This window comes from Salinibaculum sp. SYNS191, from assembly GCF_037338445.1.
GTDB lineage: Archaea > Halobacteriota > Halobacteria > Halobacteriales > Haloarculaceae > Salinibaculum > Salinibaculum marinum.
This window is the reverse complement of record NZ_CP147838.1, coordinates 1849993-1905401: the sequence shown is the minus strand read 5'-3', so window position 1 is coordinate 1905401 and position 55409 is coordinate 1849993. Positions and strand designations below refer to the sequence as shown.

Below are 55409 nucleotides of genomic sequence, written 5' to 3'. Positions count from 1 at the left end.
GCGCGGTCGAGGTCGCGCCGGTCTTCGGGGTCTCCGTTGATGACCTGATAGCCCTCGTCGGAGAGGAACTTCGCCTCGTCGTCGTCGGACTCGATGAGGACGTAGTCGGTCCCGTGCTGTTCGAGTTCGTCGAGCAGCACCCCCGTCTCGCGCTCGTACTCCGCGACGACGACGTGGCCGTCTTTGGCGGACAGGCGGTCGTCGAGGTGGAGCGGCGTCCGCTCGAACAGCGGGATGACCAGCACGCGCAGCGTGACGAACCCGATTGCGACGCCCGTCACCTGCATCGTCACCATCAACACGTTCATCGCGGGCGTCGACCACGGCGAATCCGCACCGTATCCCGTCGTGGTCATCGTCTCGACGACGATCTGTGCCGAGTGAAAGACCGTCCGCGGACGTCCCTCGATGTACCGCATCCCGGCGTAGTAGACGACGGTGTAGCCTCCCACGACCAGGACGAGACCGAGTGCGTAGAAAAGGACCAACCGCTGGCGTCGCGTGAACCGCTTGGGCGGGAGCCTATCGAGAAACTCGTACGAGCGCATCTACGCAGGCTTGACTACCTGTCTACTAAACATGTCGGTGGGTGGTCGGGGAGATGGTTACGCTCCCGGGGAGACCCTTTCACTCCGGGTGGACCGCCGCCTCGCAGTCGGGACACTCCGCGAGCATCCGGGGCCACCCCTCGACCGGCCGGTACGCGATGCCGAGGTTGCCGGCCGGTACCTCCGCACCGCAGTCCGGGCACATCCCCAGCGGCGGTGGGTCCGCTGTGCTGCTCATGTCTCCTCCTCGTCGCTCGTCGCTCATTGTTACGGACTGGATACCGGCGGCTCAAGTGGACAATAGATAAAATGCAGAACGTCGTTCAGCGAGCGGTGCAGCGGTCAGGCGGAAGGTCGGCAGGGAATGCACCCGCGAGCGCTCGACCGAGCGCGAGCGGCCTTTTTTCCCCAAGTTTTTGCGAGTCGCGAGGGAGCGAAGCTCCCTCGTACCATGCGAACGGGCGCGAAGCGCCCGTTCGCAGAGAGAGAGGTGCGCCCGCGCCGAAGGCGCGGTGCGACACCCGACGACGCAAAAAGTGGGCTTACATCGCGCCGCCCATACCGCCCATGCCGCCCATGCCGCCCATGCCGCCCATGCCGCCCATTCCGCCGGGGGCGCCACCTGGGCCGCCTTCGTCCTCGTCGTCGTCGCTGCCGCCGCCCTTCAGGTCGCCGGCGGCGATGACGTCGTCGATGCGCAGGATCATCACAGCGGCTTCCGTCGCGGATTCGACGGCCTGGGTCTTGACGCGGAGCGGTTCGACGACTTCGTCGGACATGTCCTCGACCTCGCCCGTGTAGGCGTTGAGGCCGACGAGGTTGTCGCCAGCGTCGTGCTGGCTGCGCAGGTCGACCAGCGAGTCGATGGGGTCGAGCCCGGCGTTCTCGGCCAGCGTGCGCGGGATGACGTCGATGGCGTCGGCGAAGGCCTCGATGGCCAGCTGTTCGCGGCCGCCAACGGAGTCGGCGTGGTCACGCAGACCCAGCGAGAGTTCGGTCTCGGGTGCACCGCCGCCGGGGAGGACCTTGCCGTCCTCCAGCGTGGCGGCGACGACGCCCAGCGCGTCCTCGATGGCGCGCTCGACTTCGTCGACGACGTGTTCGGTGCCGCCGCGGAGGATCATCGTGACCGCGCGGGCCTCGTCGACGTCCTCGACGAAGATGTGCTCGTCGCCGGCCAGTTCCTTCTCGGTGACGGAGCCGGCGAAGCCGAGGTCGTCCTCGGTGATGTCGTCGATGTTGGAGACGATGCGTGCGCCCGTCGCGCGAGCGAGCGCCTTGATGTCGGACTTCTTGGCGCGGCGCACGGCCAGGATGCCCTCCTGGGCGAGGTAGTGCTGGGCCATGTCGTCGATGCCCTTCTGGCAGAAGACGACGTCGGCGCCGGAGGCGGCGATCTTGTCCACCATCTCCTTGAGCTGTTTCTCCTCCTGGTCGAGGAACTCCTGGAGCTGGTCGGGGTCGGAGACGTTGACCTCGGTGTCGAGTTCCGTCTCGGGGACCTCGACGGCCGTGTCCAGCAGCGCAATCTGCGCGTCCTCGGCGAACTTCGGCATGTTGTCGTGGACGCGCTCCTTGTCGATGATGACGCCCTCGACGAGCTGGGACTCGTCGATGGAGCCGCCGACGACCGTCTCGACCTTGACGTTGTCCGTGTCGATGCCCTCGTCGTCGGCGACCGACTGGACGGCGCGGCGGACGAGTTCGGCGAGCAGGTCCTTGGCGCTCTCCGCGCCCTTGCCCGTCATCGCCGTCGCGGCGACGTTCTCCAGGGTCTCGTCGTCGTCGGCGTCGACCTCGATGGCCTCCTCCTCGAGGATCTCCTTTGCCTTCTCGGCGGCCTGGCGGTACCCCTGGGCCAGGATGGTCGCGTGGATGTCCTGGTCGAGCAGGTCCTCGGCCTTGCTGAGGAGTTCACCGGCGATGACGACTGCGGTCGTCGTGCCGTCGCCGACCTCGTCTTCCTGGGTCTGGGCGACTTCGACGATCATGTTCGCCGCGGGGTGCTCGATGTCCATCTCGTCGAGGATGGTGACGCCGTCGTTGGTGACGACGACGCTGCCCGCGTTGTCGACGAGCATCTTGTCCATGCCTTTCGGGCCGAGCGTCGTCCGGACGGACTCGGCGACGGCCTTGCCGGCTGTGATGTTCATCGACTGTGCGTCCTTCCCCGAGGTTCGCTGGGAGTCCTCGGAAAGTACGATGAGGGGCTGGTTACCCATCTGCTGAGCCATAGTCATGGAAGGATTGAATGTGATTCTATATAAATCTGGTGGATATCGCCTGCCAACAGTTCGCAAGACGGCCCCCCGGTAGCCCCCAACGAGCGCCGCTACGACTAGATTTAAATAGGATAGTTCGCACTTCGGGGGACTCTTTTGGTCGTTCCCGCCGTCTCTCCAGTATGAGCACGACAACTCGCACCGTCTCGCTCGACCGCGGGGACCTGCCCACGGTCGTCGCGAGCGTCCTCCTCGTCAACGTCGTTGGTGCGGCCCCCGCCGTCCTCGCCGGGCCGGACTCGGCGTGGTTCCAGGCGCTGGACAAGCCCGCCATCTACCCGCCGCCGTGGGTGTTCGGCGTCGTCTGGACGACGCTGTTCACGCTGCTGGGCGTCGCCCTCGCCATCGTCTGGCTGTCGGGCACCGACCGCCGGCCGGTCCGCATCGCGCTCGGCCTGTTCGTCCTCCAGATGGTCTTCAACGTCGCCTGGACGCCGGCCTTTTTCGCGCTGGAGGACCTGCTTCTGGGGCTGGTCGTCATCGTCTCGCTGTGGCCGCTCGTCGTCGCGACGCTGGTCGCCTTCGCTCGCGTCGACCGCCGCGCCGGGGCCCTGGTCGCCCCCTACCTCCTGTGGGTCACCTTCGCGGCCGTCCTGAACTACCAGTTCCTCGCGCTGAACTGACCGCCCTCACCCCGTCGTGGTTCCGCGTGTCGCCAGCACACCACCCAGCAGCACGAGGCCCGCGAACGCAGCGGCCGCGGCGACGCCGAAGACGCCCCGCACCCCGGCGAACGGAATCACGGTCCCGAACGCCAGCGGCGAGACGAACTGCCCCAGGTAGCCCGCCGAGGCGACGTAGGAACTGAGACTCCCCTGGCGGTCGGGCGGTGCCAGCGCCTCTATCCAGCCGAAGGTAGCGGGAAAGACCAGCCCCGTCCCGAGTCCGAGGAGGACGACCGGTGCGCCGGCGGCGACCGGGGCGTCGACGACGGCCGCCAGCGCGAACCCGCCGGCCCACAGCGCGAACGCCGCGAGCGCGAGCAGCGGGCGGCTAAAGCGCGCCAGCAGGCGGTCGTACAGCGCCGCCGCGAGCGCCGAGGACGTGCCGTTGACCGCCAGGTAGACGCCGACCGCCAACGTCGACGTGACGCCGAAGCCGGCGACCAGTTGCGGGTAGTAGACCACGACGACGTACAGGAAGACGTTGGCCCCGAAGTACAGGAGATAGACCGCGGGAATCGCCGGAATCCGTCGGAACACGGCCAGCAGATTCCGGATTTGTGTCAGGATGTCGGGGTTCTCTGCGGTATTCCGCCGACCGTGACCGGTCTCCGGAACCGTCGCGACGGCGAGCAGGCCCAGCGGTACCGCCACGAGATAGACGCCGAAGGGTGCCTGCCAGGAGATCGCGCCGAGTGCCCCGCCGACCAGCGGCCAGACCGCCGCACCGAGGCTGTTCGCGCTACTGCGGAGGCCGAGCGCGCGGTCCATCCGCTGGCCCTGGTACAGCGTGAAGATGAGGACGGTGATGGCGGTGTAGACGAAGGCGACGCCGACGCCGAGGACGACCCGCGAGAGCAGGAGCGGGACGAACTCCTCGACGAGCAGGCCGGCACCGCCGCCGGCCCCGTAGACGAGCAGGCCCCCGACCAGCGGTTTGCGCGGCCCGAGGCGGTCGATGACCGCGCCCGCGACGGGGCTCACGAGGACGATGAGGATGCCGTGGGTCGTGATGATGAGCCCCGCGAGCGACTCGGAGACGCCGACGCCAAGTTGTATCTGCCGGACGACGGGACCGATGATTGCGCCGGCCATCACTGTCAGCGTCGCAGCGGCGAGAATCAGCCACAACACTGCGCGTGGCGGCGCGGAGTCGTCCATCTACCCGCCGTTCTTGCGGCTTGCATACCACCGTTTCGCTTGCGGTCAGCGCCTCGGTAGACGGTGGCGGGTCGGCTCGTCTTGTACGCCCTGATACACCATCCCAAGACAACTCCTGTCACAGGATCCTATGACTACCTGGGCTTCAGCATCGACGTGAACCACACCAGTCGCTCGTGCCCGCTTCGCTGTAAGCCCGATGGGTACCCCCCCATCCCCCCCCATCGTGAGCGCATCCCCACTGTAGTGAGCAGGCCCCATCTGCTCTGGCCCCATCTGCTCTGCACGGTGACAGTCCCCTCCCTCGCGCCCGGTGCTTGTCAGGAATCGGTCGTCGCCACCGCACGCACGGGACTCGCCTCGGCTTCGAGTGCGAGCGGCAGCGCTGTCAGTTCGAACTCCGCCGGCAGTCGCGACAGCCCACGGAGATTCTCCACGACGAGGCACTCCGCCGCGAAGAGTGCGTCGTGTGCCGGCAGTCCGTCGGGCTCTCCGTCGCGCTCCCGCGCGGGGTCGGCGCTGGGCGTCGGGTCGGGGCCGAAGGTGTCCAGCCCGACGCTGTAGCCGTGGTCGCCACACCACGCGGCGGCGTCGGCGGTCAGATACGGGTGGTCGCGGTACCGCTCGGTGCCCCAGTGCTCGCTCCAGTCGGTCCGGACGACGAGCAGGTCGTGGTCGGTCGGGTCGGGCAGTGCGTCGACACCGATGGGCTCGCGCTCGCCGACGCCGGTGCAGTCCACCACCAGCGCGTCGAACGAGAAGGCCGACAGCGGGAACTCGTCGAGGGTCTTCCCGTCGGCCAGCGTGTGCGCCGGCGCGTCGACGTGGGTTCCCACGTGGGTATCGAGGTCGAGTTCGGTCACGCGCGCGCCGTCGTCCTCGACTGTGGTCACCGACGCGACGCGAACCGCGCGGCTGCCGGGGTAGACTGGCATCCCGTTCGTGACGGGGTGAGAGAGGTCGAAGTGGGACACGAAAAACAGCGGGTCAGCCGTGGAACTGGTGATACTCCATCCCCTTGTGCTTGAGTTCGTTGCGCTTGCGTTCGAGGAAGGAGTAGACGGAGCCGTGGGGCGCGCCGTCGAGAATCATCTCGGCGGCCTCGCGGACGGCCTCGACCTGCTGTGGCCCGCCGATGATGCCCAGCGTCGAGCCGTAGATGGTGACCGACGCGCCGGTCAGTTCCTGCATGAGTTCGCGCGTGCGCCCGCCCTCGCCGATGAGCCGGCCCTTGTGGCGGCGCAGGTCGTTCTTGTTGCGCGAGGCGGCGTCGATGTCGACGATGTCGAACATCATCATGTCGTCTTCCAGCAATCGCAGGGCGTCCTCGGGGGCGAACCCGCGGCCGATGGCCTTGACGATGTCCGGCCCCTTCAGCCCCTTGATGGGGTCGCCGACCTTCTCGATGCTGACCTTGCCGCTCTCGGAGTCGATGTCGAGGCGGACCTCCGCGCTCTCCTCGATTTCGCGCATCGTCTCGCCGCCCGCCCCGATGAGAACACCGATGCGGTCGTCGGGGACCTTCACGTGCTGCATAACTATACCACCTGTACGCGGTTGCGGACTTAAAGTTCTTCGTCGTCGCCCCCGCGACGCCCGGTTTTATACTCCTCTCCGCTCTCACCACCGCCCATGAGCAGCCCCCGCCGTCGCGCCCGCGAGAACCTCACCGGCATCGTCTCGGTGCTCGTGACCGGCATCTGGATGGCAGCCCTCTTCCTCGATTTCGACTGGTGGCTCGGCTTCATGCTCTTTGGCTACATCGTCCTCGTCCCCGTCACCGCGCTCCTGTTCGGTGACGAGTCCGACGTCGCGGAGTGGTGGGACGACGACGTCGAGGGTATCGAGGAGGAGACGGAGGCGAGCCACAGCGAGGCAGACGACGCCCTGCAGCAGCTCCGCTCGCGGTACGCCCGCGGCGAACTCACCGACGAGCAGTTCGAGCGGAAACTGGAGCGACTGCTCGAAACGGAGACGCTGGAGGACGTCGAGGAGGGGACGCGCCGCTCCCGCGAGACGGAACTGGACCGGGAGTAGTCAGTCACAGTCGAGTCGCTCCGGGCTTCGTCTCAGCCGTAGTACGCGGCCAGCCCGCCGCCGGCCATGCCGACGCCGCCGAGCACCGTCAGCCAGAGGCCGAGGCCGGGCTGGAGCAACGCACCGACGAGCTGTGCCCCGGGCCCGCCGCCCAGCGGGATGTTCGGCGCGACGACGTAGACGCCAGCGAGGACGGTGACGAGCACGCCCAGGACGACCGCGGCGGTCTGTGCGTTCTCCCGCTCGAAGCCTGTCGCGGCGAGTGCGGCACAGACGACCGCCAGCACCGCGGTGACGACGCCGTTGAAGATGGGGCTGACGTCCCCGAACATCGCGATGCCGCTCGCCGACGCCGACCCGCCGGCCGTCCCCAGGCTGCCGCTACCGATGGACACCCACGTCAGGAACGCGCCGACGATTGCCAGCGCTGCCCCGACGAGGACGACCAACTGCATTCCCTCGAATCGCATCCCTGCGGCCTCGATGCTCGTCGTGTCTGTCGACATGCGTCGAGGGTGACAGCCTCGTTACTTAAGGATTCTGTCACCGGAGTGGACGGCGACTCCTCACTCGCCGTTCTCCGGGTCGCCGTGGTCGTGGACGTACGCCAGCAACTGGTCGCCGTCGGTGTCGACGCCCTGGCGGGCGAAGAAGTTCGCCACGTTCTCGCAGTCGCGTTCGAGAAAGTCCTCGTGGTTCGGGTGGTGGACGGTCATCGCCTGGCCGAGGTCGATGATGTACAACTGGGAGTCCTCGACGACGATGTTGTACTCCGAGAGGTCGCCGTGGACGAGGCCGGCGTCGTAGAGCCGGCACATGTACTCGCGGACGACTTCGTAGGCCGTCTCGGGGTTCTCGATGTGGACCTCGCCCAGTCGCTTCGCGCGGCCGGTGTCGGTCCCGATGTACTCCATCACGAGGACGTTGCGCTCGACGGCGATGGGGACGGGGACGCGCACGCCGGCTTTCCGCGCGCGCCGGAGGTTCGCGAACTCCTTGCGGACCCACGCCATCACGATGGACTTCTTGTCGTGTCCCAGCGTCTCGAAGCGGGGGTCCCCCTCCAGGTAGTCGCCCATCTCGCGGAAGTCGGAGGCGTTGATGCGGTATATCTTGACGGCGACCTCGTGGCGTTCCTCGGGGTCCGCGTCGAGTTCGACGCTGGCCTGCTCGCCGCCGAGTGCGGTGTAGACGTTGGCCTCCTTGCCCGTCGAGATGGGGCCGCCGAAGGCGTCGATGTAGCCGTCCTGGACCAGTTTGTAGAGCGCGCCGTAGGTGGCGTCGTCGAAGACGCTCTCGGAGACTTTGAACTGCTCCGCGTCCTTGATGCGCTCGCGGAACTCGCTGAACTCCCGGTCGCGCTTGCGCGCGATGCGGTCGGCCTCGGTGTCGGCGTAGTCGATTTCCTCCCACTCGTCGCCGGGAGCGTCGGCCTCCTCTGGGGCTACCAGCCCGAAGTCCCCTGTCATCTACGTCCGGGTACGAGACGAACGACCAAAAGGTGGGTGCCTCCCGACGGCGGTTAGCTCTGGATGTGGCCCTCGTCGCGCAACTGGTCGGCCTCCTGCTTCTCGTAGCGCCACGTGATGTCCGCCTTCTCGTCCTGCCAGTCCCACGGGTCCACCAGCACCACGTCGTCCTCGCGAATCCAGATGCGTTTCTGCATCTTCCCGGGGATGCGCGCCGTCCGCTCGACGCCGTCCATACACCGTACTTTCACGCGATTCGCCCCCAGCATGTCTGTCACGACTGCGAATACCTCGTCGTCGTCGGGCATCCGCAGGTCCTTTCGCCCGTCGTTGTCGCTCATAGCCGACCGTTCGCCGGCGAACGGGTTTAAACTTTCCAAGATTTCACTGCCAGACCGTGACACTCCATACCACACTGCCCTATCGACCGGCGGTATTTAAGTCGCCCCGGTGGCGAGTCCCGCCCATGCTCGACAAACTCGGTCTGCCCGGCCTCCTGGGCCTGCTGGTCATGCTCGGCGGCATCGTCGTCGTCGCCGTCGAGAGTCTGATTCTCGCCGGCGGCATCGCGCTGGTCATCGCCGGCCTCGGACTCGTCGTCTTCGGCCTCGTCAAGAACCTGCTGGCGTCCTTCGGCATGGGCGGCATGATGTAAGACCACGTTTTTGCCGGTCGGGTTACCTCGCTCACGTCGTTCGCTGCGGGAACAGCGTGGCGGTTACACCGCCACGTCATTCGGTTGTGGGCCTCGGCCCGCAACCCACTCCCGGCAAAAACCTGGAAAAAAGCCGGAGTCCCACTCCGTTCGACTCCGGTGAACCGCGTGCCGCGGGCGTGCGGATGCTACTTTTTGACTGCCTACTCCCACTCGTGCGTGGACACCGTATGGTCTACCGCCATCGCAATCCACGCGTCGTCTCGCGTGATGTCCGCGACGACGAGGTGGTCGGTGCTGTCGATGGTATCGACGGCACTCACGACCTCGCTGGTCTCAGCCGACCCCTTCTCGACTGGTTCGACGGTGTCCGTCATATATAATTATCTCTCGCATCACAGTATGAATGTTTTGAAGTTCGTTCGTTTGAATCAGATGTACGCACTCTCACACTGTATATGAATACGAACGTCTACTGAGGGCTACAGAGATTTCAGACTCGTCTGGCACTCCCCGTGATTCCTGCAAGTTACGGCTCGGAACGCGTGAGAAATCCTCTGTTTGCGGGAATTTTCGACCCGGGACTCTCTCCCGTCTGCCCGTTCCGCGGCTCCTGCGTCGCCGCTCCACTACGAGGTCTCGTTCACTGTGGTCGCGGTTTCACCGCTCCCATTGTCGAGGCGTTCCCGCTGGTCACGCCTCGCACTCACTCGACCTCGCTCACTCCGCAGTTCCGCGGCTCCTGCGTCGCCGCTCCACTACGAGGTCTCGTTCACTTCGTTCACTCGACCTCGCCTGCCCGATGCTCGGATATCAACTGGTCGACCATCTCGGCGCTGCGCTGGCGCTCGCGCTCCCGCACCCGTTCCTCCCAGTCCTCGATGGCCGCCTCGACCTCCGACTCGCGGGCGACGGCCAGTTCGTCCACTTCCTGGACGGTCACCATATCCGCGGGCGCGACGGGGATGTCGTGCTCGAAGAGCACGCGGTCGGCCATGTCCGACAGGCCGCCGTTGCGCAGGACGACCTGGGGGTTCACCTCGGCCAGCCGGCGTGCCGTCGACTCGCCGGCACCGCTGGCGTCCCGGAGCATGATGACGTCGTCCTCGGCCAGCCCGAAACTCTCCTCTGCTGCCTCGATGGCGCCGGTGGTGAACTGCTCGACGACCTTCACCGGCACCAGGCCGGCCTGCTTCTCGGCGACGTCCGCGAAGTTGGAGTGGTCGAGCTTCCACAGCGCCTTTAGCCGCTCCAGTTTCCCCTCAAGGTCCTCGATGCGCTCCGCTTTCGTCTCCAGTTTCCGCTCCAGCCGGTCGTTCTTCCGCTCCAGCCGGGTGACCTCCCGGCGCTTGCGCGCCTCGCGGCGCTCCTCGCGTTTGGCCGCCGACAGTTCCGTCTCGTAGGTGTCTATCTGCTCGTCCTTCCGCGCGACGGTCTCCTTCAGGTCGTCGACGTGGCCCTCCAGGCGCTCGACGCGGGCCTTCAGGCGCTTTATTTGTTTCTCCTCCTCGGTCAGTTCCCGCTCGGTGTGTTCGCTCTCGTCGTCCTCGCCGGCGGTGTCGTCCTGGGTGAGGTCCGCCAGCACGGACTCGACGGACTCCTCGCCGGCGACGACGCGGGCGACGACCTCGCCCACCTCGTGGCGGGGCGGGACCTTCGCGGCGACGCGCTCGAACTGGTCCTCGTGGTCGTCGTACGCCGTGAGTGCGGCCGCCAGCGCGTCGCGCTCGTGGTCGTTGTCCCACCCCTCCTCGCGCGTCCGGTGTTGCTTCGTGTCCACCGGCAGGTCCCGCTCGGGTTCCCAGCCGGCGGCGTCGAAGCTCCGCCGTATCTTCTCGACGGTCTCGGGCATCGGCGTCACGTCCGCGGCGACGACGATCGGCCGCCCGCGCTCGATTATCCACTCGATGACCGCGGCGGTGTCCGCCGTCCGGGTGCTCAGCACGTCCAGCACCTCGCCGTCGAGTCCGACGACGGCGACGGCAGTCGTCGTGCCGGGGTCGATGCCCACCAGCACGTGGTCCCGGCGCTTGGCGAGCGGGCGGAACTCGATACCGTCCCGGCGGACCCGTTCGATTTCGATGCGCACGTCGCCGTTGCGCTCCCTGCTCACTGGGATGTCCTGTGGCCGCGCCTCGACGGTGAAGATGGCGTTGGAGAACCCGCCGTACTTCTCGGTCGCGTCGCGGTCGTACTCCAGGCCGGCGTCGTCGAGTTCGGATTCGACCTCGCGGGCGCGCCGTTTGACCGAACCGTGGATGCGCCGCGTGTAGCGGTCCTCGCTCCAGCCGCCACCGCCGCCGGTCGAGCGCCCGCGGGCGACCTTGACTTCCGTCCGGTCGGTGAAGGCGGTCACCGCCTGGCCGACGTTGGCGGCGGCGAGTCGGGCGGCGGCCTCGGCCTCCTTCATCGGGTCCTTGCCGTAGGGTACGCCGTGGCGCGAGGCGACCCGCGAGAGCGGCTCGGGCTGTTCTGCCCCGGTCACCTGCACGAGTCTCGTCTCGTCCGGGATGCTGCCGAGGAAGTGGACGAGCGCGTCCTTGTCCTCGGCGAGTTCGTACATGTTGTCCGTGGCGACGATGGCCGGCACCTCGCCGTCGATGCGCCGGCGGAGCTTCCGATAGCTCACCACGTCGCGCTCGACGGTCTCGCCGTCGAAGACCGCGAGCGCGTAGGAGGGCGCGTCCCCGCGGACGTCCCCGCTCTGGATGTCCACCCCGAAGACGACCGTGTCGAGGGCTTCCGTGCGGCCGTTCACGGAAACCGATAGGCGACGCCAGTGTATAAATCCACGGCGGCCAGGGACCGCCTCACCGTCGAACGGCCACCCGTTTCTCGACCGAACGCCACCGCTTTACTCCCCGCCGCCGACTGCGTCGATATGACTGCCATCTCCCGCGCCGCCGTCCTCCTCTTCGAAGGCTTCGAGTCGCTCGACGCCTTCGGCCCCTACGAAGTCCTCGCGGTCGGCGCGAACGCCGGCCCCGACTACGACGTCTCGTTGGTGACTGCCGAACCGGCCGAGAGCGTCACGTCCGCTCACGGCGCGACGGTCGTCCCCGACGCCACAGTCGCCGAGGCCAACCCGGACCTGCTCGTCGTGCCCGGCGGCGGCTGGAACGACGACGCCGCCCGGGGCACTCGCGCGGAAGCGGACCGCGGCGTCGTCCCGGAACTGCTCGCGGACCTCGCGCCCACGACCACAATCGCCGGCGTCTGCACCGGCGGCATGCTCCTCGCCCGCGCCGGCCTGCTCGACGGCCGCCCCGCGGTCACTCACGCCGGCGCGATGGACGACCTCCGCGCGACCGACGCTGATGTCGTCGAGGCCCGCGTGGCCGACGCCGGCGACGTCCTCACCTGCGGCGGCGTCACGTCCGGCATCGACCTCGCTCTCTACGTCCTCGCGCGCGAGTTCGGACTGGAGGTCGCCGCGGCCGTCGAGGAGACCATCGAACACGAACGCCACGCCGACGTCCACGTCGCGGACTAGAGCAGTTCTCCGCGGGCCACGTCGACGACCTGCCCGCCGACTTCCACGTCGACGGCGTCGCCGCGGTCGGTCGCCTCCAGGTGCAACAGCGACGGCCGCCCCATCTCGTATCCCTGCTCGACGCGGACGGCGACGCTGCCGCTCCCGAAGTAGGCGTGGCGGGCGAGATACGCCGCGAGACAGCCGTTTGCCGACCCCGTCGCGGGGTCCTCCGGCACGCCGTAGAACGGCGAGAACATCCGCACCGCCATGTCGTTGTCCGCTTCCCGCGGTTCGGGACAGACCGCGTGGACGAGTTTCGCGTCGCGGTCGCCGGTGACGCGCTCGTAGGCCGCGTGGTCGAGGTCGATTGATTCCAGTGCCTCCCGGTCTTCCAGCGGGACGATAATCGTCGGCAGCCCCGTCGAGACGATCTGGACCGGCCAGTCTGTGTCGAGGGCGTCCACCGGCAGCCCGAGCACCTCCGCCAGCGGTTCGTGGTCGAGCCCCTCGCCGAACTCGGGCGGTTGCTGGGTCATCCACAGCGTCTCTGTGCCGTCCCGCTCTCTGATTTCGACAGGCACCTCCCCGACGTTCAGGTCCAGAACCACCTCGTCGGGCCGCCCGTCGGCGACGTGCTCTCTGATGACGTGTGCGGTGCCCAGCGTCGGGTGGCCGGCGAAGGGGACCTCCGCTTCGGGCGTGAAGATGCGCACCCGGAACGGGGACTCGCGGGACTCGACGAACGTCGTCTCGGAGTAGTTCATCTCGTCGGCGACGGCCTGCATCTCCCCGTCCGAGAGGTCGCCGCCGCTCTCGACGACTGCGAGTTGATTCCCGGCGTACTTCTCGCGGGCGAACACGTCGACGATGTGGAGGTCGCTCATCCCTCGGTGGGTCGACGCGGCGCGGAAAACGTCTTCTGGTCGTGTGCCACTCCCTGTCAGTCGCGGTACCGTTCGAGCGTGAAATCCCGGTCGGCGTCGGGGTAGGGGACCTCCGCCAGGAGGCCGTCGTCGGCGACGAAGGCGCGGTCGCCGTCGAACACGTCCGCGGCCTCGGCTTCGAGGTCGTGCCAGCCGCCGCCGGCGTACCGCGAGGAGATGTGGGTCAGCGCCAGGCGCTTCACGCCGGCGTCGCGGGCCACCTCCGCGGCCTCCCGCGCCGTCGAGTGGGCCGTCTCCACCGCGCGGTCGCGGCGCTCGTGGCCGAACATGCTGTCGTGGACGAGCAGGTCCGCCCCCTCGGCGGCCTCGCGGACCCCGTCGCAGGGCCGGGTGTCGCCGGTGTAGACCACCGTCCGCCCTGGCCGCGGCGGGCCGACGACCTCCTCCGGTTCGATGGTCTGCCCGTCGTGTTCGACGGCCTGGCCGTCGTGGAGCTTCGAGTACTTCGGCCCCGGCGGGATGCCGAACTCCTCCTCGGCCTTCTGGCGGTCGAAGCGGCCCTTCCGGTCGTCCTCGACGAGCGCGTAGCCGACCGCGTTCGTGCGGTGTTCGACCTCGACGGCCCGGACCTCGTACTCCTCGCGGGACAGGGCCACGTCGCCGGCGCGGACCTGGTTGACTCGCACCGGGTAGGAGGGTCGTTCACCCGTCACGGAGACCAGTCCCTCGATGCGCTCTCGTGTCCCCGCGGGCGCGTGTATCGCGAGCGGGCGCTCGCGGTCGTTGAAATCCCAGGTCTGGACCAGGCCGGGCAGGCCCAGGACGTGGTCGCCGTGGAGGTGGGTGAGGAAGACGTGCTCCACGTCGAAGCCCGCGCCGTAGCGCATCATCTGGCGCTGCGTGCCCTCCCCGCAGTCGAACAGCAGGCGGTCGCCCTCGCGTTCGACGTGGATGGCACTCGGGTTGCGGTGCGTCGTCGGCACCGCGCCGCTCGTCCCGAGGAAGGTCACGCGCATCGTCTCGGTGTGGGACACCGACGGCGAAAACCGTGTCGGATTCCCGGCACCGGCGGCGCGGCCAGAATCCTTTTGTCTCCCCACAGAATCGGCCAGCGGCGTTATCACTCTCGGCTCCCTCGGGCCGCGTATGCGACGACAGGCACTGCTTACTGTACTCGCCGCGGCCATGCTCGTGCTCGCCGGCTGTGGCGGTGCATCGACGGGCGGCGACGGCTCGCCAGCCGACGGCGAGGCCGGTCCGACCGGCGACGCGACCGGCACGGTCGAGTTCTACGTCAGCGACAAGCCGAGTCGAATCGACGACTTCCGCCACCTGAACGTGACGATAGACCGCATCGGCTTCTACCGGGCCGACGACGATGCCCAAGTGACCGCGACGCCGACGGGGACTGCCACTGCGACGCCGAACGGAACTGCGACGGCCACTGCGACGGAAGACGAGGACGCTGAGGCGGACGAAGCAGAGGGCGACGGGGAGGTGGCGCGCGACTCCGGCGGCGAGATTACGCGCGAGGTGAACGACCGGACGGTCGACCTGACGCGACTGAAAGGCGACAACGCCACCCTCGTCGGGACGCCGGAGATCCCCGCCGGCAACTACACGAAGGTCTTCGTCTACGTCCAGTCTGTCGACGCGACGCTGCAGGACGGCTCCAGCGTCGACGTGAAACTGCCGAGCAACAAGCTCCAGCTCACCAGGGGTTTCGCGCTCGAACCGAACGGCACGGTCCAGTTCGTCTACGACATCTCCGTCTTCGAGGCCGGCAAGAGCGGGAAGTACATCCTCAAGCCCGTCATCAGCGAGTCCGGTCCCGACAGACCCGTGACGGCCGTCGACGAAGGCGCGGAATCGGACGGTGACGAGTCGGAGACGGCAGCAGAGAGTGACGACCGGGACTCGGGAGAGGACGGGGCCGGGGCGGACGATGAGGCCGGGGAGGGACCGCCAAACGGCAGCGACGCCGGTCCGCCGGACGAGCCCGGGAACTGAGACTCGCAGTCGCTTCCGGGTATCCTGCGGCTGAGTTGCACTAACGTAGGCTTACCCGGAGATATGCGCAGCAACCGGCGTTCGGGGCTGCCGTCACGCGACTGAAACCGCCCATTACTCCACTCGGCGCTCGACACGCCCGGGTTACCGACTGGGTCCGGGGAGTAACGGGACGGTTCGGCCGGTTTGGGCTCTCTATTCCGCTCTGAACCGTCGAGACGGTTAATCCCGCCATTCCCGTTACCAACGCCTGCCTTATGAGGAAAAGACCAACAGCAGTACTCGTCGTCACCCTGGCTGTGGTGGCGACAGCAGCCGTTCCGCTGGCGGCCGGCGCACTCGCGCCGCCACAGCAGGACGCTACGTCGAGTACGCCGGCACAGGTCGAAACACCAGACAACCAGACCGACACACCAGATAACCAGACAGAGACGCCCGAGGAAGACGACAACGTCACGACTGACGAAACCCCGGAGGACAATCTGACCGAGGAAGAGACGCCGGAAGACAACGTCACGATTGGCGAGACGCCGGAGGACAACGTGACTGAGGAGGCGACGCCGGAAGACAATGTGACCGAGGAGGCGACGCCGGAGGACAACGTCACGGAAGCTGAGACACCGGAAGCGAACGTGACCGAGGAACCGACGCTCGCCGAGCGAATCACCGCTGCAGGCTTGGCGTTCGGCAACGTCACTGACAGCAACCTCTCGGTGACGTTCGAGAACCAGTCCACGACCGGGGCGACGGTCACCGTCCAGAACGTGACGCTCCCGGAGGGTGGCTTCGTCGCCATCCACGACGAGCGTCTCCTGGAGGGAGTCGTCGTCGACAGCGTCATCGGCTCCTCCGAGTACCTCGAACCCGGGACCACCGAGAACGTCACTATCTCCCTGTTCGAGGTTCCCGGTGCCACGTACAACGACACCTCGCTGCTCGACGGCGAGACGCTCCTGGCGATGCCACACCTCGACACCAACGACAACGAGACCTACGACTTCGTCGCCACGGGTGGACTGGAGGACGGCCCGTACCTCGTCGACAGCCTCCCGTTCGTCGACCCGGCCAACGTGACTATCGCCCTGCCGGGCGAACCGGTGACCGAGGAAGCGACGCCCGAGGAGAACGTTACGGTCGGCGAGACGCCGGAAGACAATGTGACCGAGGAAGCGACGCCGGAAGACAACGTCACAGTTGGCGAGACGCCGGAGGAGAACGTGACCGAGGAAGCGACGCCCGAAGACACCGCAACGGAGGGTGAGACGCCGACCGAGACGGTGACCGGCGAGGAGACGCCGACTGGGACCGTGACCGGCGAGGAGACACCCGAGGACACCGCCACGGAGGGTGCGACCGCCACCGAAACACCGTTCGGTGAGGAGGAAACCGAGACCGGCACGTAACCGCACACTCCGCCTCTCCGTCCGGTCGGTTGCTCCGTCTCTCGGCGGGGCGTACTATTTTATCGTGTGGGTACATACCACACAGCATGAAGTTCATCATCGTCGGGTTCGGTCGCGTCGGCATGCGCACCGCGCGGATTCTCCGGAGTGAGGGCCACGACGTCGTCGTCGTCGACAGGGACGGCGCGAAAATCGACCGTGCACGCAACGAGGGGTTCACCGTCGTCCAGGGCGACGCCAACGACGAGGACGTGCTCGAACGCGCTGGCCTCGCAGACGCCGCGTCGATTGCGGGACTGACGGGCGATATCAACACGAACTACTCGGTCTGTGTCGTCGGTAACGCACACGGCTGCCGGACCGTCCTGCGTATCAGCGAGGAGGTCAGCGACGACGTCTACGAGAAGTACGCGGAGGACGCCGACGAGATAATCTACCCCGAGCGGGTCGGTGCCGCCGGCGCGAAGACGGCGCTGCTGGGCGGCGATTTCAACGTCCTCGCGGACCTCACGGAGGCGCTCTCGGTCGCAAGCGTCGCCATCCCCGACGAGTCCCCCGTCATCGGCCAGCGCGTGGTCGAACTGGACCTCCCCGGCGAAACCCGCATCTACGCCCACGGTCGCGACGACGAGTCCATGACCGTGCCGCTCCCACAGACCCGAATCGAGGCCGGCGACACCATCGCCGTCATGGCGGACCCGGACGTCCTCTCGGAGGTCCGCGCACAGCTCCGGGGCGAATCAGCGGCGGCGTGAGGAGCGCGAAAGGGAGAGGGTGGGTCCAGCAAGTATCCGGGCGCGCCGTGGGAGGATGGGAAGTGTGAGGCCGTCTGTCCTGCGCGCCCACGTACCAGAGGTCCACGCTGTCACTTAAACACCCGTCAGACGGACGGCCGACGCCCGCGCCGACGGGCGGTTTTTTGCCGTCCGGCGACGACGTTCGGACATGACCTGGGCCGCCCTCTTCGAGCGGGCACGCGGCGACACGACCGTCGAGCAGATACGCGACCGCCTGGCCGCCCGCCGGAGCGACGATGCCTGAGGCCGACCCGACCCGCGTCGTCGCCGATGCCGACGTGCTGGCCGCGGACCTGCTGGTCGGCGGCCCCGCCCGCGAGGCGCTCGACCACGTCCGCGCGCACTCGTGGGTCACGCTGGTCGCCAGCGACGCGCTGCTGGCCGACGCGGAGGCGGTCGTCGCGGACCTCGCCGACCCGACGCTGGCCGCCGACTGGCGCGAGCGCGTCGAGCGCGAACGTGAGGCCGTCGACCACCCCGACGGCGACCACCCCGGCCTCGCCTCGGCCTATCGCGGCGGGGCCGCCCACCTGCTGACCTTCGACGAGGGCCTGGGCAGCGCCGGCGCGAACCTCTCGCTGCAGGCCCACATGCAACTCAGTATCCGCACGCCCGACGCCTTCGCGCGCCTGTTCGACGCGGAAGCGCTCTACGAGGCGACCCACGACGACGCCTACCCCGGCCCGGACCACGACCCGCGCGGGTGACCGCCGGCGCCGCGCCGACGCGGGCGATCGCGGGCCGCTCCGCCGTCACAGATGTTGCCACAGTAACACTTTGTCGGCGGCCCGCGTACAATACCCATGAACCCACGGACGACGCTTCGAATCGAGGGGCTGGCGGTGTTCGCCGGCGCGCTCGCGGTGTACCTTTCGCTGGACGGCCCGTTCTGGCTGCTCGCGGTCCTGGCGTTGGCCCCGGACCTCTCGATGGCCGGCTACCTCGCCGGACCGGCACTGGGGAGTCGCATTTACAACCTGTTTCACACGTACACGCTCCCGCTCGCGCTCGCCGGCGCAGGCGTCTGGACTGGTACCACACTCGCCGTGCTCGTCGCGGCGGTGTGGACGGCCCACATCGGCGCGGACCGCCTGGTCGGCTACGGCCTGAAGTACGAGACCGATTTCAAGGATACGCACCTCTCCGCTCCCCGACGGCCCGACGCGTCCGACGAGGTCACCAGCACGGCCGACTGAACCCGCCGGTCCGTCCCGAAGACCGGTGACCGTCGCGGTTCCGTCCCTGCTGCCTACCGCTCGATGTTCGCGAACCACTCCGCGAACTTCGCCAGCGCCCGCCCGCGGTGGGAGATGGCGTTCTTCTCGTCGGTGTCCATCTCCGCGAACGTCCGCCCGTCGTACTCGAAGATGGGGTCGAAGCCGAAGCCGCCGTCCCCGCGCGGGGCCACGATTTCCCCCGGGACGACGCCCTCGAACAGCTTCACTGGAATCGTCCCGTCGCCGCCCGCGACCTGCGCGTCGATGGTGGCGCTGGCGCGTTCGTCGGCCCCGAGGTCCTGGCCGCGGCGCTCGGACCGGGACTCGTCTGCCTCGCCACGGTCGACCGGTTCCGGCGTCGCGGCGAAGTCCTCCCCGTCGCAGTAGGCGACGACACCCCGGAAGGCGGCACTGCGGTCGTCCTCTTGTTTCGTGAGTTCCCAGACCCGCTCGATGCCGAGGCGGTCCTCGACGTAGGAGGAGTAGGGGCCGGGGAAGCCCCCGAGGGCGTCGATGGTCAGCCCGGAGTCGTCGACGATGACGGGTTCGCCGGCGTGACGGTACGCCGCGCGTGCGCCGTGGGCGGCGACGGTCGCGAGGTCGTCGGCCTGGACCTCGGGGTAGTCGAAGTCGAGTTGCTGGATGGGGTCGTCGAGGTACTCCTCGGCCTCGTGGACCTTCCCGGGGTTGGTCGTGACGAAGGTGAGCATACGCCCGCTGGGCGTGGCGAACGAAAAGAGGCGTCGGTTCCGCTCAGTCGACGATGACTTCGACCGGTTCCTCGTCCTCGTCGGACTCCTCGGGTTCGCGGCTGCCCCGCCGCTCCTGGTAGAGCAGGCCGCCGACGAGCGCGACGACGATCCACGAGCGCCAGTTCGCGAGATTCAGCGTGTAGCCGATGCCGAAGGGTTTCTCGACGAGCATCCCCTTCCCGGGTTGCCAGTACGACGAGAGGAGTCGCCGGAAGCTTGGTCTCTCGAAGTTGTACGGGATGCCGAGAATCTCTCCGGAGGACGGTCTGTCTGCCATACGACAGTATACGCTCCGGGGTGTAATGATGGTTTCCCCACGCGCCCGCTACCGGTCGGGCAGGGCGCGCTGGTCGACCCGATAGACCGTGACCGCACTGTTCTCGAAGGCGACAGACTGCCACTCCCGGTCCCCGAACGAGCCGAGTGCGCCGCCGTAGCGCTCGCGCTCGACCGGCCCGACGTAGACGAAGTCGACGCCGTACGCGGCCAGGGTCGCCGCCGCTGCGGACCGGTTCCCGGTGTAGATGCGCTCGGCGGCCGCCACCCGGGCGGCGACGCGCTCGTCCGGCCGGTAGTTCTCCTGGTGGTGCGTCCAGCCGACCAGCGCGGGCAGTCCGGTGGTCGTCGCCGCCCTGCTGGTCCACTGGTAGGCCCGTCCCGGCGCTTCGACGACGGTCGGTCGGCCCTGTCTGTCGTCGAGCCACTGCAGCGCAGCCAACTCCTCCGGGTGCCACTCCTCGTGCCCGGCCAGCCCGTCGACGCTCAGCGCTTGCCCGTCCGCGATTGCTCCCCCGAGTTCCTGCCCCGTCGTCATCGCCGGGAACGTCGCACTCCCAAGCACCACGGCGAGGACGAGCGCCCCGGCCAGCACCGTCCTGGTCGGCCGCCCACTCCCGCCGTCGGTCGTCGCCGCCCGGTTCTCGCCGCCGTCTTCCCGGGCCGCCGCGAGCACTTCCCTGGCGTCGGCGAGCAATATCGCGCTCGCGCCGCCGGCGGCGACGGCCGCGAGCGTCCATCCCTGTACCGCCACTTTCAGCGAGGTGTTCCACCGCGCGTAGCCGTCCGGCCAGGGAGCCACCTTTGCGAACAGGACCTCCATCGAGAGCAACAGTCCCACGCCGGCCGCGAGCAGGACCGCCTCGAAGCCAGCACGCCCGGTCCGGACGAGCCACCACGCCGCCACCACGAGCACGGCGGTCAGCGCCAGCACCGTCGCCGACGCCAGTCCCGCTGCGCCGAGCGCGAGGACCCCGACTCCTGCCAGGGTAATCGCGGTTCGGCGGTCGACGGTGCGGATGGCCGGCCACCCCCGATAGGCGACGTAGCCGGCGAACAGCGCGACGAGACCGCCGTAGACGACCAGGAACTCCGCCAGCGGCGAGCGCGGCGGAAAGAGCCCGACGCCGCCGTTCTCCGGGACGAGCCCGGACAGGAGGAACGGCGACGCGATGGCGACGCCGATTGCGCCGACCAGCAGCGCGGGGACCACGGCCAGGACGGCACGCCAGAGTTCCGCGCCGACGCGGCCGAGACCCCTCTCGGCGTCGGGGCCGCGCAGTCGCTCGCCGGCCGTTCCCGGGAGCAGCGTCGACGGGTGGGCGTCGGCCGTCGCCACCGCGAGCCACGCCAGCCCGACCGCCGTGGGGAGCGACCAGGTGTTCATGAAGCCGAAGACGCCGGCGACGCCGCCCAGGCCGCCCAGCAGGACGGCCAGCCGTCGGCCCCGGCGCTCGGCGGGCAGCCGGTAGTAGCTGAAGGCCAGCGCCGCCGCGACGACGACGTAGCCCGTCGACAGCGCGTGGCCGTGGAGGTCACCCTTCACGAAGGAGTACAGCGGCACCTCCTGGAGCGTCCCCGGCACGACGTAGCGGGTGTACCACCAGAACCACGTGTCCGGCGTGCCCATCGTCGCAACCATCTCGGGGTAGGTCCGGCCGCTGCGCTGGGCGGCGAAGCCGAAGACTGCGTGCCCGTACTCGACGGCCACGTCGTCCGGGAGGAGGCCGAACAGGAGGCGGACCGTCGTCGTCAGCGCGCCGCCGACGGCCGCGAAGAGGGCCGCCAGCAGGCCGCCCAGCCGGTACGAGCGCCCGGCCGCGGCGACCACCGCGCCGCCGAGCCCGTAGGCGCTGACGACCAGCACGCCGTAGAACGTCGCGATACCGAGGTTGAAGCCGTACCGCAGCGGCGTCCCCGTCAGCAGCGAGAGCCCGGTCACCTGCATCTGGGACCCGTAGTAGTACCGCAGCGGTTCGCCGGCGAACCAGAAGTCCTCCGGGGGGAGCGCCGCGGTCCGCGTCAGCGTCTTCGCCAGTCCGAAGTGCAGGAACTGCTCGCCGGCGACCGGCGTTATCGTCGGCCCTACGCCGCGGAAGGCGACGAGCACCAGAAAGCCCGCGGCGAAGACGAGGAACAGCCGCCCGACGGATTTCCACTCCGGACGCGCGCCCTGGCGGTACGCGACGGCGCTCGCCACCGCCGCCACCACCACGCCGGCCAGGACGGTGTGGACGCCGAAGGTCACCTGGCCGACGAGGAAGGTGACGAGTGCGACGACGAGCAGCGTCACCGGCAGCGAGAAGGCGGCTCCCCGGCGCGGGAGTCGCGGGAACAGCCACGCCGAAAGCGGCGCGCCGACGGCCGTCAGGACGCCGAGGACCAGCAGCCACCGGACGACGAGGAGCCACTCCATTGCCCTTCCGTCCGGGGGCGTCCGACTAGAAGGTTTCCGTCGCTACTGGTAGCGCCCGCGCCCCTCGATGTCCGACAGCCGTTCCAGCACTGCCGGGTCACCGACGTCGCGGTACGTCTCTTTCGCCGCCCCGATGAGCCGGTCGGCGTCGTCGGCGGTGCCGGCGAGGCTCTGGGCGAGGACGTGGAGGTCCATCGCGTGGTCCTCGGCGTGGCGGGTGTAGTAGCCCAGCCCGAAGTCGATGAGGAAGACCGTCGGGCCGTCGCTGTCCGTCGCCACCCTGACGTTGCGCGTCGTCGGGTCACCGTGAACGAAGCCGGCGTCGTGGATGGTCGCCAACTGCTCGGCGACGCGGCGGACGTTCGCCTCGGTCAGCGCCTCCCGCAGGTCGCAGTCGCCGACGCGCTGGAACGCGATGCGCGTCTCCCGCGCGTCCACGTCGCGGATGACCGGCGTCGACACGCCGGCCCGCCGCGCCTCGCTTGTCAGTCGCGTCTCCTCGCGCGTGCGCTCGCGACGAAGCCGCTCGTCCAGCGTCGGATGTCGGTAGCTCCGCGGACGGCGCTCCTTCAGGACTCTATCGCCCTCGAAGGAAACCGTCGCCTCGGCACCCTGGACGTCCGCACCGGGGCGGTCCTGGCGGGCGACAGACTCGTCGTCTCCTCGCGGCTTCGCCGCTCGCCCTCCGGCGGGAGCCGTGACTTGCTCCCGCCCCCTCCACGTTACCGGCACCTGGTCCGGCCGGAAGTTCGAGTCGATGCCCGACGCCTCGATGGCGAGCGTGTCGCCGGCGGCGCACATCTTCGCGCCCAGCACCGCAATCATGCCGGCGTTGTCACGCAGGAAGCGACCTGCCGGCGCGTAGAAGTCGGCCCCGCGCTGGTCGCACATCTCCGCCAGCATCTCCCGGAGGCGGGCGTTCTGGCCGACGCCGCCGCCGAGGACGAGTTCGTCGTTGCCGGTCAGCGACAGCGCGCGTTCGCTCACCTCGGTCAGCATCGCGAAGATGTTCTCCTGCAACGAGAAACAGATGTCCTCCACTGCCTCCCCATCGTCGAACGCCTGCTTGGCGGCGCTCATGATGCCCGAGAAGGAGAAGTCCATCCCCTTGACGACGTAGGGCAGGTCGATGTACGCGCCGTCCGCTGCGGCTTCCTCGACCTTCGGGCCGCCGGGGTGGGACCAGCCGAGGTGGCGCGTGAACTTGTCGATGGCGTTGCCGACGCCGGTGTCCATCGTCTCCCCGAGCACGCGGTAGCGGCCGTTGCGATAGCCCAGGACGTGCGCGTTCGCGCCGCTGGCGTTGAGACAGACCGGCGAGTCGAAGCCCGACAGGTGGCGGCCGATTTCCAGGTGGGCGACCATGTGGTTGACGCCGACCAGCGGCACGTCCAGACGCTGTGCGACGGCCCGCGCTGCGGTGCCGGCGATGCGTAGACAAGGGCCGAGTCCAGGGCCGCGAGAGAACGCCACGCAGTCGACCGGCCCCTCGGCGCTGTCGAGTGCGCGCTCGACCACCTGGGGGACGTGGTCGGCCATGTGCTCGGCGGCCTCGCGAGGGTGGATGCCGCCACTATCTGGCTGGTAGGCCTCCGTCTCGATGGTGACCTCGTCGGCGGCCACGTCGTAGATGGCGGCGCTCGCAGCCCACGCTGTCCCCTCGATGCCGAGGACGCGCCGTGGACTGCTGTCGGTCATGTCCGCTGGTCAGTCGGGGAGTGAAAAGACGACTTCGGTTCCACCTTCTTCATCGTCGGGTGCGCTTCGCGCACCGCTCACCGCAAAAACGTGGTATTCGTGAGCGATGCGAACGAATGCTCGAAAGACGAGCAAAGCGAGACGCGACCGCAGGGAGCGTCTCGGATACGCGAACGGTGTAACCGTGAGCGACGCGAGTCTTTCGGTGGTGAAAAGGGCTGAATCTCGGGCTTCGGCCTCGATTCAGTGAACCGCGCTCGCTTCGTCTGCGGCGCGCGTTCGGGCGCGCCGCACGGCCAGCGAGACCTTCGGTCTCGCCCTGCTCGCGCGGCTGCTCAGTACAGAGTACGTATCGGTTACCAGTTCGACACACGATTTTACTGACTCGAATCGACCAGTACAGATGACCCACCTCCCACTCGCTTTACTCCTAAATCACAGCCAGTCGGTAGTAATGTACGTCACTGTATCCATCGCCTCTCGATTGGGGAACGCTTCGATAACTCGCTGAATGATGTGGTAGAGTTCGTGCGATGGAAGCGACTGGTCAGCGACGTAGAATACGCCACTGTGTGAGTCGGCCGGCATCTGGACGAAGTCGTCGTCGCTGGTGACGATGAGACGGCCCTCTTGGGCGGCGTACCGGCAAATCGCGGTGTCGTCGATGCCTTCGCCCAACTCGCTCACGTCGACGACACGCTCTACGTCGTGGCCTGCTTTGTCGAGTTTGTCAGCCAGCGGAGCCGCGATGTTCTCGTCAAGCAGAAACGACACCCGCATGACTACGATTCCGGCAGATCCTCGGGGCCGGTGATGATTCTCGGGTCTTCGTCTGCGGCTTCGTGAAGCTCTCGACGGCGCTGTTCGACCGCCCGCATCTCTTCGGGGTGGTCGTGATAGTACGCCAGTGCGTGATAGACTTCCGAGGCGGTGAGGTCAAAGCGGTCCGCAACCGTCTGCGCGTCGAGGCCGCGCTCTTCGACCAGCGCGTGGATGTGGCTCACGGTGATTCGCCGGTCACGAATGTGGGGCTCGTCGTGGATCTCCGACTCGTCACCTGAGACGACGGTGTTCACCTGCTTCGACATAGAGTAGAATACCATTGCAGTGGCCTTCAGTCTTTGCCGGTACGGGCAGTCAGCCGCGCTCGCTTCGTCTGCGGCGCGCGTTCGGGCGCGCCGCACGGCCAGCGAGACCTTCGGTCTCGCCCTGCTCGCGCGGCTGCTCAGTACAGACGAGACATGTGTCGAGAGGAGTGAATTTTATACAGACAGGACTCGCTAGTGAGTTCGTGCCCTCTATGAATCGACGGACGTTCCTTGCCAGTTCGAGTGCAGCAATAGCCGCCACCAGTGGTTGTACAGTTCTTGGTTCTTCGGGCCGCCCTGCCCACACAGTGTCAGTGTATCTCGGAGACCGAACGAAGACTCACGATGTGACCGTCACGATCAAAGCCACAGATGGCGAGGTACTGTTCGAAAAAGAGTATCACCTCTCAGACAGCAACGAAGCAGATGAGGATGCGACGTTCCCGGAATCGACCGAGCCGGAGACGATTATCGTGACTGTCGACGAGACTCGATTCGAACACGACTGGCCTGGGTCCGACCACCCAGCACTCCCCTGCGACGGCGAGAACTGGGCAGGGACCGAGCTGTGGATTGAACACGACTCAGACGGAATACCGACTATTCGATTGGAGGCTAACTGTCAGCACGTCACTATCGACTGACGGTCAATTGGCACGCTTATTTGAACAGTCACAATGGCCGCGAGACGCCGGGGAAGGGCAGGGCTGCCGCTGTGCGGTAGCGGTTGCGGTGAGTAAACTAGGTAGTACTGCGAGCACTCTATAGAGCGCGAGGAGCCTCCACGCGAGCACAGCGAGCGTGGGCTCGCGGGAGCGAAGCTCCCGCGGTGTTTTTCCCACGTTTTTTCGAGGAGGGGGGCCGCACGCGCCGAAAGCGAGACGCGACCACCGGGAGCGTCTCGAATTGCGAACGGCGCAGCCGTGAGCAGGCGCGCCCGAGACCCGACGTGGTTCGAAAGAGCGCGGCGCGCTCTTTCGTCATTGCGGGAAATCACGGATTTCCCGCTTGCAGTCAGATTCCGTTGGAATCTGACGACATCACGAGAGAGCTTCGCTCTCTCGAACGACAGCAAAAAGTGGTGGGTAACTTACTCCCACTCGGTGTAGCCGCACTTGCCGCAGTGCTTGCGGTCCTCGTGCTGGGCCAGGAACGCGTCGCCACACCGGGGGCACTGCTCGCGGTCGGTGGTGCCGTCCTCGCCGTAGAGTTCGTAGCGGGGCATTATGCCTCCTCCCCCTCTTCGGCGTCGCCGTCGACGACGATTTTGTTGCGTTCGAGCATGTGGTCCTGCTCGACGTCCTGGGCGTGTTCGGGGGTCTCGTAGACCTTCGCGTGGCCGACCGTCTTGCGCATGCCGAACTTCGTGTCGAGTTTGCGGATGACGACTTCCTCGGCGTCCTTGTTGAGCATGGCCGCCAGCGAGTCGCGCACGGAGAGTCGGGAGGGGGTCGCTTCCTCGTGGGTCACCTCGAACCGGACGTCCGTCCGGTGCAACATCGGGTTCTCGTCTTCGTCGATGATATCGATATCCATGTTGCTGTATCTTCCCGCTGAGGCGCGTAAAAGCATTTCGAAGGCCGGACCGCCTCAGTCGCGCCGTCTTCTCGACCGTACCTATAACAACCGTCCCGAACCTAGACAGGATAATGCGCAGTTTCACGCTCGGCCGCATCTGGGGCATCCCTATCCGCGTCAGCGCCTCGTTGCTCATCTTCGTCCCGATTCTCGCCTGGCTCATCGGCAGCGGTGCACAGATCGCCTTCTACGCCGACCTCATCGAAAGTATCGCGCCCGTCTCCATCGATGCCGCCGCGCTCGCCGGCCAGCGCTGGACCGTCGGCATCCTCGCCGCCCTCGGTCTGTTCCTCAGCGTCGCCGTCCACGAACTGGGCCACGCCTACGTGGCGATGCGCTACGGTATCGAGGTCGAGTCCATCACGCTGTGGATTCTCGGCGGCCTGGCCCGCCTCTCGGAGTTCCCCAAGGAGTGGAACCGCGAATTCTGGATTGCCGTCGCCGGCCCGGCGACGAGCGTCCTCTTCGCCGGCGTCTGCCTCGCGGCGGTTTCGGTCATCCCCTCCTCTGCGCCGGTTCTGATCTTCGTCGTCGGCTGGCTGGCCGTCACCAACGTCGTCCTGACGGTTTTCAACCTGCTGCCGGCGTTCCCGATGGACGGCGGACGGGTGCTCCGTGCGCTGCTGGCGCGGTCCCGACCCTACGGCACCGCGACGCGCATCGCGGCCGGCGTCGGCAAGGTCTTCGCCGTCCTGTTCGCAATCGTCGGTGTCCTCGCTTTTAGTCCCATCCTGCTTCTGGTCGCCTTCTTCGTCTACGGGGCGGCCAGTTCCGAATCCCGGATGGCCGTGATGGGCGACCTACTGGAGGGGTTGACCGTGGGCGACATCGTGACCGACACCGAGGGCGTCACCGCTGACGCGACGCTGGACCACCTGTTCCCGCGCCTGCTGTCGGCGCGCCGCAGCGACCTCCCGGTGGTCGACCGCGACGGGACCGTCGTCGGAGCCATCACCGCCGACGCGATGCGGGCCGTCGACAGCGCCGACTACCAGACGACCCGCGTCGAGTCGCTGGTCACGACCGACCTCCCGCGCGTCGACGCGGGGACGAGCGCCTTCGACGCGCTGATGGAGCTCTCCCAGGCCGGGGCAAACGTCGCGCTCGTCGAGCGCGACGGCCGGGTGGTTGGCCTCGTCTCGCAGACGGACTTCAGCACGGCGCTTGGCTTCCAGCGCGACGTCGAACCGTTCTGACACCCGGCTACAGGCTTTAGTGCCAGGACGGCCCACGTTCGGACATGACCGACCGTCCCACGCGCCGGGCGTTCCTGGCGAGCGTGGCCGTCGCCGCAGCGGCGGGCTGTCAGGGGGACGACCCGACCGCCGGCGACGGGTCCCCGACCGGCACCGCAGACGGGAACCCGGCGACCGGCGACGCCGCGCAACTGGGCGACCTCGCGCTGACCAGTCCGGCCTTCGCCGACGGGGGGCCGATTCCGGTGAAGTACGGAGCCAGCGCGGAGAACGTCAACCCGCCGCTGTCCATCGCGAACGTCCCCAGCGGCGCGGAGTCGCTGGTTCTCGTCGTCGACGACCCCGACGCCGTCGAACCCGCGGGGAAGGTCTGGCTGCACTGGCTGGTCTGGAACGTCCCCGCCTCGCGGACCGAGATTCCGGAGGACTGGAACCCCGAATCTGCCGTCGAAGGCACGAACGACTCGGGGTCGCGCGGGTACAGCGGGCCGGCACCGCCGGACGGCACGCACACCTACCGGTTCAAACTCTACGCGCTGGACACCACGCTGGACCTGCCGCAGTCGGCGAGCAAGGCGGACGTGGGGGCGGCGATGCAGGGACACGTCCTTGGCCAGACACAGCTAACGGGAACGTATAGTCCGCAGTAACATTGTCGGCGGCTATTCCGGGCCGAGTTCGGCGAGGAGGTGAGCGATGTGCAGGCGGTCGTTGGTCCCCTCGGTGAGGTCCATGTCGATGTCGCCGGCCAGGCGGTGGACTTTGGCCAGTTCCGCGCCGGAGTACCGCGAGCGCGCGACGGCGAGTACGTCCTCCAGCACCTCCGTCCCGCTGTACCCCTCGTCGACGAGCAGTTCGTCCAGCGTCGACCGGGCGTCGGTGAACTCGCCGGCCTCGGCGTCGGTCAGCATCTCGCCGACGCGCTCGTCGATGCCGACGGCCGACAGCGCCTCGTAGGCGGCGTTCATCGTTATCTCGCCCTCCTGTTCGTAGGTCGTCTGCGCGCCGAGGATGGCGGCCCGCAGGTCGCCGTCGGCCGCGCCGGCGACGTACTCCAGGCCGTCGTCGTCGTAGTCGGCCGCTTCCTCCTCCACGATGTCCCGGAGCACACCGACTATCTCGTCCTGCGTCGGCGCGCGGACGGGGACGGGGAAACACCGCGAGCGGATGGCGGGAATCAGCGAGGAGGGCTGGCGCGTCGCGATGACGAACTGCGTCGCCTCGTAGTACTGCTCCATGACGCGGCGCAGCGCCTGCTGGAAGTCCTCGCGCATCCCCTCGGCGTTGTCCAGCAACAGCGTCCGGTAGTCGCCGCTGACCGGCGAGTAACTGGCGGACTCCTTGAGGACGTGGTTGATGAGGTCGGCCTTCGAGGACTCCCGGCGGCGCTTCGCGTCGATGAAGCGGCCGAAGCGGGGGTCCTCGCCGAGTTCCTTCTTCGTCATCTCGAAGAAGTCCGCGACGTTGATCTCGGTGCGGTCGGCGTCGGGCTGGGCGTGAGTCTCCCGGGTCAGCGCCCGCACCGCCGCGGTCTTGCCACTCCCCTTCGGACCGTGGACGACGAGGTTCATCGGCTCGGTGACGGCCCGCTGCAGGTGGTCCCGGACCTCGGCCTGGGGCAGGTCCGCGAGGTCCGGGGCGTGGGTCTCCGTCCACAGTGGCGCGTCCATCACCTCTCCGTTGGACAGCCCCGGGTACAAATGTTCCTCTTCGGCTGCCGAGCCGTGACGCCTAACCCGGTTCCGTTCGAGGACGGCGTATGGTCCGACCCTACCGGCCGGCCGACGCCGACGCGCTCTGGCGACTCAAGCGCGCCTTCGAACTCGCGCTGGCGACGGACACCGGCGACGACACGAAGGAGGCCACCTACCGCGACAAACTCGACGACGACTACCGTCGGTCCTATCTCGACTGGGTGGACCGCTGCGTCGACGAGACGCCCCGCGCAGTCCAGTTCGCCGAGCGCGACGGCGAGGCCGCCGGCTACGTCTTCGTCCTCCCCGCGTCGCTGTCCCACATCTGGGACGCCGCCGTCCTCAACGAAATCTTCGTCACCGAGGACTACCGCGGCACCGGCGTTGCCGACGACCTGCTGGAGGCCGCGCTGGCACTCGCCCGCGAGCAGGACCTCCCGCTCGACCGCATCGTGCTCGACGTCGACCCCGACAACGCACGCGCGACGGGCCTGTACGACCGCTGGGGGTTCGAGCCGTGGGGCGAGATGGTCGCCCGCCCGCTGTAGTCACTCGAACGTCTGGAACTCGACGGTCCGGCCCTCAGGGTCCGTGGCGAAGAACTGGTAAATCCCGTATCTCTCGTTGAACCGCGGCGGCTCGTCGGCGCGGTCGGCCAGGTCGTCGTAGGCGGCGTCGACGCCCGCGCGGTCCTCGAAGACGAAGGTGACGATGCCCTCGGTGTCGGCCGCCTCGCGGGCACAGAAGCCAACGCGGAAGTCGCCGGCCTGGAGGATGGTGCAGTCGGGCTGTTCGCGCCAGACCGTCGCGCCCAGCTCGCGGTAGAAGTCGACCACCTCGTCGTGCTGTCGCGTCCGGAAGAAGACGATGCCGTCCATGCGGTCGGGTAGTCGCCCGGTGACAAAAGCGTGTGGCCGCTACGTCTGCGGGTCGAACAGTTCTTCGAGGACCTTCTGCTGGGCCGCCCGGAGGTGCTGGTGGTAGGTCGGCCGCGAGATGTCCATCGCCTCGGCGAGTTCGTTGCCGTCGATGCCGCGGGGCCACTCGAAGAAGCCGCCGAGGAACGCCGTGCGCAGCGCCGTCTCCTGGCGGTCGGTGAAGCGGTCCGACAGCGCCGCCCGGAACTCCTGGCGGGTCTCGACCGGCCGCTCGTGCTCGTGGTAGCCCACGAGGTCGGTGTTGGGATAGCGCGACTTCACGAGGTCGAACAGTTCGCGGGCCTCCGCCTCGTAGGGGAGTTCGACGGTGAAGCGGGCGACGCCGTCCTCGGCGGTGACGCTGCGCGGGACCGCCCCGTGTTCGGTCACCAGGCTCACCAGCGACTGCTCGACGACCAGTTCCAGCAGGCACTCGTCGTCGTGGTCGACGATGAGCTTCGCCTCGCGGACGTCCTCGTCCTCGCGGGCGAGTTCGAGCAGTTCCTCGCCGTCGACGCCCTCCGCGCTCAGGTACACCTGCAGGTTGCCGTCCGAGCGGTAGTCGGTCCCGGCCGAGGACAGCGAGCACTTCGCCGCCCGCGAGAGCCGGCTGAACAGCAGGCCGGCGTCGTCGACGGAGAACTCAAGTTCGATGACGCGGTCGGCGTCGAGGATGCGGCCGCGCTCGACCGCGTTGATGGCGTTGGCGACAGCCCGGCCCAGCGCCCCGAGGACGACACGCTCGCGCTCGTCGAACGCGCCCTCCTCGTCGGCGAACACCGTGACGACGCCGTAGGTGGTGTCGGTGTACACCAGCGGGACGACGATGCTGGCCTCGACGCCCGGCACGTCGACCTGGTCCGGCGAGGGATGGTCGTCGAGGGTCTGGATGACCTGCGTGGTCCCCTCGCGGTAGGCGGTGGCGACCGGACCGTCTCCGTCGAGGTCGAAGGCCAGGTCCGCGGCCGGCACGTCCGCGTCACCGGCCCACTCGCGGGGGGTGAGCGTCTCGCTCGCCACGTCGGGGCGGCCGATCCAGGCGAACGTGTACGGGTCGGCGGCCGCCAGTTCGCGGACGACGCCGGCCTCCAGTTCGTCGCGCGTGGTCGCCTGGACCAGCACCTCGATGGTGTTCTCGATGAGGCCGTTGACCCGCTCCAGCACCGTCTCGACGTGTTCGCGCGCCTCGCGGACCTCCCGCTCGCGCTTGGCACGGGTCGAGGCCGCCGCCGCCGCCGTCGCCAGCAGCGCCAGCACCTGCGCGTCCGTCTCGTCGAAGGCCCCGGGTTCGGTCGCGCCGACGCTGATGGTCCCGTGGACGCCCATCGGGTGGCACATCGCGGACTGAATCGGGCCCGCCGGAAGGTCGACGTCGGCCGTCGTCACGTCGTCGATGACGCGGGATTCGCCCGTCGCGAAGACCGCCCCCGGCAGCCCCTCGTCGACGCCGTACACGAGCGGTTCGTCGAGGTCCACGCCCGCGGCCGCCCGCTGTGCGGCCGGCTCCAGTGTGCCCGCTGCCGCGTCGTACAGGTGGACGACGTTGTTGTCGAACCCGAGCACCTCCTGGGCGGCGTTGGCGGCGACCTCGGCGACCTCCTCGCGCGAGCGCGCCTGCATCAGCGACTGGGTGGTGTTCAGGATGCCCGACAGCCGCTCCTGGTGGGCCTCGCGCTCAGCGGCGTACTTGCGCTGTTCGAGCAGGTAGCTCACCCAGTCGGTCAGCAGGTCGACGAACGTCTTCTCGGACTCCGTGAACGTCTTCCCCCGCGGTTCCGTGTCCGCGAAGCAGACGGTCCCGTACTGCTCGCCGTCGACCTCGATTGCCGATCCGAGGTAACACGCCAGCCCCGAACTCTCGTAGGCCGGGTCGTCCTCCAGCCCCTGCGCGACGGCGTCGTCGACGGCGTACGGTTCGGTCGCGTCGACCGTCTGCCGGCAGTAGGCCTTCGCCAGCGGCGTGGTCACGCCCGCCTCGGCGATGGGGTGGTCGCCGACGCCCTCCTCGATGCGGAGCGTCCCGTCGCTGATGTGCGTGAGAAAGCCGATTTCGACACCGAGGCGGTCGCGCCCGACCGTCAGAATCTGGCGTATCTTCTCCTGCCGCGAGAGGCTGCCGTCGGCGGCCAGCGTGTGCAGTCGTTCGAGCGCCCGCTCGCTTTCCTGCAACTCAGCGCGGGCGCGCTTGCGCTCGGTCACGTCCTGGAAGAAAATCGAGAGGCCGTCCTCGGAGGGGTAGGCCCGTATCTCGACCCAGGTGTCCAGCGGCTCGTAGTGCTCCTCGAACGAGCGCATCTCCTGGCTCTCCATCGCGTGGCGGTACTCCTCCTCGAACACCGTGTCGACGGCCTCGGGGAACGCCTCCCAGAGGTTCTGCCCCACCAGCCCCTCCGCCTGTTCGCCGATTATCTCCCGGCCCGCCCGGTTGAGGGAGGTCACGGTCCACTCGTCGTCGACCGTCATGAACCCGTCCGTCAGCCGCTCCAGGCCGCTCCCGTCGCTCCCGGACGACTGCTCGGGGCTGGCGGTCCCGCCGTCTGCCAGCACGCGCGGCGCGTCGGCGGGGACACGTCCCGTCACTTCCCGCAGCCTGTCGGCGAGCGCCGCGACGCCCGCCGACCGCGACACGACGGCTGCCGGCGCTTCGACGGCGTCCGCGTCGCCGAACACGACGACCGGCACGTCGACGTCCCGCGCCGGACCCGGTTCTGTGCCGGCCACGACCAGACAGTCCGTCCCGCCGTCGACGGCGTCGGCCCGTGCTTTCGCTTCGACCCGGACCGCTGCACTCGTCGCTGTGTCGAGCGCTGCCCGGACTCTCGCCCGCTCCCCCTCGTCGTTACAGACGACCGCGACCCGCACGTCCCCACTCATGAGTGAATTATGTGAGATTGTGCGGCCCCTTGCTTAAACTCTCCTCCCGGGGCTGACAGACGCGTGGCTGTCCCGACGTCGTGCGCTCCCAGCGGGGATTTGATATCGCGACATATAATTTATCGCCTGTGCGGCCCCGGACGCGCTGGCCTTTTAGGAATCGGCCGACTACGGACTGCTAATGGTCCAAAACGTCGCCAGCGAGATGGCGGACCTCGAGAGCGAGGACTTCTACCTGCTGTCGGGCGTCGAGCAGGGGATGCGCTTCTCGGAGTGGGTCGCACGGGAGAAACTCCCCGACTTCGCCGACATGACCGCCGAGAACGTCGACTACCGGCTGGACCGCTGCGAGCGCCGCGGGCTCGTCGAGCGCAAGACCATCCAGTACGAGGGGTTCAAACTCACCTTCGAGGGCTACGACGCGCTCGCCCTGCACACCTTCGCCGAGCGGGGGACCATCGAGGGCGTGGGCGCGCCCCTGGGCGTCGGCAAGGAGAGCGACGTCTACGAGGTACAGTCCTACAAGCCGCTGGCGCTGAAGTACCACCGGGAGGGCTACACCGACTTCCGCGAGGTCAACCGGGGGCGGGAGTACACCGCCGACAAGGCTCACGTCTCCTGGATGTACACCGCGCGGAAGGCCGCCGAACGGGAGTACGACGCCCTGGAGACGCTCTATCCGGACGTCTCGGTCCCCCAGCCCATCGACCACAACCGCCACGCGCTCATCATGGAGCGCATCGACGGCGTCGAGCTGGGGCGGGCGAAACTCGACGACGCGCAGGTCGTCGGCGTGCTCGACCTGGTGCTCGCGGAGATGGCGACCGCCTACGACGAAGGCTACGTGCACGCGGACATGAGCGAGTACAACGTCTTCGTCAACAGCGAGGGCGTCACCGTCTTCGACTGGCCCCAGTCGGTCCCCACCGACCACGAGAACGCCGACGAACTGCTGGTCCGCGACGTCGAGAACATCGTCGGCTACTTCCAGCGCAAGTACCCCCACCAGGTCGGGGCCGTCGACACCGACGCGCTGGCCGACGCGGTCGCGGACGACGACGTCGAGACGGTCCGAACATTCTTCGACTAAATTTCGCTGTTTCAGGGCGTTTACATTGGCATCGCGAGTCGCGGGCTACTGCACACTCGACCGAAATTATATCGCATGCCGCTATATCGAATTGCGGCTTGGAACCTCTGCTCGGGCGCGGCCAGTCGTGGCTCGCTCGTCTCACTCTCGGGGCAGTTCGCGTTGAGCGTCTCGAACCAGACTGCCGGGGCCGATACACCGCTTCTCGTCAGTCTGACACCTGCTCGTTCAGGAACGCGACTCGAACCGAGAGGTCGAGTCCGGTCGCCTCGCTCAGCCGAGCGTCGAGTTGCTGTGCGAGGTCTGGTGGAATGTCCGTCCCTTCTTCCACCCCGACGATGACCTCTACCTCGTAGCCCCTCCCTGCCGCGTACTGGACGAAGTGAAACTCGTTCTCGATGCCTTCGTATCGCAGTCCCTCGTAAGCGGGTTCGTCGAGCAGTGTCTGGGTTTCGGACCGCACTTCGAGTTCGATCTCGTGCGTCGCGAACTCACCGACAGTGACCGCCCCGAGAACGACCGACAGCAAGAGGATACCCACGATGATGCCGATGACACGCTTGCGGACGTCCCATCGAATGACTGCCTGGTTGAGTCCTTCGGCCGGAATCGGTCTGTAGCCCGCCAGTGCGAACAGAACGAGCGCCGAGAGATTTATGGCGAGCAGGTTGACGAGCACGAGCGTCCCGGCAGCGATTGCGATCAACTCGAATCCCCACGCGATGCCGAGTCCTGCGGTGGCTGCTGGAGGGACGAGTGCAACGGCGATTGCAACCCCCACGAGCGCCGAACCGGCGCTGCGCATTACGCTGATTGCGCCCGCAATCCCCGACCCGAGCGCGAGAAATAGCGAGAGGAACGTTGGGCTGGTTCGTTCGGCAACTTGCGAAATGGTGCGGACGTCGAGGTCGGGTGGGAGCAGGAACGTTCCCTTGAGCAGGAACCCCACGACCGCGGCGATGGCGATTGCGAGTATCAGGCCGGAAATCTGCAACGCTACCCCACGGGCCGCGAGTCGTTCGTCGCCGAGTACTGTCCCGACGCTCGCCGTGATTGCTGGCCCCATCAACGGGGCGACGACCATCGCACCGATGATCGTCGCCGCCGAATCGAGCAACAGCCCGGCAGTTGCGATGACGGTGCTGAGGATGAGAAACGCGAAGTACGTCGAACTGGCGGGAGCGAGGTCTTCTGCCCGTGTCGCCAGCTCCTCGCGCGAGATTCGAAGCCCCCGAAATCGCTTCTGGAGCTGGCTGAGGCGTTTGGAGACGACGGTTTCGGTCGCCAAGACAATCGTGTAGGCGTCGTCTCTGATGCCGACTGCCTCCAGTCGTTCGAGAATCGGTTCGACCCCACTCTCTGGAATGGGAAAGGAGAGGACAGCCTCGAAGTCACCCCGACCGGTCTCCTCCCAGACAGCATAGTCGATACCCTCCTCGTCGAGCACTCCAAGCACAGATTCACGGGTTCCATTGGGAAGTAAAACTTGTACAAGCCGCATACTACATGTAGGTCAGCTGTAAGGATAGCGTTTGCGTCGGTCGTAGACGAACTGGCTCGTATGCGCCTCTTTGGGGACTGATCTGGGCGCTATTCGAAACTATTCTCGGCTCGTCGCGTGCGTCCCGTCGCTATGCTGTCCCGGAGACGACCGCGTTCAACACCCCCCCGAAGAGAATCGCCAGCGCAGCGAAGTAAAACCAGGTGAGCAAGAGCAGAAAGGCACCCACGACGCCCACGTCGGCTGGGGCCAGACGACGACCAGTCGTGGAGGAACTTCGCACGCGTCTGTGCGTTCCGTTCTATTGGCACTCTGGCAAACACTCATTGGCGATGGCGCCGACGATTCGAACGGAATGACCGACACCGAGTACGCGGTGACGCCGACTGTCCGGCGCTACGCGGTCTCTCCGGGGTGTTCCCGCGACGAATTCCTCGCCGCGGCGAAGGTCTACGCCCGCGCGGTGGTCGACGAACACGACCTCTCGGTGACAGTCGGCGACCTCTCGTGGGAGGTGAGCACGCGCGCCAAGCGCCGGGCGGGCGCGGTCAGGTACCGCGACGGGGTTCCGGAGGCTGTCGTCCTGACCTGGGGGCACTTCGAGCGGGCGGGCTGGTCGGCCGCGGCGGCGACCGTCCGCCACGAACTCGCGCACGTCCACCTGCTCACAGAGACCGGCGATGCCAGCCACGGCCCCGCCTTCCGTCGACTGGCCGACCGCCTGGACACGCACGTCCACTGCGACCGGTTCACGCCGCCGACGTGGTGGGTCCGCTGCGTGGACTGCGGGGCCGAACTCCCCCGCTACCGCCGGTCCAAGCTCGTCGACAATCCCGAGCAGTACCGCTGTGGCGACTGTGGGGGTCGGTTTCGCGTCGAGCGCAACACCGAAGCGGACTGACCGCGCCGGGGTTCGAAGCGTTTTTACTCGCCTGCCGGAAAGGACCCACAACTCGCTGGCGAACGGGCACCAGCGGGCACCTGTCAACACTGGCGGGCGAGGCCACGGTGGCCCCGTCCCCCACTGGCACAGGTCGGGATGTGGTCGGCGTCCGCCGACTGAACCACGCAACGCCCGCCACACAACCATGACAGAGAGCTTCTACTCGCACATCCGGGAGGCCTGGAAGGACCCCGGTGACGGCAAGCTTGCGGAACTGCAGTGGCAACGACAGCAGGACTGGCGCGACCAGGGTGCCATCGAGCGCATCGACCGCCCGACGCGGCTGGACCGGGCGCGCTCGCTGGGCTACAAGGCCAAGCAGGGCATCGTCGTCGCCCGCGTCTCCGTCCGCAAGGGCGGCGCGCGAAAGCAGCGGTTCAAGGCCGGCCGCCGCTCGAAGCGACAGGGCGTCACCCGCATCACGCGCCGGAAGAACATCCAGCGCGTCGCCGAGGAACGCTGCGCTCGGAAGTACCCGAACCTCCGCGTCCTCAACAGCTACTGGGTCGGCGAGGACGGCCGCCAGAAGTGGCACGAGGTCATCCTGGTGGACCCCGAGCACCCCGCCATCCAGAACGACGACGACCTCAACTGGATTTGCGACGACACCCACGAGAACCGCGCCCTGCGCGGCCTGACCAGCGCCGGTCAGCGCAACCGCGGGCTCGGCACGAAGGGCAAGGGCACCGAGCACACCCGTCCCAGCGTCCACGGCGGCAAGGGTCGGGGTAAGTAGGCCCCCACTTTTTACTGCGTCGGGTGTCCGGCGCGCCTGCTCACGGCTGCGCCGTTCGCAATTCGAGACGCTCCCGGTGGTCGCGTCTCGCTTTCGGCGCGCACCGGACCACTCCTCGTAAAAACTTGGGGAAAAACACCGCGGGAGCGAAGCTCCCGCGAGCCCACGCTCGCTGTGCTCGCGTGGAGGCCCCTCGCGCTCGGTAGAGCGCTCGCAGGTGCTGGGCTTCTCACTACCGCAACCGCGCCGCACAGCGGCAGCCCTGCCCTTCCCCGGCGAGCGCGATGAAACGCGCTCGCGGCCACCACCGCCAAACCCCGAGTTCGATCAGAGGTGACATAGACCGTCTGGTCACAGTTTCGTTTGAGACAACCTGGATCCCGTCCGGCCGGTGGAGAACCTTGGTACCCGTGAGTTGGCGAGGTTGAAAGCGGAACGACGATTCTACGGGATAGACGTTAACGTGAATCTCCTGTCATTACCGACTGACTGTATGGGCATTCTGACCGACGCTCACCAAAAAATACCCCCACCGATATCTTTTGGGTCGCCGAAATTATTCAGTGTCTCTGTCACATAGGATTTGCTCGTATCACAGTGGTCTGCGATTTCTTCTTTGCTCGCGTTCGGCCACCGTCGCGCTGCCTCAAGAATGCATTCTTGCTTTTCAGTCAGATTTGTCATGTCTGTCTGGATTAATTACACATATGTTGATATATCTTTCCTCGCACCCACTTTTCACTCTCCTTCGAGACTTTACGCCGGCGCGACGCCCACTGTCAGCAGCGTGCCGTGCGTGCGATAGCGGTCGACCATCGCCTCGCGCGTCTCCCACTCCTCGGTCGGGAACTCGCTCGCGGGCGGAATCTCCACCTCACGGTCGGGAATCTCGTCCTGTTCGGCGACGACCAGGCCGGCCTCGCGGAACGCTCGGCGGTAGTCGGCGGCGCTCCACAGCGTCATGTCGATAGAGATGTTGTCCTGCCAGGCGTGGGTGTGCTCGCTCTCCTCGTAGTAGTTCACGGCACAGTAGAAGGTCCCGCCGGGCCGGAGGACGCGACGGATTTCTTCGAGGGTGTGCTTCGGGTCCGGCGCGTAGTAGAACGCCTCCATCGAGAAGACGTGGTCGACGCTGTCCGTCGCGAGCGGCAGGGCGTCGAAGTCGCCGCGGAGGAAGCCGACTTGCGGGTCGTCGGTGTACGACCGGGCGTTGCGCAGCATCTCCGGCGAGGCGTCCAGGCCGTAGCCTCGCCCGATGTCGGCGGTGTCTCGCAGCGCCCGGAGCACGTAGCCCGACCCGGTGCCCAAATCCAGCACGGTGTCGCCGGCCTCGACGGGCAGCCGCGCCAGCGCGTGCTTGGCGGTGTGCCAGTGGCGCTCCTCCATCCCTCTGTCGCGGCCGTCGGCCGCCCAGGCGTCGAACTCCTCGCGTGCGCTCATGGCCGCCCATCGACCGGCCAGGCGCTAAACGGCTTCGACATGATTCAACACCGCCGCGTGCGTAGGGCCGGTAATGCCCACCACCCACCGCATTCCAGTGGCCGACGACGAGTCCGTCGTCGCGGTCCACCACGAGGCCCCGACGGACGCCTGGCTCGTCTTCTGTCACGGCTTTCTCAGCGACAAGTCCGGCAGCTACGAGGGCCGCTGCGAGCGCGCCGTTGAGGCGGGCTACAACGCCGTCCGCTTCGACTTCCGGGGCTGTGGCGAGGCCGACGGCGCGTTCGTCGACCAGACGCTCTCGGACAAACTCGCCGACCTCCGGGCCGTCGTCGACCACTTCGACCCCGACCGCTACGCCCTGTTCGGCTCCAGTTTCGGCGGCAAAGTCGCCTTCCACGCGGCCGCCGCCGCCGACCGCGTGACCGCTATCGCCACCCGCGCACCGGTCACGTACAACCGCGCGTTCGACGGCTACCGCGCCAGCGTCGCCCGCGAGGGCAGCCACGCGTTCGACACCGGCCAGCGCATCGCCGGCCGGTTCTTCGACGACTTCGACCAGTATCCATTCGATGCCGTCGTGGGCAATCTCTCTGTGCCGGTCGCTATCTTCCACGGCGCGGCCGACGAGTCTGTCCCGGTCGGCGACAGTTTCGAGGCGGCACAGCACCTCCAGACTGACGTCCTCCTCCAGAAGTTCGTCGACGAAGGCCACCGATTCTCGCGGCCGGCAGAAGCGCAACTCCGGGACCTGCTGTTCGACTGGTTGGCGACTGTCGGCGCGGGGGAGTCCTGACCGCCGCTCAGAGCGTCTCGGCGTCGCGTGCCTGCTGTGCGCGGCGGGTTCCCTGGTCGAGGCGCTTTTCGACCGCGTTACCGACCGGCGTCGGGACCTCCCCTCGCGCCTCTGCGAGTCTGTCGGCGACGTCGTCGAGGCGAGCGATGGCCGTCTCCAGGCGCTGGTCCGCACCCGGCCTGTCCCCGGCCGCGGCGCGCTCTGCCGCCCGCCGGGTCGCCTCGCTGACCGCCTCAAGTGCGCGGGCGAGTCCCCTGACCCCGCCGGTCTGGTCGGGTTTCCCGCGGGGTGTGTCGCTCCCGTCGAGTCCCGCGGCCTCGCGGACTTCGCTCGCCGTCTCGTCGGTCAGGTCGGCGACGTACGACGCCAGCGACGCCGTCCCGGTGTCCGGCCGGTCGATTGTTACCGCGGACTCGCCGGCCGGGTTGACCCGGAAGGCCCCGCGCTCGCCGGCGTCGTCGACCACCTCCGTCGTGTACGCGCCCCGCCGGTCGACGTAGACCGCGTCGCGGCCGTCGAGCGGCGCGTCGTAGAGCCGCCCGCCGAAGTCGTCCTCGACGGCGAGTTCCCGCAGGTCGGCGTCGGTCCCCTCCGGGTCGACCTGGAGTTTCACGGCCTCGCGTTTCTCCGTCAGCGCAATCTTCCCCTCGACGCCGGCGGTGGCGGGCTCCCCGCCCGTCTCGACGGTCACGCGCTCGCTGTGGGGTGCGTAGCCGGCTCCGTTGACCGTCAGGCGATGGTCGCCCTCCGGGAGTCCCTGCGCGACGACGACGCCGCCGAACGAGGGGACGGCGGTGGGTTCGCTCTCGACTAACGCGACTGTCTCGACGGGCGTCTGCTCCGTCGTGACGCCCTCGCCGTCGGGGGCGTCGGTGTCCTGGACGGTCTGGCCGACGGCCGCGACGATGCGACTCAGCCCGCTCGGCTGCGCGATGGCGTCGTAGCGCTCGGCCAGTTCCGCCCGATGGACCGGCTCCGTGATGTCGTCGGCCGGGCTCTCGTAGCGGGGGTCCTTCCACGGCGTCCCCGCGGTCGTGATGTGTCCCGAGATGAGGTCTTCGCCGAACTCCGGCACGGTGAACTCGAAGCTCAACTGCGGCCCGGTGAACTCGCTGATGTACTCCAGTGCCGCCGCCGGCACCAGGTCGTACGCCACGTCGCTGTCCGCGTCGCTTCCCTCGTGGGTGAAAACGGTCCCGGTCTCGCGGCCGGGCAGTCCCGACGGCGGCGCGACGAGGTCAGTGTACTCGTCGAAGGTCAGCGACTCGTCGACGAGGTCGGCGGCGCTCACGTCGGGCAGCCTGCCGTCCTCGTAGACCGGTCGCCCGTCCAGTTCCGGCACCGCGTACGGTAGCGCGGCGAACTCGTCGCGTGGCAGGCCGTAGGCCAGCGGAATCTCGCCGACGGCCTCCAGTCCCTGGACCGTGAGGTTCGTGATGTCGGCGATGGTCTCGCCCAGCGAGACGCGCTGGAAGCTCTCGGCGCGCTCGTTCAGCGACAGCGCGCTGGAGTGGGAAGCCAGTTCCGAGAGGATGCGCGGCTGCGCCGACGGGTCGGGGTCCAGGAACTCGTTGTTCGGGACCGACCGGCCGTGCGCGCTGGCGACGTACAGTTGCGGGCGCTCCGTCTCCCGGTCGTGGAAGACGTGCAACACCTCCCAGTCGTGCCAGTGGAAGTTCGTCGTGAACTGGTCGAACACCGAGTACAGCCAGAACTGCACGGCCACCAGCGGGGAGTCCTCGTACTCGACGACGTTGTAGAACACCGTCGGGTCCGGCGGCGACCCCTCCGCGGCCGCTGCCGTGTAGTCGTTCAGCGCCGCGAAGCCGTCGACGACCGTCTCCCCGTCGCGCTCGCGCTCGTAGGGCCGGGGGTCCGTCGGGAACCACTGCTCGTACCTGTCGTAGTACAACTGCGGCGCGTAGGTCTCTGCCAGCCGCCTGGCCTCGTCGCCGGCCACCTCCTGGGTCGGCGCGTCGGGGCCGCTCTGGAGCAACTCCCAGCCGACCGCGCCGCCGACACCGACCGCTCCCGCGCCCGCAGCCAGTTTCAACACGTCCCGCCTGCTCAGGTCGTCGAAACCAGAATCCGCCATCTACGTTGCCCTCGACACACCCCTCTCACGGGCGGCCGGGACAATGAGTGTTCTGGGCTCGGCCTCTGTCTCCTCTCCGTGTGTCACTTCGGCCAACAGCGGCTCTCCCGTCGCCACTTGCTGTCCGAGGCCGAACGAAGTGACCTCGCGCGGCTCACGGGTCGCTTCGCTCCCCGTTCGCGTTCGGAGGTCTTCGCTCCGCTCAGACCTCCTTACTCCCTGAACAACGCCGCCAAAACCTTCCGTTCGGCCGCCCGGAGGTGCTGGTGGTAGGTCGACGGCGAGATGTCCATCGACTCGGCCAGGTCCTCGCCGGAGATAGACCGCGGCCAGTCGAAGAAGCCGCCGAGGAAGGCCTTCTGGAGCGCGAGCCGCTGGCGGTCGGTCAGCCGCTCCTCGATGTCGGCCACGAGTTCCTGCTTGGTCTGTTCGGGGCGCTCGCGCTCGCGGTGGGCCAGCAGGTCCGTCGAGGGGTACCGCTCGGAGAGTTGCTCGATGACCGCCCGCGGGTCCGCGCTCGCGGGCATCTCCAGGGTGATGCGCACCTCGCCGCGGTCGGCCGTGATGGCAGTCGTCTCGACGCCGCGCTCTGCCAGCGCGGAGACGATTGGCGGGTCGTCGACGGTGAACTCGACGACGCTCCTGCTGTCGCCCTGGCTGACCCGCGTGACCGACTCGATGCCCTCGTAGCCGGCCGCCGCCTCGACGATTGCGTCGGGGTCGCCGCCGTCGACGACGAACAGCATGACGAACGCGCCCTCGTCCTCGTATAGCGACCCCTCGTAGGTGAACGTGCAGTCGAACTCCGAGGACAGGTCGCCGAAGAACAGCGCCTCGTCGTTCATCCCGACCTCCATCTCGACGACGCTGTCGGTCGTGAGGATGCGCCGCCCCTCGACGGCGTTGATAGCCGTCGACGCGACGCGGGCCAGGACGCTCAACACCGCCAGTTCGCGGTCGTCGAAGGCGTCCTCCTCGGTGGCCGCGACGGTCAGGACGCCGTACTTCGTCTCGCCGTAGACCAGCGGGAACGACGCCAGGGCACCCGGTTCGTCCAGCAGCGTCGTCGTGTGGATGTCCGCGAGGTCGACCGTCGCGGTGTCCTGGATTATCTGTGGCTCGCCCGTCTCGGCCGCCCGGACCGCCGGGTCGTCCGTTCCGAGTTCGATGCTTCCGTCCTCCGGGAACGCCTCGCAGGCGGAGGTGGTCGGCGTGAGCGTGTCCGTCCGGAGGTCGACCTGCGAGACCCAGGCACAGACGTAGGGCTCGACGCTGAACAGGCGGTCACAGACCGTCTGCTCTATCTCCTCGCGGCCGTTGGCGTGCAACACCGACTCCATCACGTCCCGCACCAGCCCCTCGATGCGGGACATCAGGTGTTCGAGTTCGCGGCGCTGTTCGCGGGCGCGTATCTCCGCCAGTTTCCGCTGTGTGATGTCGATGTGTGCGATGACGACGCTGCCCTCGTCGTGGTCGGGCAACGGCGCGGCCCGCATCAGGAACCAGCGTCGCTCCTCGGGGGAGTGACAGGGGTACTCCAGCGTGAAGACCTGGCGCTCCCCCTCGATGACCGAGTACAGCCCCTCCAGCGCCTGTGCGGCGTACTCGTCGCCGTCGGTGTCCATCGACTCGAAGTAGTTGACCCCGATTAGCTCGTCGCGGTCACTCGACCCGACCCCGGCGAACTCGTCCCACGCCCGGTTCGTGAACAGGATGGTCCCCTCGTCGTCGATGACGGCGATGTTGAAGGGGAGCGTGTCCAGCGTCCGATGGGCGAGCGAGTTTTGCTGTATCATGCAGACGCACTTGGTGATTGCATACACGTTCCTGCGCCGTTTAAAAGTGCTGGGCCGCGACCCCAAACAATTGGGGTGTTTCATCGTCCGTATCCGGCGCGCTCGGCCACTCGGTGATGGTTCGGTCGCCCCCTGACTGTTACGTGGGTCTCCAGGGGGCTGTCCCGTTTTCCCGCAAAATTCTCAGATAACCGTCACCGGATACTTATTTTCCGGTTCGAATAGAAGTGGATAGAGTCTTGAATGCTTCTAGCAATATTTATTATCTTATAAATCAATCATATGAGTGGTATGAGGGATGATAATTCTCGGGTGAAGGTAGCTGCTGTGGCGGACGAGGACGACCGCTTCGAGACGGCCGGAGAACGCCGGGCGGCGGGAGAGACGGCCGTAGCACGGGGACTGGAGCGTGATTCGCTCTCGACGACCCACATCGGGCCAGTCTACGAGCCACACGACGACGGCGTGACGGATATCGCCGACAACCTGCCGGTCCGGTCCGAGGAGACCGCAATCGTCCCGTGGGAGCACCCGACGCCGCGGGAGGTCACCGAGACGGTCCGGGGCTACTTCGACAGCGGCGACCACGACAGCGAGTTCGCCCCGGCCCCGTCGGAGGAGTTCATCGAGAACCAGTTCTTCGATTTCGGCTACCTCCAGGAGTACGAGGAGGTCGAGCATCACTGGGTGAACGCCCCCTTCGCGTACGTCTCGGTGCTCTACGACGAGGACGCTAACGAGCACATCTACCACGTCACCGAACCGCACCTCGACTGGTTCGAGCGGTACGTCCACCGCGACCTGGTCACCAAACTCCGCAACAGCCTGATGTACCGCGACATCGACGTCAGCGACCGCGAGCGGATGAGCGACGTCTTCGAGTCCGAGGCCAAGGAGGTCATCAAGAACCACGCCGGTGCCGTCGACGACGGCTCGATTCACAAACTCCTGTACTACCTCCTGCGCGATTTCATCCGCTTCGGCCCTATCGACCCGCTGATGCGGGACTCACCCATCGAGGACATCTCCTGTGACGGCCACGACCTCCCCGTGTTCGTCTACCACCGCGAGCACCGCGACCTCCCGACGAACATCGTCTTCGACCGCGGTCGCCTGGACTCCTACGCCTTCCGCCTGGCCCAGCAGGCCGGCAAGCAACTCACCATCTCTAACCCGATGGTCGACGCCACCCTCCCCGGTGGCTCACGGATGCAACTGACGCTGGGCGGCGAGGTCAGCACCCGCGGGTCGAACTTCACCATCCGGAAGTTCTCCGACATCCCGTTCACGCCGGTCGACCTCATCCGGACGAACACGTTCTCCGTCGAGCAGATGGCCTACTTCTGGCTGGCCATCCAGAACAACCGCTCGCTGGTCTTCGCCGGCGGCACTGGCTCCGGCAAGACCTCCAGCATGAACGCGGTGTCCTTCTTCATCCCGCCCAACAGCAAAATCGTCTCCATCGAGGACACCCGTGAGGTGGACCTGCCCCACCGCAACTGGATTCAAAGCGTCACCCGCGGGAAGGTCAGCGCCGAGGGCCAGGGCGAAATCGGCATGTACCACCTGCTGCAGGCCGCCCTGCGCCAGCGCCCCGAGTACATCGTCGTCGGCGAGATACGCACCGACGAGCGGGTCGCGCTGACGTTCTTCCAGGCGCTGTCGACGGGCCACACCGCCTACACGACGTTCCACGCCGACTCCCCGGAGACGGTGCTGACCCGGCTGAACAACAAGCCGCTGAACGTCCCGATGCAGATGCTCGCCGACCTCGACATCATCTCGGTCCAGCGCCAGGCCCACCTCGACGACGAGCGCGTCCGCCGCAACCAGGTCGTCGCGGAAATCGGCGACGCCGGCGACGACGACACCCTCCAGACCCGGCAGATATTCCGCCGCGACGCCAAAAGCGACAGCTACGAGCGCGTCGCCGACTCCGGCGTCCTCGCGGAAATCGCCGACGAGTGGGGCTGGAGCGACGAGGACCTCCGGGAACAACTCGACCAGCGCCGGGCGGTCCTGCGCTACCTCGTCGACAACGACATCACGTCGTACACCGCCGTCGCCAACGCCATCCAGCAGTTCTACCGGAAACGCGAGGACCTGCTGGCGGCCATCCGCGCCGGCACGCTCACCGAGGCCGACCTGCTGGAGGGCCAGCAGTACGACATCGACACGCTGACCCCGTCGGACCTCGGCGTCGGCGACCTCGTGGGGGAGGGCGATGGCAGCGCTCGATGAGGAGGTCGGGTTCACCACCGATTCCTCGTCCGCGCGGCTCCCGGACGCCAGCCAGCTCGACGCCGAGCGCAAGCGCGAACTCCGCGCCCACTACGGCTGGATTCGCGGGTTCTTCAAGTCCCGCCCCTCGAAGTACACCGACCTCCAGCGCACCCTCAACCAGGCGCGCGTCGGGGTCAACTACGACGAGTACCTCACCCGCAGCGTCCAGTTCGCGCTCCTGGGAAGCCTGTTCGGCGTCCTGCTGGGCGTCGGCCTGACCGTCCTGCTGTCGGCTAGCGGCGTGCTCGCGGGCCTCCAGAGTCCCGTCGCCGCACCCAGCGACATCGGCAGCGCCGTCAGCGCCAACCGGACGCTCGTGGTCGGGGCTGCCGTCTCGCTGCTTGCCGCGGTCGGCATCGGCGTCAGTACGTGGTACGGCCGGCTGTACTACCCCCGGATGGTCGTCGGCCGCCGCCGTCGCGCCATCAACGTCACGCTCCCCCACGCCATCGTCTACATGTACGCGCTCTCTCACGGCGGGATGAACCTCTACGAGGTCATCCGCGAACTGGCCGGCTCCCAGGACGCCTACGGCGAGGTGGCCCGCGAGTTCGACACCGTCGTCAGGGACACCGAACTGTTCGGCAACGACCTCTACACGGCGCTGTCGAACGCCCGCAATCTCACGCCCAGCGACAACTTGGAGCAGTTCCTCGACGACACGCTGAGCGTCCTCGACTCCGGTGGTGACGTCACCATCTTCTTCGAGGACGAGGCCCAGAACTACCTCGACGAAGCCGAGGACGAACAGGAGCGGTTCCTGGAGACGCTGGCCCTGCTCAGCGAAGTCTTCATCGTCGGGTTCGTCGCCGCCCCGCTGTTCATCATCGTCATCCTGCTGGTGATGAACCTCATGGGCGCGAACACCCTGTTCCAGCTCGGGCTCATCGTCTACGCGGTGCTCCCGCTGGGCATCGCCGGCTTCCTCGTGTTACTGGACATCCTCTCGGCCCCCTACGTCCAGGAGCGGGTCGAACTCGCCGACGACCACGACGGCCGCGAGCGGTTCCTCGTCGGCCGAATCGTCTGGGACGCCGCCCGCCGCGCTGGCGAGTCACTCCGAATCGCCGGTGCGAAGGCCGCCGCCGCCATTCGGCGGGAGCCGTACACGCCCCCGGTGGTCACGCCGGCGATGCGCGTCGCCGACAGCCACCGCCGGTACCGGCAACACCGGCGCAAGCGGGCGCTACGGGACCTGCTGTACCAGCCGGTCGTCGCCGTCCAGCGCCGGCCCATGCTGTCGCTGGTCGGGACGGTCCCGCTGGCGCTCGTCTTCGCGGCCGCCGTCGCACTGACCGGCACCGCGACGCCGTCGCTCGCGGCGCTGAGCGACCAGCCAATCCGCACCACGACCTGGCTGGTCTGTCTCCCGGTACTCGTCGCCGCCGTGCCGCTGGCTGCGCTCCACGAGCGCAAGACGCGCCGGCAGAAGAGCATCACCCGCCGGTTCCCCGACACGCTCAACATCCTCTCCAGCGCGAACAAGATGGGCATCTCCTTCACGGACGCGCTCGGCCTGGTCTCGCGGTGGACCAGCGGCCCCATCGGCGAGGAACTGCGCCTGGTGCGCAACGACATCAAGTGGAACCGCGACACCGCCGGAGCCCTGCGGTCGTGTGCCAACCGGCTCAACACGCCGCGGCTCTCGCGGACCGTCCGCCTCATCGGCGGCGGGCTTCGCTCGTCGAGTGACCTCTCGAAAATCCTGAGCATCGCCGCCGAGGACACCCGCAGCCGGCACAAGATGGACCGCAAGCGGTACCGCGAACTCAGCTCCTACACCTCGGTCGTCATCATCGGCTTCCTGGTGTACCTGATGGTCATCATCCTGCTGGTGAACAACTACCTCGAACCCATCGCCGCGACGCCGGCGGTCGAGGCACCCGCCGGGCAGGACACGCCCATCTCGGTCGCCGGCATCGACGTCGCGACCTACACGGCGCTGTTCTACCACTCGGCGCTCGTCCAGGCCATCGGCAGCGGGCTCATCGCGGGGAAACTCGCCGACAACAGTCTGCTCAGCGGCCTGAAGTACAGCATCCTGCTGGTCGTCCTGGCAGTGCTCGCGTTCGTCATCGTCTGACCATGAAACACCTATCCACTCCCACAGTCGCACGCTCACCGGTCCACCGGGACGGCCGCGCCGTCTCCGAGGTCATCGGCTTCATCCTCCTCTTCGGACTCGTCATCGCCGGGGTCTCCATCATCCAGACCTACGGCGTCCCCGCCCAGAACGAGCGCCTCGAGTTCGACCACAACCTCCGCGTCCAGGACGACGTCGTCCGCCTCGCCGACGGCATCGAGACCGCCGGCCTGACTGGCGCGCCCGTCTCGGCCACTGTCGAGGCTGGCACGGACTACCCGTCCCGGTTGTTCTTCTTCAACCCGACGCCAGCGGCCGGCACGCTCCAGCTGGGCGACCCGCTGTGGGTCAACATCAGCAACGCGAACGCAACGGGTGATATCGGCGACTACTGGGACGGAAGCCAGCGCAACTTCACCACCCGCCCGGTCGTCTACACGCCCGACTACAACATCTACCGGGCGGCCCCGACGACGCTCGTCGAGTACGGCGTCGTCTACAACGCCAACCCCAACGGCGTCGCCACGGTCCTCAAACAGGGGAGTTTCATCCGCGGCGACCGCATCACGCTGGTCACCGTCGACGGTACCTTCAACCGCGGCAGCGTCCGCTCGATCAGCGTCGAGGCCGTGCCGATCAGCGCGCCCAGCCGCAGCGTCACGCTGACGCCGACCGGCAACATGTCGCTGACCATTGGGACCAGCCTGTCAGTCGCCGACTGGAAGGACATCCTGGCCGACGAGAACGCGTCCAACGGCGGGCGCGTGACGAACGTCTCATCCGGACCGGCCACTGGAACGGTCACCATCGAACTCGACCCGAACGTTAGCTACGAACTCCGCCTGGCCCGCGTCGGCATCGAGAGCGGCTACGACGAGTCGGCGTCCGAGCCAGTTTACCTGACTCCTGTCGACAGTGTGAGCCAGACTGTCCCCGAAGGTAGCACCACGGAGGTCACCTTCGAGGTCCGCGACGCGTTCAACAATCCGGTGAGCAGTCAGAACGTCAACATCTCGACGCAGGATGGCCGTTCGTCAGTCACTCCGGAAACGGTGAAGACCGACGCCGACGGCCGCGTGCGTGTCACCTACACCGCTCCGACGTTCAGCGGGACGACCACCATCACCGACCGACTGAACGCGACCTTCGGTCCCGAAGTCGGTTCCAGCCTCGACCCCACGGCGCCCGAGAACGCTACTGTCACGTTCACCTTGGTGAACTCAGACAGCAGTGGTGTCCAAATCCAGACCGGGACGGGTCAGGGTGGTGAGTCCGACTGGAGCACGGAGAATAACACACAACAGTTCACCGTCGCCAACGGTCGCTGGAATAGCATCGACAGCGTCAACGCGATTACGCTCAGCGACGGCGAGATGGTAACTGTCGAGCGGTGCAAAACGGGAACTCCTGGTAACAGCAACAATACTGTCTTCACCGAGTGCAAGTTCGTCGATACGCTACGACTATCGTTCTCGTTATCGAATGCGACCGACAGTTACACTGCTGACGTGAACCTCGAAGACTGCAATCAAGACGGTGATTTTGTTGACTCTTGTAAGGTCGACAAACTCACGTTCGAAGAAGAGAGCACTGTCACTCTTTATGACAACAGTGGTTCTGTCATCTTCGAGGAATCGCTGGATACTGATGGGGCAGATGGTATCCTGAGCCCTGGGGGAACCAATATCCTCAACATTACGCAATACAGCGCGGGTTCGTCGAATGATCTTCACCGTCTCAAACTCACGGACGCCACCTGGCTCACTAGCCTCATACAAGGTCGCGTCACGGTCAACATCACAGAATCGTGATGGAGGGCTGAGAATCCAGTCCGTTACTCCTCTTCCTCGTCGTCCACGACCTCTATCCCCCTGTTGTTCACAGCCGCCGGGTCCAGACCCACTTCCTGCAGGAACTGCTTGTACTCCCGCTCGCACTGCTCGGCATCCTTCTGACGGTCGCTGGCTCGGTCGCAGAGTTGCACCAGGTCCTCCGGCACGTCGTTGGTGTAGACGATCCAGTGGTTGATGAGGTCCGACAGCCGGCGGATGGGCGAGGTGAAGTGGCCGTAGATCTCGAAGTTCAGCGCGTGGTGGCCGCCGAAGGGGTCGTTCATGTACTTCGCGCGGGGCATCACCTTCATCACGGCCCACTGAATCTTGTCGAGCTGGCGCTCGGGGGCTTTCTCCAGCGTCGCGTTGACGGCCTGCCGGGGGTCGTCCCAGCCGGTGCCGGGGATGGAGACGCCGTCTAAGTCCTGAATCTCCTGAAGGGCCTCGTTCCACTCCTCGGGGCTGGGCTGGGGGTGGACGCGGTACATTGCCTCGACGCCGCGGTCCCACATGAGTTCGTGCGTGACGGCCTTGTTCGCCTTCAGCATGCACTCCTCGATGATGGTGTGCGCGCGGTCCCGTCGGGGGTTCAGGACGAGCGAGCCGTCCTCCTTGCGCTGTTCGTGCATCTGATCGGCCAGTTCCCAGACCAGCTGGCACTTCTCGGCGAGGTCGACTGAGGGGTCCTCCAGCACGTCGTCGGCGCTGTCGGGGTCGTCGAGCATGTTCTCGGCCTGCGTGTAGGTCAGGCGGGCGTCGCTGCGGATGACCGATTTGTAGATGTCGATAGTCTCGTAGGAGAGATTCTCCTTGTCGAGGTGCATCTCGACGGTGTGGGCCAGGCGGTCCTCGTTGGCGACCAGCGAGCAGACCGTCTCCGCGAGCACCGGCGGGAGCATGTGGACGGTGTAGCCCGGCAGGTAGACCGTGTTCGCCCGGCGGACGGCCTCGTCCCACATTGCCGTCTCCGGGGTGACGTAGTGGGTCACGTCGGCGATGTGGACCCAGAGGACGTACTCGTCGTCGTGTTCCTCGACGGAGATGGCGTCGTCGAAGTCCTGCGCGTCGACGGGGTCGGTCGTCCACGTCGTCATGTCGCGGAGGTCCTCCCGCTCGTCGAGTTCGTCGGCAATCTGCTGGTCGACGCCGTCGGTGCGCTCGGCGGCCTCGTCGATGACGTCCGGCGGGAAGTCGTCGGGGATGTCGAACTTCTCCAGCAACTCGTCGCGCTTGTTCTCGATGTGGCGGGCCATCTCCGCGTCGATCTCCACGGGGCCCTGGCCCTCCGGTGTCCCGGCTGCGGCCTGCTCGGAGTCGGTCATGCCGCCGGATACGGGGACGTGGTAGTTAGTGGTGTCGCCACCGGTCCCGTCACCGCAACGCACCGGTCGCTGCGGGTCCGGATGACCGGTCGTCCCTGCTCACTCCCGTTCCTGCTCGCGGCCCCGGCCGGCGTCGTCGCCGGTGATGACCTCGTGGTAGGCCGCCAGGAACTCCTCCTGATTGGCGTGGCCCGCGCCGGCGCGGACGAGGTCGTCTTCCAGCCCCCGTCGCGGCTGGTGACAACAGTCCTGGTAACACGGCTTGCAGAGGAATTCGAAGTCGCGGTCGCGCTCGCCCCAGCGGTCCCCCTCCTTGTCGTACTCCCGCGCGTCGGAGCGCGGTATCTCCGCCCCACACGCGATACAGGTCACGTCGCTGTTCGACCCCGAGCGCCACATACGCACGGATACGGCAGCGCCATATTTGGCTTTTTGGCCCGGCCGTCTCGACGCCCGCCGCCGCGCCCCCTCGCTCGGCCGTCCCGGCGTTCCGGGACTCGTGCGAGTCGTTTATCTCCCGGGCGGGCAAGAGGGCACGTATGGAAATCAAGTCGCGTCACCACCTCCGCTCGGACGCTATCGACGAGATACGCGACGCGCTCGCGTCGAACCTCGGGGTCGACCTCGACGCCGACACCTTCGAGAAACTCGAACTCGAAGACGCCGACTGGGAGGTCGTCCTCGTCGACGGCGAACCGCTGGTACTCTACCTAGATGGGGACCCCTTCCTCACCGTCAAGGGCGCGAACGAGTACCCGCCGGAGAAACACGTCGTCACCGTCGACGCCGGCGCCATCCAGTTCGTCTCCGACGGCGCGGACGTGATGCGCCCCGGCATCGTCGATGCCGACGACGACATCGCCGAGGGCGACCTGCTCGTCATCAACGAGGAGGGCCACGGCAAGTTCCTGGCTGTCGGCCGCGCGCTGACCGACGGCGACGATATGGTCGGCTCCGAGGGCCGGGTCGTCGACTCGCTGCACCACGTCGGCGACGACCTCTTCGAACTGTCTGTCTGAGTCGGCCGCCGCGCCGGTCGGTTCCGGCCTTTGCCCGCCGCGAGCGGCCGCGTCTGACGTAAGAGCTAAACGGCTGCCAGACGGGGCGGTAGGTATGGGACTCATGAGCAAAATCCTCGGTGACTCGGGCGGCACCCGTCAGACCGGGGACTACATCGAGCTGGAGGCCGGCGACCTGGCCGTCGACGACGTCGAGTCAGACCGGCAGGTCCGCATCGCGAACATCGGCGACAAGTCCGACGTCATCGACATCAAGGACGCCGTCTACGACGGCGACATCGTCGTCGCGGACATCACGCGCCACACCACCAAGGACCGGACGATGGAGCACATCACGGACGAACTCAAGCAGGTCGCCCGCGAGGTCGGCGGCGACATCGTCCAGAAGGACGACGACCAGCTGCTCATCACGCCAGCGGGCGTGAGCATCAGCCGCAAACGGCTCGGCCAGTGAGCGCGCGCCACGGCCGGTCGCACCGTCGCGTCACCGCTCTGACCGCGTAGTACACAGATGGCGAAGACGCTCCTGCTGGAAGTCGGCGTGATGTTCGCGGCGCTGGCCATCGTCGGCCTCGCCGCCAGCCGGCTCGGGCTCTCCTCGATTCCGTTCTACATCCTCTCCGGCATCGCGCTCAACGAGTTCGTCGCCGGGCGCGTCCTCTCGCTGTCGGTGTCGAACTCCACGTTCGTCTCCGTCGGCGCGGAACTGGGCATCGTCTTCTTGCTCTTCTTTCTGGGCATCGAGTTCAACCTGGAGCGCCTGCTGGCCGACCGGCGACGCATCGGCACGGCCGGGCTCATCGACTTCGGCGTCAACTTCGGGGTCGGGTTCGGCCTCGGCTGGGTCCTCTTTGGCTCGCTGCTGCCCGCCCTGCTCGCCGCGGGCGTCGTCTACATCTCCTCGTCGGCCATCATCACGAAGACGCTGCTCGACCTCGGCTGGATTGCCAACCCCGAGAGCGGCCCGCTGCTGGGCACGCTGGTCTTCGAGGACCTCGTCATCGCCGTCTACCTCGCCGTCGTCTCCGCGCTGGTCGCCGGCGGCAGCGACCTCGCCACCGCCGCCCAGTCCGTCGGCATCGCGCTGGGCTTTATCGTCCTCCTGCTGGCCCTCGTCGCCGTCGGCAGTCCCGTCTTCGAGCGCCTGCTCGATACGAACGTCGCGGAGTACCTGGTCGTCCGCGCCGTCGGGGTGACCGTCCTCGTCGCCGGCGTGGCGCTGGCCGTCGGCGTCAGCGAGGCCGTCGCCGCCTTCTTCGTCGGGATGGCCTTCAGCGCCACCAGTCACGTCCAGGACCTGGAGCGGGAACTCACCGGCCTCCGGGACGTCTTCGCCGGCGTCTTCTTCTTCTGGATCGGCCTCGTCACCGACCCGTTCCTGTTCCCCGACGTCGCGCTGCTCGTCCTCGCCGCCGTCGCGGTGACGACGCCGGCAAAGCTCGTCAGCGGCTTCTACGGCGGGCGCGCCTACGGCCTTTCGGACCGCCGCTCGCTGCGGGTCGGGCTGGCGATGGTCACCCGCGGGGAGTTCTCGCTCATCATCGCCACGCTCGCGCTGACCGGTGCGGGGTCGACGCTGCCGGCCGGCACGGCCGACACCATCTACGCCGCGACCGTCGGCTACGTGCTGGTGATGAGTCTGCTGGGCACGACGCTGATGCAGTTCTCGGGCGCGTTCGAGAACCTGCTGCCGGGCGAGACGCCGGCCCTGCGGGACGGGTCCTGACCACATCTTGAAGGTGCCGCGTCGCTCACTTCCGGTATGAAGGTCTACGAGAGCGAGGTTCCAGGGGTGGGCCAGAAGTACGAACTGGAACTCACCGGTGACAAGCGCCTCGTCGTCGTCCTGCACCACGACGGGCGCTGTGAACTGTTCCGCCGCGACGGGCCGGACGCGGACGGGCAGAAGATTCTCGACCTCAACGGCGAACAGGCGAACACGCTCGGCTCCATCCTGGAAGGGGCCTTCTTCGAGACGGTCGACACGCAGTCGCTGTCGGTGCCGCTGGGCGAGGACATCATCGAGTGGATAGATATTCCCGACGACTCGCCGGTCGCCGGGTCGACGCTGGAAGGCTGTGACATCCGCAACCGGACCGGCGCGTCGGTCATCGCCGTCCAGCGCGGCGACGAGACAGTCTCGAACCCCGGACCGGACTTCGAACTCGCGGGCGGGGACATTCTGGTGGCCGTCGGCACCCGCCAGGAGCACGCCACGCTGACCGACGTCGTCCGTGGCGAGGACTGACACGCCGCGGGGAGTACGACGGTCTTAACCCCCCGTGGCGGTTCACTCCGGGCAATGACAGCGGCCATCGACGCCCGCGACATGCGCAAGTCCTACGGCGACGTGCAGGCGCTGGACGGGCTCTCCTTCACTGTCGACGAGGGCGAGTTCTTCGGCCTGCTCGGGCCCAATGGGGCCGGCAAGACGACCTTTATCAACACGCTCGTCGGCCTGGCGCGCCTGGACAGCGGCACTGCCGAGGTGTTCGGCCTGGACGTCCGCGAGGACTACCGCGCGGTCCGGGACCGCATCGGTCTCGCACCCCAGGAGTACAACGTCGACCGCTTTTTCCCCATCGAGGAAGTCCTCGAACACAAGGCCGGCTACCACGGCTTCGGCCCCCGCGAGGCCAGCGAGCGCGCCGCCGACGCGCTGGAGACGGTCGGTATCGCGGAGAAGGCCGACACCCGCTTCGACTGGCTCTCCGGCGGGATGAAACGGCGGTTCATGCTCGCTCGCGCGCTCGTCTCCGACCCCGACCTGCTCATCCTCGACGAACCGACCGCCGGGGTGGACGTGCAACTGCGCCGGGACCTCTGGTCGGTCATCGAGGACCTCAACGAGGCCGGGACGACCATCCTGCTGACGACCCACTACATCGAGGAGGCCGAACGCCTCTGTGACCGCGTGGCCATCATCGACCAGGGCCGGAAGGTCGAGGTAGCGACGCCGGACGACCTCACGGCGCGGGGCACCGACACCGTCGACGTCGGCTTCGTCGACGCGCCCCGGACCGTGCCGACGTTCGACCACGAGGGCGTCGTCGACGCCCGGATGGACGGCGACCGCCTCGTCGTGACCGCCCGCGGCAGCGGGTCGGTCGTCCCCGCTATCCTGCGGGAACTGGAGTACGCCGGCCACGAGGTCAGCGACGTCGACATCCGGCGGGCCTCCCTGGAGGAGGTCTTCGTCGACATGACCCGCCAGGAGGGGGCGGTCCAGCGATGAGCGACGACGGCCGCACCGACGGGGGAACGGCCGCAGAGACCGGGACCGGCGTCGAGACGGGAACCGACACGTCGCAGGGGACCGCCGGCACGCGGGGCTTTCGCACCCTGCTGCGCCGGGAGATTCTCCGGTTCGTCCGCCGGCCGCGC

At 67.5% G+C, this 55409-nt stretch carries 56 protein-coding genes (2 of these 56 only partly in view); 26 read left to right on the top strand and 30 right to left on the bottom strand.

The genetic code is table 11. The features are described 5' to 3' along the window. From WDJ57_RS10350 to thsA, 3 genes are all read right to left on the bottom strand, one after another. Window positions 1–548, bottom strand: the beginning of a protein-coding gene (locus tag WDJ57_RS10350) for an NAD-binding protein (protein WP_338906117.1). 1111 nt of this gene lie to the left of the window's left edge; the window shows 548 of its 1659 coding nt (coding positions 1–548); the start codon lies at window positions 546–548; its stop codon lies beyond the left edge, outside the window. A 79-nt stretch (window positions 549–627) separates the two neighbouring features. Continuing rightward, window positions 628–786, bottom strand: coding sequence for a hypothetical protein (locus WDJ57_RS10345; protein WP_338906115.1), 159 nt, complete (start codon window positions 784–786; stop codon window positions 628–630). Between the two features lie 304 nt (window positions 787–1090). Beyond that, window positions 1091–2770: a thermosome subunit alpha gene (thsA, locus tag WDJ57_RS10340; protein WP_338906113.1), complete on the bottom strand. Its 1680-nt coding sequence runs from the start codon at window positions 2768–2770 to the stop codon at window positions 1091–1093. A 182-nt stretch (window positions 2771–2952) separates the two neighbouring features. Between thsA and WDJ57_RS10335 the strand changes: the two genes are divergently transcribed. After that, a complete protein-coding gene (locus tag WDJ57_RS10335; RefSeq protein ID WP_338906111.1) occupies window positions 2953–3453 on the top strand; it encodes a TspO/MBR family protein in 501 nt (166 codons plus the stop codon). Window positions 3454–3459: 6 nt separating this feature from the next. Here WDJ57_RS10335 and WDJ57_RS10330 read toward each other — a convergent pair whose 3' ends face one another. The 3 genes from WDJ57_RS10330 to WDJ57_RS10320 form a co-directional block, all read right to left on the bottom strand. Further along, the gene (locus WDJ57_RS10330) at window positions 3460–4653 is read right to left on the bottom strand and encodes an MFS transporter (RefSeq protein WP_338906109.1); all 1194 of its coding nucleotides are present in this window, start codon (window positions 4651–4653) and stop codon (window positions 3460–3462) included. Between the two features lie 320 nt (window positions 4654–4973). Beyond that, complete coding sequence (locus WDJ57_RS10325; protein ID WP_417750485.1) at window positions 4974–5588, bottom strand: cyclase family protein; 615 nt, start codon at window positions 5586–5588, stop codon at window positions 4974–4976. A gap of 52 nt (window positions 5589–5640) precedes the next feature. Continuing rightward, entirely contained in the window at window positions 5641–6189 is a 549-nt protein-coding gene (locus WDJ57_RS10320) for a KH domain-containing protein (protein WP_338906106.1), read from the bottom strand. 96 nt (window positions 6190–6285) lie between these two features. Here WDJ57_RS10320 and WDJ57_RS10315 point away from each other — a divergent pair, with 96 nt between their 5' ends. Then, a complete protein-coding gene (locus WDJ57_RS10315) occupies window positions 6286–6690 on the top strand; it encodes an SHOCT domain-containing protein (protein ID WP_338906105.1) in 405 nt (134 codons plus the stop codon). Window positions 6691–6722: 32 nt separating this feature from the next. On the opposite strand, the gene WDJ57_RS10310 is transcribed toward WDJ57_RS10315, so the two are convergent. From WDJ57_RS10310 to eif1A, 3 genes are read right to left on the bottom strand one after another with little or no spacing between them, the layout of a single operon-like run. Continuing rightward, a complete protein-coding gene (locus WDJ57_RS10310; RefSeq protein ID WP_338906104.1) occupies window positions 6723–7196 on the bottom strand; it encodes a hypothetical protein in 474 nt (157 codons plus the stop codon). Between the two features lie 60 nt (window positions 7197–7256). Further along, entirely contained in the window at window positions 7257–8159 is a 903-nt protein-coding gene (gene rio1, locus WDJ57_RS10305) for a serine/threonine-protein kinase Rio1 (protein ID WP_338906103.1), read from the bottom strand. Window positions 8160–8212: 53 nt separating this feature from the next. Next, window positions 8213–8500, bottom strand: a complete 288-nt coding sequence (eif1A, locus tag WDJ57_RS10300) for a translation initiation factor eIF-1A (RefSeq protein ID WP_338906101.1) — start codon at window positions 8498–8500, stop codon at window positions 8213–8215. Window positions 8501–8625: 125 nt separating this feature from the next. On the opposite strand from eif1A, the gene WDJ57_RS10295 reads away from it, so the two are divergent. Next, window positions 8626–8814, top strand: coding sequence for a DUF7470 family protein (locus tag WDJ57_RS10295; RefSeq protein WP_338906099.1), 189 nt, complete (start codon window positions 8626–8628; stop codon window positions 8812–8814). A 203-nt stretch (window positions 8815–9017) separates the two neighbouring features. Here WDJ57_RS10295 and WDJ57_RS10290 read toward each other — a convergent pair whose 3' ends face one another. Together WDJ57_RS10290 and WDJ57_RS10285 are read right to left on the bottom strand one after the other, a co-directional pair. Next, complete coding sequence (locus WDJ57_RS10290; RefSeq protein WP_338906097.1) at window positions 9018–9191, bottom strand: DUF7556 family protein; 174 nt, start codon at window positions 9189–9191, stop codon at window positions 9018–9020. A gap of 404 nt (window positions 9192–9595) precedes the next feature. Next, window positions 9596–11572, bottom strand: coding sequence for a DUF460 domain-containing protein (locus tag WDJ57_RS10285; RefSeq protein WP_338906096.1), 1977 nt, complete (start codon window positions 11570–11572; stop codon window positions 9596–9598). A 123-nt stretch (window positions 11573–11695) separates the two neighbouring features. Between WDJ57_RS10285 and WDJ57_RS10280 the strand changes: the two genes are divergently transcribed. Then, a complete protein-coding gene (locus tag WDJ57_RS10280; RefSeq protein WP_338906095.1) occupies window positions 11696–12307 on the top strand; it encodes a DJ-1/PfpI family protein in 612 nt (203 codons plus the stop codon). Here WDJ57_RS10280 and WDJ57_RS10275 read toward each other — a convergent pair. Further along, window positions 12304–13173: a PhzF family phenazine biosynthesis protein gene (locus WDJ57_RS10275; protein ID WP_338906094.1), complete on the bottom strand. Its 870-nt coding sequence runs from the start codon at window positions 13171–13173 to the stop codon at window positions 12304–12306. The two genes, WDJ57_RS10280 and WDJ57_RS10275, sit on opposite strands and share 4 nt — an antisense overlap. A 56-nt stretch (window positions 13174–13229) precedes the next feature. Next, on the bottom strand, window positions 13230–14189 hold the full coding sequence (gene rnz, locus WDJ57_RS10270) for a ribonuclease Z (RefSeq protein WP_338906093.1): 960 nt from the start codon (window positions 14187–14189) through the stop codon (window positions 13230–13232). 130 nt (window positions 14190–14319) lie between these two features. On the opposite strand from rnz, the gene WDJ57_RS10265 reads away from it, so the two are divergent. From WDJ57_RS10265 to WDJ57_RS10245, 5 genes are all read left to right on the top strand, one after another. Then, the gene (locus WDJ57_RS10265; RefSeq protein WP_338906092.1) at window positions 14320–15183 is read left to right on the top strand and encodes a DUF4382 domain-containing protein; all 864 of its coding nucleotides are present in this window, start codon (window positions 14320–14322) and stop codon (window positions 15181–15183) included. 257 nt (window positions 15184–15440) lie between these two features. Further along, the gene (locus tag WDJ57_RS10260; RefSeq protein WP_338906090.1) at window positions 15441–16586 is read left to right on the top strand and encodes a DUF7282 domain-containing protein; all 1146 of its coding nucleotides are present in this window, start codon (window positions 15441–15443) and stop codon (window positions 16584–16586) included. A gap of 86 nt (window positions 16587–16672) precedes the next feature. Then, window positions 16673–17341 carry a potassium channel family protein gene (locus tag WDJ57_RS10255; protein WP_338906089.1) on the top strand — a complete coding sequence of 223 codons (669 nt, stop codon included), beginning with the start codon at window positions 16673–16675 and terminating at the stop codon, window positions 17339–17341. A 278-nt stretch (window positions 17342–17619) separates the two neighbouring features. Then, the gene (locus tag WDJ57_RS10250) at window positions 17620–18090 is read left to right on the top strand and encodes a DUF7384 family protein (protein WP_338906088.1); all 471 of its coding nucleotides are present in this window, start codon (window positions 17620–17622) and stop codon (window positions 18088–18090) included. Window positions 18091–18186: 96 nt separating this feature from the next. Continuing rightward, complete coding sequence (locus WDJ57_RS10245) at window positions 18187–18579, top strand: DUF4260 domain-containing protein (protein WP_338906087.1); 393 nt, start codon at window positions 18187–18189, stop codon at window positions 18577–18579. 53 nt (window positions 18580–18632) lie between these two features. Here the strand turns inward: WDJ57_RS10245 and WDJ57_RS10240 are convergent, their stop codons facing one another. The 6 genes from WDJ57_RS10240 to WDJ57_RS10215 form a co-directional block, all read right to left on the bottom strand. Then, a complete protein-coding gene (locus WDJ57_RS10240) occupies window positions 18633–19310 on the bottom strand; it encodes a non-canonical purine NTP pyrophosphatase (protein ID WP_338906086.1) in 678 nt (225 codons plus the stop codon). A 43-nt stretch (window positions 19311–19353) separates the two neighbouring features. Then, entirely contained in the window at window positions 19354–19629 is a 276-nt protein-coding gene (locus WDJ57_RS10235) for a DUF5808 domain-containing protein (RefSeq protein WP_338906085.1), read from the bottom strand. Window positions 19630–19677: 48 nt separating this feature from the next. After that, window positions 19678–22044 (bottom strand): DUF2298 domain-containing protein, encoded by a 2367-nt coding sequence (locus tag WDJ57_RS10230; protein ID WP_338906084.1) that lies wholly within the window; start codon window positions 22042–22044, stop codon window positions 19678–19680. A 42-nt stretch (window positions 22045–22086) separates the two neighbouring features. After that, on the bottom strand, window positions 22087–23742 hold the full coding sequence (locus WDJ57_RS10225) for a bifunctional N(6)-L-threonylcarbamoyladenine synthase/serine/threonine protein kinase (protein ID WP_338906083.1): 1656 nt from the start codon (window positions 23740–23742) through the stop codon (window positions 22087–22089). 435 nt (window positions 23743–24177) lie between these two features. Then, window positions 24178–24522 (bottom strand): DUF5615 family PIN-like protein, encoded by a 345-nt coding sequence (locus WDJ57_RS10220; RefSeq protein WP_338906081.1) that lies wholly within the window; start codon window positions 24520–24522, stop codon window positions 24178–24180. Between the two features lie 2 nt (window positions 24523–24524). Continuing rightward, window positions 24525–24830 (bottom strand): DUF433 domain-containing protein, encoded by a 306-nt coding sequence (locus WDJ57_RS10215; RefSeq protein WP_338906079.1) that lies wholly within the window; start codon window positions 24828–24830, stop codon window positions 24525–24527. Window positions 24831–25177: 347 nt separating this feature from the next. Here WDJ57_RS10215 and WDJ57_RS10210 point away from each other — a divergent pair, with 347 nt between their 5' ends. Then, the gene (locus tag WDJ57_RS10210; RefSeq protein ID WP_338906077.1) at window positions 25178–25474 is read left to right on the top strand and encodes a hypothetical protein; all 297 of its coding nucleotides are present in this window, start codon (window positions 25178–25180) and stop codon (window positions 25472–25474) included. Between the two features lie 446 nt (window positions 25475–25920). On the opposite strand, the gene WDJ57_RS10205 is transcribed toward WDJ57_RS10210, so the two are convergent. Next, the gene (locus WDJ57_RS10205) at window positions 25921–26055 is read right to left on the bottom strand and encodes a 30S ribosomal protein S27ae (RefSeq protein WP_338906076.1); all 135 of its coding nucleotides are present in this window, start codon (window positions 26053–26055) and stop codon (window positions 25921–25923) included. Continuing rightward, a complete protein-coding gene (locus tag WDJ57_RS10200) occupies window positions 26055–26366 on the bottom strand; it encodes a 30S ribosomal protein S24e (RefSeq protein ID WP_338906074.1) in 312 nt (103 codons plus the stop codon). The genes WDJ57_RS10205 and WDJ57_RS10200 overlap by 1 nt, the downstream gene beginning before the upstream one ends. A gap of 113 nt (window positions 26367–26479) precedes the next feature. On the opposite strand from WDJ57_RS10200, the gene WDJ57_RS10195 reads away from it, so the two are divergent. Further along, entirely contained in the window at window positions 26480–27604 is a 1125-nt protein-coding gene (locus WDJ57_RS10195) for a site-2 protease family protein (RefSeq protein WP_338906072.1), read from the top strand. Window positions 27605–27795: 191 nt separating this feature from the next. Further along, complete coding sequence (locus WDJ57_RS10190; RefSeq protein WP_380629444.1) at window positions 27796–28254, top strand: YbhB/YbcL family Raf kinase inhibitor-like protein; 459 nt, start codon at window positions 27796–27798, stop codon at window positions 28252–28254. A gap of 12 nt (window positions 28255–28266) precedes the next feature. On the opposite strand, the gene WDJ57_RS10185 is transcribed toward WDJ57_RS10190, so the two are convergent. Beyond that, complete coding sequence (locus tag WDJ57_RS10185) at window positions 28267–29274, bottom strand: AAA family ATPase (protein WP_338906070.1); 1008 nt, start codon at window positions 29272–29274, stop codon at window positions 28267–28269. Window positions 29275–29363: 89 nt separating this feature from the next. On the opposite strand from WDJ57_RS10185, the gene WDJ57_RS10180 reads away from it, so the two are divergent. Continuing rightward, complete coding sequence (locus WDJ57_RS10180; RefSeq protein WP_338906069.1) at window positions 29364–29846, top strand: GNAT family N-acetyltransferase; 483 nt, start codon at window positions 29364–29366, stop codon at window positions 29844–29846. On the opposite strand, the gene WDJ57_RS10175 is transcribed toward WDJ57_RS10180, so the two are convergent. Together WDJ57_RS10175 and WDJ57_RS10170 are read right to left on the bottom strand one after the other, a co-directional pair. Continuing rightward, on the bottom strand, window positions 29847–30176 hold the full coding sequence (locus tag WDJ57_RS10175; RefSeq protein WP_338906068.1) for a VOC family protein: 330 nt from the start codon (window positions 30174–30176) through the stop codon (window positions 29847–29849). Between the two features lie 39 nt (window positions 30177–30215). After that, window positions 30216–33089 (bottom strand): bacterio-opsin activator domain-containing protein, encoded by a 2874-nt coding sequence (locus WDJ57_RS10170; RefSeq protein ID WP_338906066.1) that lies wholly within the window; start codon window positions 33087–33089, stop codon window positions 30216–30218. A gap of 181 nt (window positions 33090–33270) precedes the next feature. Here WDJ57_RS10170 and WDJ57_RS10165 point away from each other — a divergent pair, with 181 nt between their 5' ends. Beyond that, a complete protein-coding gene (locus tag WDJ57_RS10165; protein ID WP_338906065.1) occupies window positions 33271–34179 on the top strand; it encodes a serine/threonine-protein kinase RIO2 in 909 nt (302 codons plus the stop codon). A gap of 208 nt (window positions 34180–34387) precedes the next feature. Here WDJ57_RS10165 and WDJ57_RS10160 read toward each other — a convergent pair whose 3' ends face one another. Beyond that, a complete protein-coding gene (locus tag WDJ57_RS10160) occupies window positions 34388–35635 on the bottom strand; it encodes a TIGR00341 family protein (RefSeq protein WP_338906064.1) in 1248 nt (415 codons plus the stop codon). Between the two features lie 400 nt (window positions 35636–36035). On the opposite strand from WDJ57_RS10160, the gene WDJ57_RS10155 reads away from it, so the two are divergent. Beyond that, window positions 36036–36581 carry a SprT-like domain-containing protein gene (locus tag WDJ57_RS10155; protein WP_338906062.1) on the top strand — a complete coding sequence of 182 codons (546 nt, stop codon included), beginning with the start codon at window positions 36036–36038 and terminating at the stop codon, window positions 36579–36581. A gap of 187 nt (window positions 36582–36768) precedes the next feature. Then, complete coding sequence (locus WDJ57_RS10150) at window positions 36769–37359, top strand: 50S ribosomal protein L15e (protein WP_338906060.1); 591 nt, start codon at window positions 36769–36771, stop codon at window positions 37357–37359. 756 nt (window positions 37360–38115) lie between these two features. Here WDJ57_RS10150 and WDJ57_RS10145 read toward each other — a convergent pair. Then, window positions 38116–38799, bottom strand: a complete 684-nt coding sequence (locus tag WDJ57_RS10145; protein WP_338906058.1) for a class I SAM-dependent methyltransferase — start codon at window positions 38797–38799, stop codon at window positions 38116–38118. 73 nt (window positions 38800–38872) lie between these two features. Here WDJ57_RS10145 and WDJ57_RS10140 point away from each other — a divergent pair, with 73 nt between their 5' ends. Beyond that, a complete protein-coding gene (locus tag WDJ57_RS10140) occupies window positions 38873–39595 on the top strand; it encodes an alpha/beta hydrolase family protein (RefSeq protein WP_338906056.1) in 723 nt (240 codons plus the stop codon). A 7-nt stretch (window positions 39596–39602) separates the two neighbouring features. On the opposite strand, the gene WDJ57_RS10135 is transcribed toward WDJ57_RS10140, so the two are convergent. Further along, window positions 39603–41690: a twin-arginine translocation signal domain-containing protein gene (locus WDJ57_RS10135; RefSeq protein ID WP_338906054.1), complete on the bottom strand. Its 2088-nt coding sequence runs from the start codon at window positions 41688–41690 to the stop codon at window positions 39603–39605. 212 nt (window positions 41691–41902) lie between these two features. Beyond that, window positions 41903–43486, bottom strand: a complete 1584-nt coding sequence (locus WDJ57_RS10130) for a bacterio-opsin activator domain-containing protein (protein ID WP_338906052.1) — start codon at window positions 43484–43486, stop codon at window positions 41903–41905. Window positions 43487–43777: 291 nt separating this feature from the next. Between WDJ57_RS10130 and WDJ57_RS10125 the strand changes: the two genes are divergently transcribed. Genes WDJ57_RS10125 through WDJ57_RS10115 form a run of 3 tightly spaced genes read left to right on the top strand, consistent with a single transcriptional unit; the run spans window position 43778 to window position 49663 of the window. Then, entirely contained in the window at window positions 43778–45727 is a 1950-nt protein-coding gene (locus tag WDJ57_RS10125; RefSeq protein WP_338906050.1) for a type II/IV secretion system ATPase subunit, read from the top strand. Then, a complete protein-coding gene (locus WDJ57_RS10120) occupies window positions 45711–47852 on the top strand; it encodes a type II secretion system F family protein (RefSeq protein WP_338906048.1) in 2142 nt (713 codons plus the stop codon). Before WDJ57_RS10125 ends, WDJ57_RS10120 begins: the two co-directional genes overlap by 17 nt. Before the next feature lie 2 nt (window positions 47853–47854). After that, window positions 47855–49663, top strand: a complete 1809-nt coding sequence (locus WDJ57_RS10115) for an Ig-like domain-containing protein (protein WP_338906046.1) — start codon at window positions 47855–47857, stop codon at window positions 49661–49663. Between the two features lie 23 nt (window positions 49664–49686). Here WDJ57_RS10115 and WDJ57_RS10110 read toward each other — a convergent pair whose 3' ends face one another. Together WDJ57_RS10110 and WDJ57_RS10105 are read right to left on the bottom strand one after the other, a co-directional pair. Continuing rightward, entirely contained in the window at window positions 49687–51006 is a 1320-nt protein-coding gene (locus tag WDJ57_RS10110; RefSeq protein ID WP_338906045.1) for a ribonuclease R family protein, read from the bottom strand. Between the two features lie 99 nt (window positions 51007–51105). Continuing rightward, window positions 51106–51405: a DUF7562 family protein gene (locus WDJ57_RS10105; protein ID WP_338906044.1), complete on the bottom strand. Its 300-nt coding sequence runs from the start codon at window positions 51403–51405 to the stop codon at window positions 51106–51108. Window positions 51406–51545: 140 nt separating this feature from the next. Between WDJ57_RS10105 and WDJ57_RS10100 the strand changes: the two genes are divergently transcribed. The 6 genes from WDJ57_RS10100 to WDJ57_RS10075 all read left to right on the top strand — a co-directional run. Next, window positions 51546–52025 carry an RNA-binding protein gene (locus WDJ57_RS10100; RefSeq protein ID WP_338906043.1) on the top strand — a complete coding sequence of 160 codons (480 nt, stop codon included), beginning with the start codon at window positions 51546–51548 and terminating at the stop codon, window positions 52023–52025. 94 nt (window positions 52026–52119) lie between these two features. Next, a complete protein-coding gene (gene sepF, locus WDJ57_RS10095) occupies window positions 52120–52479 on the top strand; it encodes a cell division protein SepF (RefSeq protein WP_338906042.1) in 360 nt (119 codons plus the stop codon). 57 nt (window positions 52480–52536) lie between these two features. Then, a complete protein-coding gene (locus WDJ57_RS10090) occupies window positions 52537–53751 on the top strand; it encodes a cation:proton antiporter (protein WP_338906041.1) in 1215 nt (404 codons plus the stop codon). A 36-nt stretch (window positions 53752–53787) separates the two neighbouring features. Further along, complete coding sequence (locus WDJ57_RS10085) at window positions 53788–54273, top strand: cation:proton antiporter regulatory subunit (protein WP_338906040.1); 486 nt, start codon at window positions 53788–53790, stop codon at window positions 54271–54273. A gap of 54 nt (window positions 54274–54327) precedes the next feature. Continuing rightward, a complete protein-coding gene (locus WDJ57_RS10080) occupies window positions 54328–55260 on the top strand; it encodes an ABC transporter ATP-binding protein (protein WP_338906038.1) in 933 nt (310 codons plus the stop codon). Further along, a protein-coding gene (locus WDJ57_RS10075) for an ABC transporter permease (RefSeq protein WP_338906037.1) crosses the window boundary here: on the top strand, window positions 55257–55409 show its 5' portion. Its footprint extends 711 nt past the window's final position; only the first 153 of its 864 coding nucleotides appear in the window; its start codon is at window positions 55257–55259; its stop codon lies beyond the right edge, outside the window. The genes WDJ57_RS10080 and WDJ57_RS10075 overlap by 4 nt, the downstream gene beginning before the upstream one ends.

Coding starts and splice junctions, on each gene's coding strand:
- WDJ57_RS10345 (WP_338906115.1), bottom strand. CDS start 786: ATGAGCAGCACAGCGGACCCACCGCCGCTGGGGATGTGCCCGGACTGC.
- thsA (WP_338906113.1), bottom strand. CDS start 2,770: ATGGGTAACCAGCCCCTCATCGTACTTTCCGAGGACTCCCAGCGAACC.
- WDJ57_RS10335 (WP_338906111.1), top strand. CDS start 2,953: ATGAGCACGACAACTCGCACCGTCTCGCTCGACCGCGGGGACCTGCCC.
- WDJ57_RS10330 (WP_338906109.1), bottom strand. CDS start 4,653: ATGGACGACTCCGCGCCGCCACGCGCAGTGTTGTGGCTGATTCTCGCC.
- WDJ57_RS10325 (WP_417750485.1), bottom strand. CDS start 5,588: ATGCCAGTCTACCCCGGCAGCCGCGCGGTTCGCGTCGCGTCGGTGACC.
- WDJ57_RS10320 (WP_338906106.1), bottom strand. CDS start 6,189: ATGCAGCACGTGAAGGTCCCCGACGACCGCATCGGTGTTCTCATCGGG.
- WDJ57_RS10315 (WP_338906105.1), top strand. CDS start 6,286: ATGAGCAGCCCCCGCCGTCGCGCCCGCGAGAACCTCACCGGCATCGTC.
- WDJ57_RS10310 (WP_338906104.1), bottom strand. CDS start 7,196: ATGTCGACAGACACGACGAGCATCGAGGCCGCAGGGATGCGATTCGAG.
- rio1 (WP_338906103.1), bottom strand. CDS start 8,159: ATGACAGGGGACTTCGGGCTGGTAGCCCCAGAGGAGGCCGACGCTCCC.
- eif1A (WP_338906101.1), bottom strand. CDS start 8,500: ATGAGCGACAACGACGGGCGAAAGGACCTGCGGATGCCCGACGACGAC.
- WDJ57_RS10295 (WP_338906099.1), top strand. CDS start 8,626: ATGCTCGACAAACTCGGTCTGCCCGGCCTCCTGGGCCTGCTGGTCATG.
- WDJ57_RS10290 (WP_338906097.1), bottom strand. CDS start 9,191: ATGACGGACACCGTCGAACCAGTCGAGAAGGGGTCGGCTGAGACCAGC.
- WDJ57_RS10280 (WP_338906095.1), top strand. CDS start 11,696: ATGACTGCCATCTCCCGCGCCGCCGTCCTCCTCTTCGAAGGCTTCGAG.
- WDJ57_RS10275 (WP_338906094.1), bottom strand. CDS start 13,173: ATGAGCGACCTCCACATCGTCGACGTGTTCGCCCGCGAGAAGTACGCC.
- rnz (WP_338906093.1), bottom strand. CDS start 14,189: ATGCGCGTGACCTTCCTCGGGACGAGCGGCGCGGTGCCGACGACGCAC.
- WDJ57_RS10265 (WP_338906092.1), top strand. CDS start 14,320: ATGCGACGACAGGCACTGCTTACTGTACTCGCCGCGGCCATGCTCGTG.
- WDJ57_RS10260 (WP_338906090.1), top strand. CDS start 15,441: ATGAGGAAAAGACCAACAGCAGTACTCGTCGTCACCCTGGCTGTGGTG.
- WDJ57_RS10255 (WP_338906089.1), top strand. CDS start 16,673: ATGAAGTTCATCATCGTCGGGTTCGGTCGCGTCGGCATGCGCACCGCG.
- WDJ57_RS10250 (WP_338906088.1), top strand. CDS start 17,620: ATGCCTGAGGCCGACCCGACCCGCGTCGTCGCCGATGCCGACGTGCTG.
- WDJ57_RS10245 (WP_338906087.1), top strand. CDS start 18,187: ATGAACCCACGGACGACGCTTCGAATCGAGGGGCTGGCGGTGTTCGCC.
- WDJ57_RS10240 (WP_338906086.1), bottom strand. CDS start 19,310: ATGCTCACCTTCGTCACGACCAACCCCGGGAAGGTCCACGAGGCCGAG.
- WDJ57_RS10235 (WP_338906085.1), bottom strand. CDS start 19,629: ATGGCAGACAGACCGTCCTCCGGAGAGATTCTCGGCATCCCGTACAAC.
- WDJ57_RS10230 (WP_338906084.1), bottom strand. CDS start 22,044: ATGGAGTGGCTCCTCGTCGTCCGGTGGCTGCTGGTCCTCGGCGTCCTG.
- WDJ57_RS10225 (WP_338906083.1), bottom strand. CDS start 23,742: ATGACCGACAGCAGTCCACGGCGCGTCCTCGGCATCGAGGGGACAGCG.
- WDJ57_RS10220 (WP_338906081.1), bottom strand. CDS start 24,522: ATGCGGGTGTCGTTTCTGCTTGACGAGAACATCGCGGCTCCGCTGGCT.
- WDJ57_RS10215 (WP_338906079.1), bottom strand. CDS start 24,830: ATGTCGAAGCAGGTGAACACCGTCGTCTCAGGTGACGAGTCGGAGATC.
- WDJ57_RS10205 (WP_338906076.1), bottom strand. CDS start 26,055: ATGCCCCGCTACGAACTCTACGGCGAGGACGGCACCACCGACCGCGAG.
- WDJ57_RS10200 (WP_338906074.1), bottom strand. CDS start 26,366: ATGGATATCGATATCATCGACGAAGACGAGAACCCGATGTTGCACCGG.
- WDJ57_RS10195 (WP_338906072.1), top strand. CDS start 26,480: ATGCGCAGTTTCACGCTCGGCCGCATCTGGGGCATCCCTATCCGCGTC.
- WDJ57_RS10185 (WP_338906070.1), bottom strand. CDS start 29,274: ATGGACGCGCCACTGTGGACGGAGACCCACGCCCCGGACCTCGCGGAC.
- WDJ57_RS10180 (WP_338906069.1), top strand. CDS start 29,364: ATGGTCCGACCCTACCGGCCGGCCGACGCCGACGCGCTCTGGCGACTC.
- WDJ57_RS10175 (WP_338906068.1), bottom strand. CDS start 30,176: ATGGACGGCATCGTCTTCTTCCGGACGCGACAGCACGACGAGGTGGTC.
- WDJ57_RS10170 (WP_338906066.1), bottom strand. CDS start 33,089: ATGAGTGGGGACGTGCGGGTCGCGGTCGTCTGTAACGACGAGGGGGAG.
- WDJ57_RS10165 (WP_338906065.1), top strand. CDS start 33,271: ATGGTCCAAAACGTCGCCAGCGAGATGGCGGACCTCGAGAGCGAGGAC.
- WDJ57_RS10155 (WP_338906062.1), top strand. CDS start 36,036: ATGACCGACACCGAGTACGCGGTGACGCCGACTGTCCGGCGCTACGCG.
- WDJ57_RS10150 (WP_338906060.1), top strand. CDS start 36,769: ATGACAGAGAGCTTCTACTCGCACATCCGGGAGGCCTGGAAGGACCCC.
- WDJ57_RS10145 (WP_338906058.1), bottom strand. CDS start 38,799: ATGAGCGCACGCGAGGAGTTCGACGCCTGGGCGGCCGACGGCCGCGAC.
- WDJ57_RS10140 (WP_338906056.1), top strand. CDS start 38,873: ATGCCCACCACCCACCGCATTCCAGTGGCCGACGACGAGTCCGTCGTC.
- WDJ57_RS10135 (WP_338906054.1), bottom strand. CDS start 41,690: ATGGCGGATTCTGGTTTCGACGACCTGAGCAGGCGGGACGTGTTGAAA.
- WDJ57_RS10130 (WP_338906052.1), bottom strand. CDS start 43,486: ATGATACAGCAAAACTCGCTCGCCCATCGGACGCTGGACACGCTCCCC.
- WDJ57_RS10125 (WP_338906050.1), top strand. CDS start 43,778: ATGAGGGATGATAATTCTCGGGTGAAGGTAGCTGCTGTGGCGGACGAG.
- WDJ57_RS10120 (WP_338906048.1), top strand. CDS start 45,711: ATGGCAGCGCTCGATGAGGAGGTCGGGTTCACCACCGATTCCTCGTCC.
- WDJ57_RS10115 (WP_338906046.1), top strand. CDS start 47,855: ATGAAACACCTATCCACTCCCACAGTCGCACGCTCACCGGTCCACCGG.
- WDJ57_RS10110 (WP_338906045.1), bottom strand. CDS start 51,006: ATGACCGACTCCGAGCAGGCCGCAGCCGGGACACCGGAGGGCCAGGGC.
- WDJ57_RS10105 (WP_338906044.1), bottom strand. CDS start 51,405: ATGTGGCGCTCGGGGTCGAACAGCGACGTGACCTGTATCGCGTGTGGG.
- WDJ57_RS10100 (WP_338906043.1), top strand. CDS start 51,546: ATGGAAATCAAGTCGCGTCACCACCTCCGCTCGGACGCTATCGACGAG.
- sepF (WP_338906042.1), top strand. CDS start 52,120: ATGGGACTCATGAGCAAAATCCTCGGTGACTCGGGCGGCACCCGTCAG.
- WDJ57_RS10090 (WP_338906041.1), top strand. CDS start 52,537: ATGGCGAAGACGCTCCTGCTGGAAGTCGGCGTGATGTTCGCGGCGCTG.
- WDJ57_RS10085 (WP_338906040.1), top strand. CDS start 53,788: ATGAAGGTCTACGAGAGCGAGGTTCCAGGGGTGGGCCAGAAGTACGAA.
- WDJ57_RS10080 (WP_338906038.1), top strand. CDS start 54,328: ATGACAGCGGCCATCGACGCCCGCGACATGCGCAAGTCCTACGGCGAC.